Raw genomic sequence first — 56064 nt, forward strand, 5'->3', positions numbered from 1 at the left:
GAACCGATCTCTCGGCCACCACGCCCAACGTTCCAGTGAAGCAGGAGCGGCGCCGCCAGCGGCGTCGCCGTCTCGATGGCCGCTTTATAGAAGCAACCATCTCAGACTGTCAACAACCTTCGTGAAGCTTTTTAGACAGAGAATGCGACCTGCGAAATTCGTCTGCATTTCAAAGGCTTTACGGCAAAAGTGGCGACACCGCTCGAACTCCGGGGCCCGGCACGCCCCACCGAAGTGGCCGCCTCCGGGCGGATCGGGCTGGCTTGCCGATCCGGCCATGGCAGCCCGGTCGGTCTCAGCAGGCTGGCGGCACTCCCGCGCCGCCAGGGTAATCGCGCCAAGCCGGCAGATCGTGCTCCGGCAGGCTCTGCGCCTGCATGATGGCGCGCGCCACGGCATGAGCCATCACCATGGCAGCGATCGTGCCGATGACCGTGACATCGGCCGCGACGCCAGCCGCCTTGCCGGTCGACAGCGCGAAGATCGTGTCGCCGTCGAACATGGTGTGGATCGGATTGATGCTGCGCGCGAAGCCGTCATGGGCCAACTGGGCGATCTTGCGCAGCTCGGCCTTGCCGAACGGGGCATTGGTCGCGATCGCGCCGATGGTGGTGTTGGCGCCGCCGAAGCCGGTCGCGCCATAGCCGCCCATCATCGCTGCGACGGTATCGCGGAAGCCCGTGCCCTCCCCGCTGCGCGCACCGGCAAGGATGCGACCGTTCCTGGGATCGTAGACATCGCCGACGGCGTTGACCGCGACGACCGCGCCAACGACGATCTCGGTGCCCGGTACCGTCCAGCTCGCCGTGCCGAGACCGCCCTTCATCGCGAAGCCTGGTCCGAAGAGCTTGCCGACGCTCGCACCGGCGCCGGCGCCGACATTGCCTTCGTCCGACGGCTCGCCCGTGGCGGCGAGGCAGGCGGCATAGCCCGCCTCGGCATCCGGCCGGATCGAGAAATCGCCGACGCCCAGGTCCATCAGCACCGCCGCCGGCACGATCGGCACCACGCCGGCACCAATCGGGAAGCCGTGGCCCTTCTCCTCGAGATAGCGCACGACGCCGGTCGCGGCCGCCAGCCCATAGGCACTGCCGCCGGAGAGCAGCACAGCCTGGACCTTCTGGACGTAGTTGCTGGGGTCGAGCAGGTCGGTCTCGCGCGTACCCGGCGCCGCGCCTCGCACATCGACACCCGCTACCGCGCCCTCTTCGCAGAGGATGACCGAGCAGCCGGTCGGGCGCGCGGTCAGCGTATGATGGCCGAGCCTGATGCCGGGCACATCGACGATGCAGCCGCCGAGAATTTCGCTTCGATGGTCAACGCGCATCGCCCTACCCTGTCCTTTTGTCACCGAGGTCGTCGTCTCCACCCGGGTCCGGCGGGTGAGAGGCGTTTAAATCGCATGGCTCCGGTTCGGCCCACGCAGCATCTCCTTCAGCGCCGGCAGGAGCAGGCCGAGCACCGAAACGCGCTCGGTCAGCACCTGCGCCTCCAGCAGGGTCCCGGCCGTGATCTGGGTGTCGGGGCCTGCCGAGGTCGTCCAGGCGAAGCCGGTGCTGGTGGATTTGTCGCGCGTCATCTCGACGGTGATCAGGAAGGGCGGGCCGCTGGCGGTCAGCTTCTTGACGAGGTCGTCATTGCGCAGGATGTGGCGCAATTGCTCGGGGCTGGCAGCGACGTCGGAGGTCTTAGAGACGACGCCCGAGATCGCGCCGAAGACATCGCGGCGAACCGAGGTCGGGTCGATCAGGGCGGTCATGCCTGTACGGATCTTCTTGCCGTCCTTGGCCGGGACGAGGACGGCCGCGACGAGGCGCGTGCCGCCGGGCCTCAGGCCGGTGAAGCTCTCGTCGACCGGCAGCAGGCTGACCAGCGCGGTGTCGAAGCGGATCAGGTCGCCCGGGAAGACCTTGAGCTCGGAGACGATGCCGTATTGCGTGCTGCGGACCACGGTGTCGGTGCGGACGCGGTCGCGCAGGCGGTCGATCTGGCGTTCCGACTGAGCTTTTCGCGTCGCCAGCGCGTGCAGCTCGCGCTCGTATTGCGCCTCGCGCTCGCGGGCCGAGAGGCTCAGCCCAAGCATCTCGCCGCGCTTGGTCGAGGTGCGTTCGAGCACCTCGGCAAGATCAGCCTTGACGTGGAGATAACGCTCGAAGGTGATGTTGCCGGTCTTGCGCAGCGCTTCCTGGCCTTCCGCCAGTTGCTGGAGCAGGACCCGGCGCTGGTCGAGCAGGTCAATCGTCTCGCGCGCATTGGCCTCCTGCTGCTTGCGGACGCCCTCGAACAGCTCGGCGGTCTGGGCCTGCAAGGCCCGGACGCGCGCTTCCTCGCGATTGATCAGATCGAGCTCGCTCTCGGCCAGCTTCAGCTCGGTGTCGAGATTCGGCTGGACGATCCGCGCGATCTCCTGGCCGGGCACGACCCGCTGACCGACATCGACGAGCATGTCGGTGACGCGCCCCTCATGCGCCGAGGCGACGGTGAATTCGAGCACGCCCTTGGAGCTCAAGATGACGCCCGAGCCGGAGACCGTGATCGGCACCTTGATGAAGGCGGCGGCGACGATGCCCGCGACAACGATCAGGCAGAGCGTCGCGACGGCGGCGAGATAGCCGGGATTGACCAGGCGCAAGCCGCTGGCGAGCTGCTCCGGCCGCCGCAGCGCGGCCTCTGCCTCGGGACGGAAGACATTCGGATCGTTCATCTGGCTTCGCGCCCCGGGGCGTGGAAGGTGGCGTGGCGGCGCATGATCTCGGCGGGGGTGCCGGTGCCGACGACGCTGCCGCGCTCGAATAGGATCAGCCGATCGGCCTTCGCCAGCGTCGAAGGACGATGCGCCACCAGGATGCGGGTCACGGCAAGACGCTCCAGCACACCGAGGATGTGCTGCTGGGAGGCGCCGTCGAGCGCGCTCATCGCTTCGTCGAGCACCAGGATCGAGGGCCTTCGCGCCAGCGCCCGCGCGATCAGGACGCGCTGGACCTGGCCGGTCGACAGGCCGGCGCCAGTCTCACCTATGATCGTGTGGAGTCCCATTGGCAAAGCGCGCAGCTCGTCGGCGAGCCCGACCTCCGCGGCGTAGTCCCAGGCCAAGGCGAGATCGATGCCGCTGACGCCGCGGATATTGTCGTAGATCGAGCCGGAGAAGAGCCGGCTGTTCTGCATGACGACGCCCAGATGCCGGGTGAGCTGCCGACGGTCGAGACCGGCAACATCGCTGCCGTCGAGCAGGACGCGGCCGGCATGCGGACGTTCGAGCCCGGTCAGCAAGGCAAGCGCGGTCGACTTGCCGCTGCCGGAGGCGCCGACCAGTCCGACGAACTCGCCGGGCGCAATGGCGAGATCGACGTCGCTGAGCACGCGCCGCGCGCCATAGAAGAAGCTGACACCGCTCATCTCGACCGCGCCCGACAGGCTTTCCACCGGAGCGCCGGAGGTGAGCGGTTCGATCTCCTGCTCGATCAGCGAACGGCCGAGCTTGGCCATCGGCATCAGCTTGGCCGAACCCATTACGGCATGGGCCAGCTCCTTGCCTGAGCGGACCAGCCGGCCGAGCGCCATCACGAAGACGATCGCCTCGCCGGCGCCGATATGGGAGGCTGCCCCGGCATAGGCGATCGCCGCGAAGCACAGGGCGAGCACGATCATGTCCCAGAACGGCTCGATGACGGCGAGCCGGTTGGAGATCGTGGCCGAGCGCATCAGCCGGCTCTGGAAGGCGAGGAAGTTCTCGCTCCACTGGCTGAAGGCGCGCTTCTCCAGCCGCGCCGCGCGCACGATCGGCACGAGCCGTACGAGATCGTAGACGAAGGCGAGGACGATGACGTCCATGCGCTCGCCTTCATAGATCGCCTTGAACTGGGCCCAGCCGATCAGGGCGGTGATCCCGAGCAGGACGAGCACCAGCCCGATCGCGACGAGCCCGGCGGCCGGCGAGACGAATGCGACGAGCGCCGCGGCCGCGAGCCCGTTGACCAGTGCCAGCATGCCGTTGGTCGCGAAGGCGAGGAGCGAGCGGCGGAATTTCTCGACCGTCTCCATCTGCGTGGCGAGGACCAGCGTGGTCGAGGCGCGCAGCGCAGCCGGCGGCAGGCGCAGCAGGCGGTCGACCATCGCGGCATGCAAAGCGAGTCCGGAACGGCCCTGCGCCCGCAGTTCCGCCAGCCGCCCGATCACGAAGAACGAGGTCTCAGCCATGAGCGCCACCGCAAGGATGGCGAGCAGATCGGCGAGGAAGACCGTGTCGGCGGTGTGGACGGCGATGTTGGCGATCTGCTCGGAGGCGATCGGCGTCAGCAAAGCGAGCAGGGCGCCGATGATGCCGCAAGCCGCCAGAAGCGCGAAATCCCAGGCACTGTCGCGCAGGCCGAAACGGGTGATCTCGCGATAGCTCAGCTTGCCGGCCGGCAAGGTCGCATAGAAGGCGAAAGCTTCCGGCGCGAAGCTATGCCAATCCGCGGCCTGCAGCAGGCGCGGCTTCGCATCGGTTTCGGGATCCTCGATCAGGAAGCCGCCGCGCAGGCGCGGTCGCAGGATCAGTGGACGGCGCTGGGCATCGAAAACGAGGAAGGGGCCGTCACCCTCCGGCTCTGCGCCGGTGTCGAGACGGATCGGGCGCGGGCGCAGACCATGGGTCGCGGCGAAACGCTCGATGAAGTCGTCCCGGTCCTCGCCGTCGCGCTCGCGGATCGGCAGCGGCTTGATCCGCTTTGCCTCGACCAGGCGCGTCGCGGCGATCGCGAGCGGGCTGTGCACCCCCGCGGGCAAGCGCCTGAAGCGGCCGGCGAGCAGGCGATCGAAGCCGCCGAGCGTCTCGGTGAAAGCCTTGTCGCTGCGCCGCGCCTGGGCATTCGCTTCCGATACGCTGCGCCGCTGTTCGGCCTCGAAACGTTCTGCGAGGATGGCGAACAACCTCTCCGTCTCGCGCGCATAGGTCTCGACATCCTCGGGATGGGCGAACGCGCCGGCCGGCGTTCCTGTCGCTCGCGACAGCGCCTCGAGCCAGAGGATCGCGCCATCGATGTCGCCGCCCGGATCGAGCGTCGCGCCACGGCCGGCCCTGACGAAGAAACGCGCCTCGTCCGGCCGCGCCGGCAACAGCGCGCCGACGGGGAGCGCCACGACGAAGCGCTGCCGGCCGTCCGGCAGCGCGAGATAAAGATCGGCCTCGCCCTCGCCGAGCGTGACGGGGGTGTCCTCGGTCAGCTCATAGGTCTGGCGAGGGGCGAGGCGGAGCGAGGGCGGCGAAGCGACCTCCATCAGGCATCCTCCGCCATGGCTTCGCGCAGCGTGGCCGCGGCTCCCTCCGAGGCCTGGTAGGCTCCCTCGATGTCGAGCGGGAACAATCTACCCTGGTGCAGCCCCTCGACCCGGTCGAGATGGCGGATCGCGCTCGCACGGTTGGTGAGCAGGATCATGGTAACGCCGCGCCGCCGCAGATTGCCGAGAATGCGCGCCTCGGTCGCTTCGTCGAGCGCGCTTGTGGCGTCGTCCAGGACCAGGATGTCAGGGCGGACGACGAGCGCGCGGGCGAGCGCGAGGCGCTGGCGCTCGCCGCCGCTGAAGCCGCCGCCGCCTTCGCCGATCAGCCCGTCGACCCCACCCGGCCGGCTGGCGACGGCTTCGGCGATCTCGGCATCTTCGAGCGCACGCTGGATTTCTGCATCGTCGGCCTTGTCGTCCCACAGGGTCAGCGCAGCGCGTAGCGAGCCGGCCGGCAGGAAGGGCTGCTGGTCGACATAGCCGACGCCGAGCCCGGCCGGACGCCAGTCGCCGGCGCGGGTTTCGAACGAGACCTCGCCGCTGACGGGCGCGACCAGCCCGGTCAGCAGGCGGGCAAGGGTGCTCTTGCCGCTGCCGGAGGCGCCCATGATGCCGATGCACTCGCCGGGCTCGATCGAGAGCTGGAGATCGCGCAGCAGGACCTCGCCATTGGAGTAGCCGAAGGCGACGTCACGCAGCCGGATGCGGCCGGTCGACGCCGGGGCTTCGTCCGCGAGCCGGGTCGCTTCCGCAACTTCACCGGCCCTGCCATGGTCGAGCGCATCGCCCAGCCGCCCGATCGCCGCCGAGGACTGGCCGATTGCCGTGCTGATCCCGGTCAGGGCCCCCAGTGCCGAGGAGAACAGCGAGGCCAGCATCAGGAAGCCGAGCAGCGTGCCCAGCGTCATCTCGGTCTTGATGACCAGCAGGGCGCCGAGGCCGAGCACGGCCAATGTCGTCGCCCGGCTGCCGAGATAGGGCAGCGCGGCGAGCAGGCGGATGGTGCGGCCGTTCTCCTGCTCCGAATTCACCAGCCGGGCCTGGGCCTCCAGCATCCGGTTGAAGAGCAGTCCCTCGCCGCCTCCTGCCCTGGCCTGCTCCAGCAGCGCCGTGCCTTGCACGGCCGCGGCATGGGCCTGGCCCGCCGCCATCTGCAGATGCACCGCCCGCTCCTCGACGCGCTTGCGCACCAGGCGCAGCACGGAAAATTCGAACACTGCGAACAGGACCATGACCCCGGTCAGCCAGAGATCATAAGCAAGCATGACGAGAAGATAGCCGAGCATGGCGAGGAGATGCGTCGCCATCTGCGCCATCGGGCCCGAGGCGACTCCCGCAAGCTGCGCCGCGAGCTGCGGCCGGCTCGAGATCTCGACGGCGCTGCGCCTTACGAAGAACTCATAGGGCAAGCGGAACAGGCGCCAGACGAACACCGCCGAAACCGCAGCGCCGATCTTGGTCTGCAGCAGCAGGAGGCCGCGCGTATAGACGGCGGCGAGCGCGGCATGCAGCGCGCCGACGGCAATCAGCCCGCCGAGCAGCGGCAAGAGCCAGTCGCCGCGCCCCTGAACGAGATAGTCGTCGACGAAGACCCGGGTCAGGCCGGGCACCAGCACGCCGAGCGCGACCATGGTCGCGCTGACCAGGATGACCGAGGCGAACATGCCGCCCGAACCGCGCAGCAGCCCCGCAAGGCGCCGGCTGGTCGCCGGCGGCTTTGGCGTTGGGCAGAATTCGGGACCGGGCCGAAAGGCCAGTGTCACGCCGGTGAAGCGCCGCCCGAATTCCTCGCGGCCGATCTCGCGTCGGCCATGGGCGGGGTCGTTGACGGTGAAGCCGCGCTGGCCGATCGCCTCCAGCACGACGAAATGGTTGAAGTCCCAGAACAGGATCTGCGGCAGCGGCAGCTCGGCGAGGTCCTCGACCTCGCGGCTATAGGCGCTGGCCTCGAGCCCACGCCGCCCGGCCGCCTCGACGATGTCGGCGGCCGAGACGCCGTCGCGCGAGACGCCGCAACTGTCCCTGACGGCATCGAGCGTCTCCCAGCGCCCGAAGGCAGCCAGAACCATGGCGAGGCAGGCCGCCCCGCACTCCGCAGCCTCCATCTGCAGGACAGTCGGAACCGGTCCGGCACGCCTGACTGGGCCTGGGCCGCGTTCAGCCATCGCGGCCTTCCGGCAGCAGTACTGCAACCCTCATTTCGCGCTTGCCCGCAGCGCCGCGAAGCCGATCTCGATCTGCTCGGCGCTCGAAGCACCGCGCTCGGCGGCCTTCGCCAGTTCGACATAGGCCGCCTTGAGCGCGTCGTCCGGATAGTCCGGAACCGGCCCGCCGGCGCGCTGCGCCACCTGCTTCTCAAGGTCGACCACCGTCAGGAAGGCGACGAGCCTGCTCTTGCCCTGCGCCAGGACGTTGTCGAAATAGCCGATGGTCAGGACGCGCCTGGCGGCCTTGTAGGCCTCGTCGAGCGACGCCCCCGGAGGATCGGCGTCCTTGGCCATGGCGGCGGCGCCGATCTTGCCGATCCACTCGGCCTGCGAGGCCGACCAGCCATCGTCCTTAGCCCGGCGGCTCAAGGTCTCCTCGACCGAGGCGCCGGGCTGCTGGACCTGCACCAGAGCCGGCGGCTGCGGGGGCATGGCGAACGGCACGAACATCATCTTCTCATCCTTCCGCAGCGCATGCCCGGCCCCTGCCGGATCAGCTCAGGCCGCGCTCGCTGAGCTCGCGGATCACGCCATAGCCGGTGGCGATCTGGTCCTCGGTGGAAAGCCCTTGTTCCGCCGCCGCCTCGACCGCACGGCAGGCCTCGAGCAGGATCGGGTCCGGATAGTCCGGCGCCGCGTCGCCGCGCCGCTCGGCGACCTGCTTTTCGAGGTCGATCACGGTGAGGAAGGCGGTGTAGCGGTTCTTGCCCTCGTCCAGGGCGTTGTCGAAATAGCCGGCGGCGAGCCTGCGCCGGGCGAAGGCATAGGCCTGTTCCAGCGCCTCGGTGCCCGGCACCCCATCGGCCACCGCCTGGAAAAGCGGCTGCTTGGCGAGCTTGTCCAGCCAGTCGGCCTGCGACTTCGACCAGCCCTCGGCCTCAGCCCGCTCCAGGATCTTCTTGCGCGAGCTGGCGTCGAGCTCGGCGGCGGCCGGCGGCAGGTCACGCGCCAGCTCGGCCTTGTAGGCGGCGATCTCCTCGGGAGAACTCTTGTCGTTGATCATCGCTCATCCTCTCGATTGTACGTGGCGACGCGCAGCGCGCCTCAGCTGAACAGGCCGCGGAAGAAGCCGCCGACCGGATTGTTGGTCAGATGGCCGAGGACCTTCGCACCGAAATTGCCCTTTTCGATGTCGCGGGCCGCATCCTGCATCGCCTGCTTGACGTTGCTCTCGATCTTGAAGTTGAGCTGGAGACCGATCCCGAGCGCGGCGCCGACATTCAGGCTTGCGGCGACCTTGCCGTCCTTGATCTCGAAATCGCCATCGAGCTTGGCGCCGATCTTGCCGATATAGGCGCCGGCGCCGATGTCGGCCCCGCCATTCTTGCCGTGGAAGCCGGTCGTGCCCTCGACGCCGACCCCGGCCGAAGCCTCGGCGCCGACGCCGATCTTGGCCTTGACCTTCCCGTCCTTGGCGAAGGGATTGAAGGTGACCTCGGCCTCGGCCTTCGCTTCGGCCTTCGCCTTGGCGTAGACCTCGAGATCGTTGCGGATGGTGTGGTCGCCGACCTTGGTCTCGCTGGTCAGGTTCGCCTTCACCGAAGCCTCGACAGAGGCCTTGGCCTGGAGTGACAGCCCGTCGAAGCCGAGGCGCGCACCGGCCTTGGCATTGGCCTCGGCATGGGCGGCGGCGGCGATCGTGTGCTTGTGCTCGACATCGCCGATCTTGGTGGTGTGCGAATGGCTGGCCTCGGCATGCACCTTGACCTTGGTCGAGGCCTCGGCGCTGACGCTGTTGGCCGTCACCACCGCCTTGGCGCTGTTCTCGAAGGACGCACCGGCATAGGCCTTGTTGGTGACGGTGGTCGACACGCCGTTGCCATGGTCGGTCGTCTTGCTCTTCTCGACGCCGGCCTCGGCGCGGATGTCCCAATGGGCGCTCGCGCCGCGGGCGACGCCGTTGGTGTAGGTGGTGGTGCCGCTTTCGGTCTTCACCTGGGCGACGGTGGTGCGCTCCTGGGTCACGTTGCCGTCGGTCGTCTTGACCTTGGTGATGCCGCCGGCCAGCACGTTCTCGCGCTCGTTGCTGTGCAGCTTGCCGGCAGCGCTGGCGGCATCCTTGTCCGCCTGCTCCAGCAGCTTCGAGCCGTACTGGTTGGCCTTGCCCCAGCCTTCGTTCGCCACCGAGCGGGCCTGGTCGGCGCGGGTCGGCTTCGGCGGCTCGACGCTCTTCATCGCCGTCTGCTTCGGCATGGTGTCTGCGCGGGGACGGGTTTCCTCGACCTTGTCCTTGCCGGTCTTGACCGGGTTGGCGCCGACCGAGTTCGAGCGCTCCTTGCCGGCGGTATCGCCCGCTGCCTTCTTCGCGGCCGCCTGGGTCGCAGCCTCGCCGCTGAGCTTCTCCTTCGAGCCCTGGAGCTGCTGCTTCGCCTCGGCGAACTTCTGCTGCGCGGCGTCGGAAGCGGCCTTGGTCTGCACCTCCCTGGCCTTGGCATCGGTGTGAGCGGTCGTCGCCTTCTCGGCCTTGGCCTGGTTGACGGCATCGCGATAGAGCGCGTCGCTATGCGCCTTGACCGCGTCCTTCATCTGGGCAGGGTCCTGCCTGGCGGCGGCGAGCTTGACGCCGGCATCGGTGGCCGGAACCCGGGCCGTGGCGATGTCGCGCTCGGCGTCGGCGAGGCGCTTGGCGTCGCCGGTATTCACGACCGAATCCTTCGCGTCCTTGTGCACCTTGTCGGCGTCACGCATGTCCTTGAGCGGGTTCTCGGCAGCCTTCTGCTGTTGCCGGGCCTGTTCCTGCTGCTCGGCCTTGTTGTCGGCCGTCTGCTTGGCCTTGGCCGCATCCCACTTGTCGGTCAGGGTCTTCTGCGCCTCGGCCTTCTGGGCCTTCTCGGTCTCCGCCTTGGCGGCGTCGCGGGCCGGGGTCGAGACGGAGGATTCCCACTTCTGGCTGGTCTTGCCGGTGGCGGGGTCCTTGACCGGGACGGTCTTCACATCGGCCTTGGCATAGGTGTCGGCCACGGCGAGCTTGCCAGCCGGAGCCGCGGTCTTGCCGTCGGAGTTCTTGCGGAAATTCGCCTCGATGTCCTTGCTGAAGTCGGGCTTGCCCTTCTTGCCGCCCTCGATCTCCTTCAGCTGCGCGTCGAGCTGCTTGAACACCGGATCGCCGGCCGCGGCCTTCGCCGCGACCTGGGCCGGGGTCAGGCTCTCCTTGGCCCTGGCATCCTGGCTCGACATCACGATCCTGACGCCGTCGGCATCGCCCTTCTGGCCCCAGGCGACGAAGGTGACACGGGCGTCGGCCTGCGGCTTGCCGGGGGTCTTCGCGCCGGCGTCGACGACCATGCGCAGGTCGAAGCGCTTGTCCTCGCCGTAATTGACCTTGCTTTCGAGCACGGTCGCCGCGGGCTTGGCGGGCGCCGCCTTCTCGGCGAGCGACGCGTCGAGCTTGACCTGCGACACGGGCGCCGGCGCCACGTCCTGCTTGCCGACCGTCATCGCGATCGCGAAATCGCCGTCGATATGCTTCTTCTCGTTCGGATTGGCGCCGCCGACGATCGACTTCAGCACGTCGAGCGAAATGGAGTCTTCCTGCCGACGCGACCTGCCGCCTCGATCGTGTGTCTGCGTCATGTCCGAACACGCGACGTTGGCCGCGTTCTCCCTCGTTGAGCCAATACCCGGTTGCCGTTGCTGCGCTTCTTGTTTTTGTCGGCTCAGGACCTGCGATCCCGGCCGATAATGACTGCCGAAGCACTAGCGGCGGACACATTGCCGTTGAGTTAAAAACTCGGATTTCCTTGCATTTCGATGACGCAACAGCGCCCTGCGATAGGCAAAAGCTAGAAGACGGCGCTTACATCAACCTTACGGAAGCGAGCGCCCGCAGCCGTGCCATCAACGAGCGCGCCAGCGGCTCGCGGCTCGAAAGGCCGGGCCACTCAACGAGCGGCGCTCGGCCGGAGCGCGCGCCATTTGCGATTGTTCAACGTTTGGACGGCTTATCTGGGCGCGCGTTTTTGGGCGGAATCGCCGGGGATCACTGAGCGAACCTCATCCCGGCAGGAGAGCGGGGGCCAGACAGCTTGTGAGAGTGCTGCTCATCGAAGACAATGAAGACCTCGCCAAGCTGATCGGCAGCCAACTGGAAGCCGGCGGCTACGGCGTCGACCGGGTCGATAGCGTCGCGGACGCGATCGCGGTGCTGGATTCCCGCAACTACACCGCCATGATCCTCGACCTCGGCCTGCCGGACGGCGACGGGCTGAAGGTGCTGCGTCATGTCCGCAGCCAGCAGCTTCCCCTGCCGGTGCTGATCCTGAGTGCGCGCGGCGCCATGGACGAGCGGGTCAAGGGCCTGGAACAGGGCGCCGACGACTATCTCGCCAAGCCCTTCGCCTTCGAGGAACTCAAGGCCCGGCTGGCGGCCCTGCTGCGTCGGCCCGGCGCCCTTCTCGGGGCACAGCTGACCGTGAGCAACCTCGTCTTCGACACCCACGGGCGGCAGGCGAGCGTCGAGGAAAGGCCCCTCGCCTTGTCGGCGCGCGAGACCCAGCTGCTCGAATTGCTGATGCGCCGCGCCGACAAGATCGTGCCGAAAAGCTCGGTCGAGGACCAGCTCTTCGGCCTCGACGACGAGTTCGGCTCCAATGCGGTCGAGGTCTATATTCACCGGCTGCGCAAGCGCCTGCAGGACGGCAAGGCGGCCGTGACGATCAACACGGTGCGGGGCGTCGGCTATGTGCTGACCGCGGTGGCCTGATGCGACCCGGCCGCAGCCTGCTGTCGAAAATCTTCCTGCTCCAGGCGGCGGTCCTGTGCCTGGCCGCCCTCGCGATGCCGGTTGCCATCGATGCGATGCTGCAGCGGCGCGCCTCCTTCTTCGAGGGCAAAGTCCTGACGGACCGGGCGCGGCTGGTGGCGGAGGGGCTGACCGCGACGGCGGATGGTGGGCTCGCGCTGGCGCCGGGGCGCTATTCGCGCGAAGGGGAAAGCGGCGAGTTCGGCTATGCGGTGGTCGACGCGACCGGCAGGACCCTGGTCACCTCCTCGGCCTTCGCCGGCCGCCTTCTCGGCGGCCTCGGGCGCGGCGAGGAGCCGGCCTTCTCCTCGCCGGCCGCGGGCGGACGCCAGTACCGGGCGGTGAGCTTCCCGGTGACGGTCGAGGACCGACCCTACTGGGTCAACCTCGGCTGGAATCTCAGCCAGGAGGACGTGATCCACGACGACCTGCTGCACAACTTCCTGTGGAGCGCCCTGGCCGTCGCGGTGCCGCTGCTCCTTCTGCTGCTGGCCCTGAACGCGCTGATCGTGAAGCGCTTCTTCCGCCCGGTGCTCGACGTATCCCGGCGGGTGGCGGCGCTCGATCCGGCGCGCAGCGACGCGCGTCTCGCGACGGCCGACCTGCCGGCCGAAGTGCTGCCGCTCGCCGAGGCCTTCAACGTCGCGCTGACCCGCGTCGAGCAGAGCTACAAGGTCCAGAAGGAGTTTACCGCCGACGCCGCCCATGAGCTGCGCACGCCGCTGGCCGTGCTGGATGCGCGCTTGCAGACCTTGCCGGCATCCGAGGAGCGGACGGCCCTGCTCGCGGATGCCCGACTGATGGCCCGCATCGTCAACCAGCTGCTCGACATGGCGACTCTCGAGCAGGAGAACCGGGCGGCCGGAGAGACCGACCTGCTCGATGTCAGCCGCTCCGTGGTCGGGGACCTCGCGATCGAGGCGATCCGGAAGGGGCAATCGCTCGGGCTGGTCGAGCCTGAAGGGCTGTCTAGTCTGCGTGTCCAGGCGCATGAGCAGGATGTCTGGCACATGCTGCGCAACCTCGTGGAGAACGCCATCCGTCATACACCGGTTGGCACCACGATCGACGTCGTCCTGGGCAAGGATGGCAGCCTGACCGTGCAGGACGATGGTCCGGGGATCCCGGAGGAGTTGCACGAGCACATCTTCAAGCGCTTCTGGCGGCGCAGGCGCAGCGGCGGTTCGGGCGCGGGTCTCGGCATGGCGATCGTCCAGCGCGTCGCCCAGTCCAATGGCGGCTCGATCACGCTGCGCTCGGCCGAAGGTCAGGGAACCGCCTTCATCATTCGCCTGCCGCTGGCGCAAGGAGCCGAAGCCGCCGCGGGACTCTCCCGCTCGCGCTGAGCAAGGGCCTGCGTTCATGAGGGTTGACGCGCCCGGTGCGCTGCTGGTCACCTGCCCCTGCGAACCGCCCGCGGCGGTGCGCTGACCCAGATCCACAGGAAAGGCCGCTGATGGACAACCCCGTCGTCGACAGACCGGACCAGAGCCGCTTCGAGCTGGCGATCGGCGACGAGCTCGCCCTCGCCTATTACCGGATCGAAGGCGACCGGATCGTCCTCACCCATACCGAAGTCCCCCAGGCGCTCTCGGGCCAGGGTGTCGGCTCGCGTCTGGCGAAGGGTGTATTCGAGCGGATCCGGGCGAGCGGACGCAAGGTCGTGCCGCGCTGTTCCTTCATGGCCGGTTGGGTGAGCCGGCATCCGGAGTACAACGACATCGTCGACGGCTAGGCCGCGTCAGCGAGCCTCACCCTCGAGGCCTGCACAAACCTTGCGGAGCGCCGGGCAGAGCCGGTAGGTGGGCGACGCCGTCCAGGCGCGCGACGAAACCCGTGCGAACAGCCGGCATCCCATGCCGACCGCAGCGCCCGCCGGCGCTGCGGCAGCCGCCCCTCGACATCCGGGGGGGCGTCGACCTCGAGAGCCCCTTTCATGCCGACCGAACAGTACCTGCTGACCCTCTCATGCCCTAACCGCCCGGGCATCGTCGCCGCCGTGTCGCGCCATCTCTTCGAATGCGGCGGCAACATCCAGGAGGCCAACCAGTTCGACGATGTCGAGACCGGCGACTTCTTCATGCGTGTCGTCTTCAATTTCCCGGAAGGCGGTTCGCTCGCGCAGTTCCGCGAGGGCTTCGGCGCGATCGCCGAGCGCCATGCGATGAGCTGGCATGCAAGGCCGCGTCGCGAGCGCCAGCGCGTGCTGCTGCTGGTCTCGAAATTCGACCATTGCCTGGCCGACCTGCTCTATCGCTGGCGCACCGGCGAGCTCGACATGGAGATCGCCGGCATCGTCTCGAACTATCCGCGCGAGATCTACCAGCACCTCGATTTCGAAGGCATCCCCTTCCACCATCTGCCGATCAGCAAGGACACCAAGCCGCAGCAGGAGGCGCAGATCTGGGCGCTGGTGCAGGAAGCACGCGCCGACCTCGTCATCCTCGCCCGCTACATGCAGGTGCTGTCGGACGATCTCGCCGGCAAGCTCGCGGGACGCTGCATCAACATCCACCACTCCTTCCTGCCCGGCTTCAAGGGCGCCAAGCCCTATCACCAGGCGCATTCGCGCGGGGTGAAGCTGATCGGCGCCACCGCTCATTACGTGACGGCCGATCTCGACGAGGGGCCGATCATCGAGCAGGACATCGAGCGCATCAGCCATCACGACACACCCGAGGATCTGGTCCGCAAGGGCCGCGACATCGAGCGGCGCGTCCTCGCCCGCGCCGTCGCCTGGCATCTCGACGGGCGCGTCCTCGGCAATGGCAGCAAGACCGTGGTCTTCCGGGACTGACGCCCAAGCCTCGACGGACGCCGCAAGGCACAAGGCAAAGGGAGCAGACCGAGGGCTGCTCCCTTTTGTCAGGCGTTGTTCCGGCGCGTCGAGGATAGCGCCTGGGATCGTGGCCCTACAGTACGACCACCTTCGAACCGCTGGGTATGCGGTTGTAGAGGTCGATCACGTCCTGATTCATCATCCGGATGCAGCCGGACGACACGGCTTCGCCGATCGTCTCGGGCTCGTTGGTGCCGTGGATGCGGTAGAGCGTGTCCTGGCCGTTCTTGAACAGATAGAGCGCGCGGGCTCCGAGCGGGTTGTTCTCGCCGCCGGCCATGCCGCCCGCCCATTTGGCGTAGCGCTGCGGCTCGCGCCGGATCATGTCCCGCGTCGGCGTCCAGCGCGGCCATTGCGCCTTGCGCTCGACCACGGCCGTGCCGCTGAATTCGAGCCCGGCCTTGCCAACGCCGACGCCATAGCGCAGCGCCTTGCCGCCCTCCTGCACCAGATAGAGGAAGCGGTTCTTCGGATCGACGATCAGCGTGCCGGGCTCGTGCTTGGTCCGGTAGTCGACAAGCTGGCGGACATATTGCGGCTGCAGGTCCTCCAGATTGACGGCCGGGATATTGAACTTCTCGGTCTCGACCGCGCTGTAGCGTTGCGCCACCAGCGGGTCGATGGCGGGCGCGGCGGCGACCTGTGACGGCAGCGGCCGCACCGTGGTGCAGGCGGCCGCCGACAGGGCAAGGGCGATGACGGCGAGGCGCTTCGCCGACAGGAGGGCGCGGATCATGCGAGGCTTTCGGCTAAGGACGTAGGAAATCGGGGTGAGCGGCCGGGGCGCGACTATTTCTTGGCCTGCCGGGCACGGGCATCGGCTACGGCCTGCTTGAAGCCGTCATAGTCCAGCGTCGAGGTCCGGAACGGGCCGATGAGATAGGCCGGCGTGCCTTCGAGGCCGATGGCGTCGGCCTGGGCGAGATGACGCCGGAGCAGCGCGGTGATCGCGTCCGACTTCGCCTTGAGATCGGCCTGGAGCCTGGTCATGTCGACGCCGGCCGCCTGGATCGCGCCAAGGATCTTGTCCTTGGGAATTCGCATGCTCGGCAGCGCCATCAGCGCATGGTGCACGGTCTCGTACTTGCCCTGGTAATGCGCACCGAGCGCAAGCTGGGCGCCGTAGACCGAGGCGTCGCCGAGGATCGGCCAGTCCTTGTAGACCAGCCTGATCCTGCCGTCGGTCTTGACGATGCGGGCGAGATCGGGAGCCGTCTTCTTGCAGTAGGGGCAGTTGTAATCGAGGAAGGCGGCGATGGTGACGTCGCCCTTCAAATTGCCGCCATTGGGCGCTTCGGGATCGTTGAGCACCGCATCGGCGCCGGTCTCCACCGCCCAGGCCGAAGAGGCTCCCAGCAGCATCGGGACGCTGGTCATGGCGAGACCGGAGACGGCCAGTCGGGCGAGAGCAGTGCGGCGGTTCATCGGCAACTCCAGCAGGACGAGATGGTCGGGCCCGGCGTCCGGCGGCAAGATGCCGGCCAGACATTGGCGACCTTTCGATAGGTTGAAGCCGCCCTGTCGAAGCTCCAGCTTAAGCCAGCCTTAAGGCTGGGCTGTCTGGTCGCGGGCGAAGGAGCGAGCGCATGCGCATTCTCGTGGTCGAGGACGACCCGATCCTCGCCGACGGCCTCGCGGTCGGCCTCGGCCTTGCCGGAATGACCGTCGACCGGGTGGAGACCTGCGCCGATGCCCGCGCCGCGCTCGCGACCTCGACCTTCGACGCCATGGTGCTCGACCTGATGCTGCCGGACGGCTCGGGGTTGGACGTGCTCGGCGAGATGCGCCGGCGCGGCGACCGGACCCCGATCCTGCTGCTGACCGCGATGGACGACACACCCGACCGCGTCCGCGGCCTCGACAGCGGCGCCGACGATTATCTCGGCAAGCCCTTCGACCTCGACGAGCTGAGCGCGCGCGTCCGGGCGATCGCCCGGCGCGGCAATGGCCGGGCGGCGCCCTGCCTGACCGCCTGCGGCGTCGTGCTCGACCCTGCCAGCCTCTCCGCGACGCTGAACGGGGCACCGCTCAGCCTCTCGCGCCGCGAGTTCGCGGTGCTCTCGGCCCTCATGGAACGTCCTGGCATCGTGCTCTCGAAACCGGAGATCGAGGACCGACTCTATGGCTGGCAGGAAGAGATCGAGAGCAATGCGGTGGAGGTCCACATCCACCATCTGCGCGCCAAGATCGGGCGTGACACAATCGAGACGGTGCGCGGCCTCGGCTACCGGATCAGGGCCACCTCATGAACTCGCTGCGCGGACGGCTCTTTGCGATCCTGCTGACGGCGACCGGCGTGATCTGGCTCTCGGCCGTGGCCTGGATCTATTCGAACACGCATCGCGAGCTCGAGCATGTCCTCGACACGCGCCTGCAGGAAGCGGCGCGGATGGTGAACTCGCTGGTCGGAAGCGCCAATATGACGGTCGCCATGGCCGCCCTGCCCGGCCCGCAAGCCGAAGCCCTGGGCTATGAGCGCCAGCTCTCCTGCCAGATCTGGTCCTTCGACGGCCGCCTGATGGCGCGCTCGAGCGGCACGCCGCATGGCCGCCTGACGGAGGTTCCCTCGGGCTTCTCCGACCGCATCGTCGATGGCGAGCCCTGGCGCGTCTACACCGTCGCCAACGAGGCGGCCGGGATCCACATCATGGTCGGCGACAGGCTCGGCCTGCGCGATCGTCTCGTCTCCGAACTGATCAAGGGGCTGCTCGCTCCCGCCCTGCTGATCGCGCCGCTGCTCGGCCTGCTGATCTGGATCAGCCTCGGCCGGGGGCTGCGCCCGCTACGGGCGATGGCGCATGACGTCGGCACCCGCGATGCCGACGATATGAGTCCGGTCGACGCCGCCCATGCGCCCGCCGAGGTGAAGCCGCTGGCCCAGGCCCTGAACGGGCTCTTCGCCAAGGTCGAGACGGCGCGCCGGCACGAGCGCGAGGTCACCGCCTTCGCCGCGCATGAGCTGCGCACACCGCTGGCGGGACTGAAGACGCAGGCTCAGATCGCGATGGCGACCGAGGATCCGGCGGTGCGGCAGGGAGCGCTGCAGCGGATCGTGCTGTCGGTCGACCGGACGACGAGACTGGTTCGGCAATTGCTGGCGCTGGCGAAACTCGATGCGAACGGTCCGGCCCCGGCCCGGGAAGCCCTGCAGGCGGTCGCGCTCTTCGACGAGATTGCCGACAGCGCGCCCGGCGCCGCTCAGCAGGTCTCAATCTCGTTCGATCCTGCCCTCCGAAGCGTGACGATCCAGGCCAGCCGCGAACTCCTGACCCTGGCGCTGCGGAATCTGCACGAGAACGCGGTCCAGCATTCGCCGGCCGGCGGCAGGATCGTCTGGCGAGCAACCGCGAGCGGTCACGGCATCGCCATCGAGGACGAGGGACCGGGGATTCCCGAGGACGAGATGGCGCTCGTCACGCAGCGCTTCTTCCGCGGCCGGCACAAGAGCGCGATCGGCACCGGGCTCGGCCTCGCCATCGCCGATGCCGCCGCCAGGCGCCTGGGCGCCTCGCTGCGGCTGAGCAATCGGGCGGATCGCTCGGGCCTGCGAGCCGAGATCGAAATCGGCCCCTGAGCCATCGCGATCTCAGCCTTCAGAAGCGGCGTCCGCTCAACCGCCGCGGGCTTCGACCACCTTGCGACAGCCATCCGAGAGCTTCGCCTTGTTGTCGCGCAGGCAGGCGTTCATCTGCGGGGGCTTGCCGACGAAAGAAGCACAGAACTTCATCGCATCCGAGCGGCAGGCCGCGCGCTCCTGCGCGGTGGGTTCTCCCTGGGCGAGCGCGCCCGGAGCACCGAGCAGCAGAATGGCGCAGGCGACGAGAAGAGACCTGTTCATCGGATCGTCCTTTCACCGTGAGCATCCGGCCCGGGCGGTCCGGGCGGGCAGAGTGGTCGGAACATCACGGCCGATGCCATGGTCAGGGCGCCGCCGCGGAGGGTTTTGCAGTCAAGGGCACGGCAACGGTGGCGGCATCCGGGGCCGCCGCCGGCATGTCGGCGGGCGGTGCGACCGGCAGCTCGGCGACCGAGACCGAGGCAGGCCCCGGACTGCCGGTCATCCGCGACTCCTCGGCGACCTCCTCGATCAGATGCCGCACCAGCGGCGGCACGCGCTCGATCGCCGGCGCCACCATGTCGAAGCCGAAGCCTATGCTGCCGCCGGTATCGTCCTGCGGGTCGACCCGAATGACCGCGATGTCGCCGACGATCGCGGCATGGATCGTCGGCTCGCTGCGCAGCGCGGCGACCGCATTGCGCCTGAAACGGGTCATCCCCGCCTGTCCGGGCAATGTCGCGAAGGGCACTTCGACCGTCACATGCACCAGCCGGCGGCTATGGTTGGTGACAGTGCCGAGTTCGCCGAGCGGGATGGTGTGGACGCGGCCCGACTGGTCGCGCAGGCGGACGCTGCGCAGGTTGATCTGCTCGAGCCGGCCGCAGCGGCCGGCGGCCTCGATGGTCTCCCCCAGCCTGAAGACGTCGTCGAGCATGTAGAACACGCCGGAGACGATGTCCTTGACCAGCGTCTGCGAGCCGAAGCTGATCGCGAGGCCGACGATGCTGGCGCCGGCGAGCAAGGGCGTGGTGTCGATGCCCAGGGTCGAGAGCGCGACCAGCAGGAACACCACTCCGATCACCCCGATCGCGACGAAGCGCAGGATCGGCAGCACGGTGGTGAGCCGCGCCATCCGGTCATCGCTCGGATCAGAGCCGGGCCCGGCCTCGCCCGGCGTCAGCTTCGCCTCCGTCCAGACATGGATCACGGCCGACAAGGTGACGGCGAGAACGAGGATGAAGGAGGCGAAGGTCAGGCGGTGCGTGAAGCTGAGCCAGGCCTCCGGCGTGAAGCCGCCGAACACGTCCCGCCACCAGAACTGGATGACGATGCGGACCAGCAGCGCCGCCGCCAGCGCATCGACGACGACCCGGACGACGAAGAAGCGGCGCATGATCTCGGGCTTGCGGGAATCGCGGATGCTGACCGCCAGCGCCCGATCGAGCGCGACTGCCAGCAGCAGGATCACGATCATGCCGACCGCACCGCGGTACAGGTCGAAGTCGAGCTCCATCCAGCCCCAGATCCAGAAGCTGAACAGCAAGAGGACCATGCCGGAGGCGAGCAGGCGCGTCAGCATGGGCAGACCGTGCCGGCCGAGATTTCGCAGCAATCGCAGGGCCGCCAGCGCCATGCAGAGCGCCACGATCCAGGAGATCAGCCGCAGCGAGGGCAGCGGCAGCCCCATGCGCTGCGCGGCGCCGAGCAGCGCGTTGTGCAGATGGCCGACGGCGAAGATGATGCCGAACTGCCAGACGGCCTTGCGCGCGCCGTGATCGTCGACCGCGACCAGGCGCAGGCGCCGCATCGTCGGCTGGAACAGGATGTACAGGAGCGTCAGCAGCAGCAGCCAGCGGATCAGCCCGGTGGTCAGATCGCTCGGGAAGGTGCTCGTGCCGGGTTCGATGCCAAGGACGCGAACCAGAAGAAACCTGCCGGTCACAGTCGCGGCGAGCACCACGAGCGCATCGAGCCCGGTCACCCGCGTGATCCCGGCGAAGGCCGAGCGGGCGGCGCCGGCGCGCTGGCGTCGATGCCGGAGCAGGTGCCCGGTCAGCAGGTAGACGGCGAGCACCGCGCCGGCGACGAGCAGTCCCTGGGCCAGGATCACCCAGGCGGAGGGCGTGCCCGGCATGATGCGCCAGAGCGCGTCCGGAAGCAGCGGCGCTGCGTCGAGCGCGGCCAGGGCCTCCGCCTCGATGCGCTTGAGCAGCAGCGTCACGCCGTCCAGCGGCGAGGCCATCGCCGAGGCCGGCACCGGCGGTGCAGCCGGAACTGACGGGCCGCTTTGCATGCGGCGCTCCCCATTTTTCGCGCATCCACGCAGCTTGCTGCTGCTTCGGCGAAATCAGCGGGAGGGCCGATGCGCTACCACCCCAACGTCATGGGATAATCGAAGACGCGGCCGCGATCCAGATTGTCGCGGCCGGTTCCGTCGTCGCCGACACACGGCGCAGCCCTCAGGCGCTGCCGGCGATCGCCTCGATCTTCTCGATGCCACCGAGCTTGGGCGCGAACGAGGTCCAGACCTTGCGGGCACCGGCCTCCCAGCCGGCCCGGTCCTCCGGCTGGGCGACCTTGCCGCCCTCGGCCTTCGCCTTGGCCATCGAAGCCTCCTCGTCGGCGACGATGAGCTCGTCGAAATAGGCCGCGCCTTCCGCTGCCGCAGCCGCCAGCGCCGCCTTGTCCTCGGCCGAGAGCGACTTCCAGAAGGGCGCGGAAACGTAGACGACGCCCGTCGCCCAGATATGGCCGGTCTCGATCAGCCAGGGCACGACCTCGTGCAGCTTGAAGCCGACATAGGCCGATTTGGTCAGGTCCATCGCGTCGACGACGCCGCTCTTCAGAGCGTTGTAGGTCTCCGGGATCGGAATCGGGGTCGGGAAAGCGCCGAAGCCCGACCAGAGTTCGGTGTGCAGCGGGCTCTGGATCACCCGGATGCGCTTGCCCTTGATGCCGGCCGGGGTGGTGATCGGCTCCTTGGCGAGGAGATGGCGGGCGCCATAGTTGATGAAGCCGAGGACGACGAAGCCCTGCGCCTCGTACTTCCCCTTGAGCTCGCTGCCGAGCGGGCCGGCGAGCACCCGCTTCAGGTGCCCGCGATCACGAAACAGGAAGGGCAGATCGAGGATCTGGCCGTCCGGCACCCAGCCCGACAGCGCCGAGATGGTCGAAAGCGAGGCCTGGACCGAGCCGAGCTTGATGCCTTCGGCGACCTCCTTCTCGCCGCCGAGCGCGGCATTGGCGACGATGCGCAGGTCGAAGCGGCCCGGCGCGGTCTTTGCAAGGATCTCGGCGATCCTGCGCCAGATCTTGGTCTCCGGCTTGTCGTCGCCCAGCAGCGAGGCGACCGTGACCGGCCTGCCGGCGGCGAGGCCTGCGCGGGCTGAGAGGATGACGGGCGCTGCGACGAGCCCGGCGGCGATCCGGCGGCGGGTGAAGGACATCAGAACAGCTCCTTGATCGAAGGCGGAAGCGAAGGCCAGGCGGCAGCGCCGAGGCAGAGGACGGCGAGCGCCGCAAGCAGGCTGGCGAGCAACGGCAGCACCGCCCTGAACACCGCCGCTGCCGGCACGCGAGTGATGCCGCTGACGACATAGACGAGGATGCCGAGCGGCGGCGTCAGCCCGTGGATCATCAGGTTGACGACGAGGATAACGCCGAACTGGATCGGATCGAGGCCGGCAGCGATCGCCACGGGCAGCATCAACGGCGCGAGCAGCAGGATCGCGGCACCGATGTCGAGGAAGAGCCCGGCGACGAGCAGGACGAGGTTGGCCAGCAGCATCACCGCATAGGGCCCGCCGCCGAATGCGGTGACGAGAGCAGCCATGTGCTCGGAAACCCGGTCGACCGCGAGCAGGAAGGCGAAGGGGGCCGAGGCCCCGATCAGCAGGCCGACCGCCGCCGCTTCGCCGGCCGAGCTGCGCAAGGCCCGGCCGACGCCGGCGAAATCGAGGCTGCGCAAAGCAAGGCAGACGACGAGCGCATAGGCGACGGCCAGAGCCGAGGCCTCCGTCACCGTGACCACGCCGAAGCGGATGCCGACCACGACGACGACGCCGAGCCCGATCGCGGGCAGCGCCCCGACGAAGCTCTTCGCCCGCTCGCCCGCGCTCGCCTTCGGTGCGGTATCGACCACGCCGCGGATGCTGAGATGGATGCCGATCGCCAGCGCCGGCACCAGCACCGCCCCGGCGACGAAGCCGCCGACCAAGAGCGAGCCGACCGAAAGATTGGTCGCCGCCGCCAGGATCAGGAAGGCGATCGAGGGCGGGATGATGTTGTCGAGCATCGAGACGCCGGCGACGATCGCCGCCGCATTGGCCGGCGGATAGCCGCGCGCCACCAAGGCCGGCGCCATCACCTTGGCGCCGAAGGCGGCATTCGCCACCGAGGAGCCGGACGCGCCGGAAAACAGCGTGCTGGCGACCAGCGCCGTCTGTGCCAGACCGGCGCGCCAATGGCCGACGAGCGATGCGGCGAAGCGCACCAGCCGCTCGGCGAGGCCCCCGGCAGTGAGGAGCTCGCCGGCGAGCAGGAAGAAGGGGATCGCCAGCAGCAGGAACTTCGAGACGCCGGAGACGGTGTTCTGGACGATCGCCGGCTCGGGCAGCATGCCGCCGAACGGGCCGGACAGCGAGACCCCGGCGAGCAGCGCGAAGGGCAGCGGCGCACCAATCAGCAGGCCGATCCCGGCCGCAAGCGCCGCAACCAGGCTCGGCGTCGTCAGTGACAGGCCCGTCGTGCTCTGCGCGGCGAGGTAGAGGCCGAGGCCGAGAAGCAGCGAAGCCAGGGCCGCGGCCACCGAGCGGTCGAGCGCGGCGCGCCAGAGCAGGAGCAGCACCGTCAGCCCTCCGCCGGTCGCGAATGCGGCGAAGCGCAGGCTCTCGGGCAGGCCGAGCACGGTCGAGGTGCCGCCGACCAGCGCGGCGACGCCGGCGCCGCCAATGGCGATCACGAGCGCACCATGGACGGCGATCGCATCGGCAAGGATCGCCGCCAGACGCTGCCCGCCTCCCGGCAGCAGCCGGACCAGCACGTCGAGCCGCATCGACAGGGCGCTGGTCGCCGCCAGTGGCATGCCGAGCGCGACCAGCGCGACATTGAGCCAGATCGCCAGCTCGTCCGACCAGATCAGCCCGGCGCCGAAGAGATAGCGGCGCAGGACGGCCAGCATCACGATGGCGAAGAGCAGGCCGAGCACGGCAGCGCCCAGCCATCCCAGCACAGCCGAGACACAGGCGAGCCCGCGCTCGCCCGGTCGGCGGAGCACAGGCGGATCAGGTGTTCGGGCTGCGGCGAGGCTCACAGCGTCAGCGCAGCGGCGAAAAATCTGTCGGCCGCAGGATGCGGCTGCGCATCTCCAGCACATAGGGCGCGGCCTTGGCACGGAACTCCTGCCAGCGCGGATCGGCCTCCATCGCCGCGCGCCGGCGCTCGCGGTCGCCGGCGTCCTCGAAGCGCCACATGTGGACGACCTCGTTGACGACGCCGCTATCGGTGGTGAACCAGCCGATCAGCTGTCCGAGATGCGAGATCTGTAGCGCCATCCCCTCCTTCACATAGAGGTCGAGATAGTCGCGGACATGGGCCGGCTTGATGGCATAGGTGCGCTCGTCGAGGATCATGATCCAACCTGTTCCTGGGCCGCAGCGGGACGGCGCCGCAACTTTTCGAATGCCCGGACCGGGCAGGCAACCGCCGAGCCGAAGGCCGGCGCGGACAATCGCGGCGGGGTCCGGGCCGGTCAATAGAAACAGCCACCTTAAAGAGCCGTCATCTTGGGAGGAATTTCCCCGGAGGGTCCGGCAGCGCCCTGCGGCAACGCGCCCGTCGCAGCGAAATTGACGCGCCGCGCCGCCATGCTATCGAAGGAGCAGGAGAGCAGATCTTGTCCGCAGTGCGCCGCAAAGCAGGATGGAGCCGGTTGGCCGCGATCGCCACCGCCTATCTGCTCGTGCTGCAGGCGGTGTTCGGCGGCCTCGCCTCCGGGGCGCACGCCGCGGGCATGAGCCTCGACCGCTCGCTGGGGATGACGCTCTGCGCGCCCGGCGAGATGCCGCCCGGCGATGACGGCGCCGCGGCCCATGAGATGCCGAGCTGCTGCATGCTCGGCTGCTTCCTCTCCGGCTCCGGCGCGCCAGCCACGACCGCCGGCTTCAGCCCGGTCGTCCATCGCCCAGTCGACCTGATCGCCTTCCAGCTCAGGCGCGACCTGCCGCATGGCTTTGCCGCCGGGCGCTCGCCGGCCAATCCGCGCGCACCACCCGCCGCCATCTGAGCCGCCCGCGCAGACGCGCCGGCAGCTCCACGCCCTTCCACGCCAAGCCGCCCCGCTTTCGCAAGGCCGGCGACCGCGTGGCGTGCAAGGGCGATCCTCTTCGCAATCAGCGCCTTCGTTGCTCCCGCTCAACGTGACCGGTCCGCGCGCAGGCTCATCTTCAGGGCCACCATGCCCCCTCTGGGCCCTCGCGGCCAAGGAAGTCAAAGGCTTCAGACCATGTCGAAATCCGCATTCCTCGCGGCAGCGCTCGCCGCCCTTGCCGCCTCCCCTGCCCTCGCCCATGTCACGCTGGAGACCCAGCAGGCAGCCATCGGTTCGACCTACAAGGCGGTGCTGCGCGTGCCCCATGGCTGCAAGGGCGCTCCGACGATCAAGGTCCGCGTCCGCGTGCCGGAAGGCATGATCGCGGTCAAACCGATGCCCAAGGCCGGCTGGGCGCTGGACACGGTGAAAGGCAAATACGGCAAGACCTACGATTATTACGGCACGCCGACCGCCGAGGGCGTCACCGAGGTGGTCTGGAGCGGCGGCAAGCTGCTCGACGAGCATTACGACGAGTTCGTGCTGCGCGGCTATCTCACCGCCGACCTCAAACCGGAGACGACGCTGCACGTGCCGGTCGTCCAGGAATGCGAGGGCGGCAGCGTCGAACGCTGGATCGAGATCCCGGCCGAGGGCAAGAGCGCGGACGACTACAAGTTCCCCGCTCCCGGCCTCAAGCTCGTCCCGAAAAAGTGAAGCGAAGGCGGCCGGGCCTCATGCCCGGCCGCCCGTTCCAGGCCATGATCCGGCGTCTCATCCTTCTTCTCGTTCTGCTCTGCGCCTGCGCCGCGGCGACGCTGCGGCCCGGGCCCGCGCTCGCCCATGCCGCACTGGTCACGGCGATGCCGGCGGACGGCGCCGTGATGGCGCGCGCACCGGAGCAGTTCACACTGAGCTTCAGCGAGCCGGTCTCGCCACTGGTGCTGCGCCTGATCAGCCCGGACGGTGCGACCACGACGCTCGAACGCTTCACGCTCCGGGACCGGACGCTGACGATCGAAGCGCCGACCGAGCTGGCGCAGGGCAGCCATGTCCTGAGCTGGCGCGTCGTCTCCGAGGACGGGCACCCGATCGGGGGCTCGGTGGTGTTTTCCGTCGGGGCACCGGGCGCGAGGCCGCCTGAGGCAAGCGCGCAGCGGGACCTGCCGGTCACCCTGGCGCTCTGGCTGGGGCGCGTCGGACTTTACCTCGGCCTCGTCCTCGGCATTGGCGGCGTCGCCTTCCCGGCCTGGGTTGGGCCCTTGCCAGCGAGCAGCCGCAAGCCGCTGCGCATGATGCTGGTGCTCGGCCTCGTCGTCGTGCCGTTCGCATTGGCCGCACAGGGGCTCGACGCGCTGGCGGCCCCGGCTTCCGATGCGCTGCGTCCCGAGATCTGGCGGGCCGCGATCGGCAGCAGCTTTGGCCGCACCGCCGCGATCGCGACCGCGGCCCTGCTGGCTGGGCTCATCTCGCTGTCACTGGCTGGCGGCGCCGGACGCGCGCTCGCATTCGCCGCCCTGCTCGGCACCGGCCTGGCGCTGGCGGCGAGCGGTCATGCCAGTGCCGCGTCGCCGCAATGGCTGATGCGTCCCGCCGTCTTCCTGCACGGGATCAGCATGACGGCCTGGGCCGGAGCCCTGCTGCCGCTCGCATTGGCGATGCGCGAGGCCAACGGCGCCGCGGCGCTGAAGCGGTTCTCGCGCCGTGTCCCGCTTTTCCTGATCGCCTTGCTGGCGAGCGGCGTCGCCCTCGCCATCGTCCAGGTCGAGACGCCCGGCGCGCTGCTGACCAGCGCCTATGGCCTCGTCCTCACCGTCAAGCTCGCGCTGGTCGCCGCCCTGCTCGGGCTCGCGGCCTTCAACCGCTACCGGCTGACTGCGCCGGCGAGCCGGAGCGTCGAACCGGCGAAGCTCCGGCTGCGGCGCGTGATCGGCGTCGAGATCGCGGTGGTGCTGGCGATCCTCGGCACCGCCGCGCTCTGGCGCTTCACGCCACCTCCCCGGACATTGGTGGTCGCACTTGCCGCCGCAGCGCCGGCCTCGGTCCATATCCACAGCGAAAAGGCGATGGCCGAGATCAGCGTCACGCCGGGGCGGGCCGGCCCTGCCAGCGTCTCGATCGCGCTGCTCGACGGCAATTTCGGCCCGCTCGCTGCCAAGGAGGTGCGCCTTTCCTTCGCCAATCGCACCGCCGGGATCGAGGCGGTCGAGCGGCCGGCAGCCCGCCAGCCCGATGGCAGCTGGCTGGTGGACGGGCTGACCGTGCCCGTAGCCGGGCGCTGGAGCGTCGAGCTCGAAATCCTGGTGTCGGATTTCGAGATGATCCGCCTGAGCGACACCATCGAGATCAAGCCTTGATTCCCGTTCAACCTACCCAACCTGGCCGAAGGAGCCTCAAGATGAACGCACTCATTCGCATGTCCGCCGCCCTGGCCTTCTCGTTCGCGGGCTTTTCGGCGCTCGCCAATGACTACACCGCCGGGCCGCTCAAGCTCGAGCAGCCCTGGACGCGGGCGACGCCGGCGGGCGCCAAGATCGCCGGCGGTTATCTCGCAGTGACCAACTCCGGCAGCACCCCGGACCGCCTGCTCGGCGGCACCAGCGAGGTTTCCGGCAAGGTCGAGATCCATGAGATGGCGATGAAGGAAGGCGTCATGACGATGCGCGGCCTGCCCGAGGGGCTGGAGATCAAGCCGGGCGAGAAGACCGAGCTCAAGCCCGGCAGCTACCATCTGATGCTGATGGATCTGAAGCGCCAGCTCAAGGAAGGCGAGAGCATCAAGGCGACGCTCAACTTCGAGAAGGCCGGACCGGTCGCGGTCGAGTTCTCGGTCCAGTCGGTCGGCGCCCGCACCCCGGCAGCGGGCCACAAGCACTGACCGCACCGGCTCGGCAGAGCGAGAGCATCGGAGCCGTCGGGCGGACACGATGTCGCCCGGCGGCTCTTCGCGCCGAGCTGGAATCATGCGCTGGTGCCCGGAGATCTTCCCGGCGCCTCGAAGCCAGAATCCGCAGATGCTTGGGCGCAACGCCCCAATTACGCGAACGCCTCCAAAGACAACGTGCGCACGCATTACTTTAGAACACATGTAAACTATTGTATTTGCTAACTTATCTCGCTTGGGCTAACTGCTCCCTACGGTCGCGCCGGCAGCATTCTGCCCGGATGCACGCCCCCGCGGCCGCAAGACGGCAAGGCGCTCGCGCAACCGTCGTTCATCCAGCGCTCCCGCCAAGAGGTGCGCGGCCCAGGCTACGGAACCAATTCGATGCGGCGTTTGATCGGCCTTGTCCTGCTCGCTATGAGCCTCGTTGCCCTCCCGGGGGCGCGCTCGACCGGCATCGCGCAGACCGTTCAACCCCAGGCAACGCCCGCTCAGACCGCTCCCTCCCAAGCTGCGCCGGCCCAGCCCAGCGAGGCGCCAATTCAACCAGCGCCGTCAGTACACGGCGCGCCGGTGGCGGAAACACCTCAGTCGGTGCCCCATGGCACGATCGGCGGCCCGTCCACCCCTTCCGCGATGACGCCGCTTTCGACGCCCGCGGTTCCCGCTCCGCCGCCGGTCGTGCAGGCGACCCTGCCGCATGACCTTTCCCCCTGGGGCATGTTCATGGCCGCCGACATCGTCGTGAAGGCGGTGATGGTCGGCCTCGCCTTCGCCTCGCTGGTGACCTGGACGATCTGGCTCGCCAAGGCCGTTGAACTCGCCGCCGCCAAGGCCCGCGCCCAGCGCGCGACGCGGCGGCTGGAGCAGGCTGCGAGCCTCGACGAAGCGGCTCAGGCCATCGCCGGCCGCAAGGGCCAGGCGCAAGGTCCGGTGGCATTCCTGGTCGCCGCCGCGCAGAGCGAGCGCGAGCGCTCCACCGATCTCGGCGAGGACGGCGTCAAGGAACGCGTCGCCATCTCGCTGTCGCGGATCGAGGCCCGGGCCGGGCGCAGCATGGCGCGCGGCACCGGCCTGCTGGCGACGATCGGCTCGACGGCGCCCTTCGTCGGCCTGTTCGGCACGGTCTGGGGCATCATGAACTCGTTCATCGGCATCAGCCAGGCGAAGACCACCAATCTCGCCGTCGTAGCCCCCGGCATCGCCGAGGCGCTGCTGGCGACCGCGATCGGCCTCGTCGCGGCGATCCCGGCGGTGATCATCTACAACGTCTTCTCGCGCTCGATCGCCGGCTATCGGGCGACGCTCTCCGACGCTTCCGGCGAAGTGCTGCGCCATCTCTCGCGCGATCTCGAGCGGACGCGCCGCGCCGTCGCCCTGCAGACGCGCGCCGGGCTGCATGCGGTTCCGGCACAGGCCGCGGCGATGCCGCGCGCCCGGGTGGAGTAAGCGGCGATGGCGGTTTCGCTCAAGGAGCCTCAGGACGGCGATCTCGGCGAGGTCAGCGAGATCAACGTCACGCCGTTCATCGACGTGATCCTGGTGCTGCTGATCATCTTCATGGTGGCGGCGCCGCTCTCGACGGTCGATGTCGCGGTCGACCTGCCGGTCTCGAACGCGCAGCCGCAGCCCCGCCCCGACAAGCCGATCTTCCTGACCGTCAAGCAAGACCTTTCGCTGGCGCTGGGCAACGACACCGTGGCACGCGAGCAATTGCAGGCGACGCTCGACCGCCAGACCGGCAGTGATCGCGAGCAGCGGGTCTTCCTGCGCGCCGACGGCGCGGTCGCCTATCGCGAGCTGATGGAAGTGATGAACAGCCTGCGCCAGGCCGGCTATCTCAAGATCGCGCTGGTCGGGCTCGAGGATACCGGCCAGGCGGGAGCCGCCAAGCCGTGATCGCGATCGCACCCCAAAGGCGCAGCCTCGCCGCCCTGCGCTGGGCGACGGCGGCACTGGCCGTCGCCTCTGTTCATGGCGGCATGGCCTGGGTCGCCCTCAACTGGCGTCCGACCGAAGCCGCAGCCGGCGCCCCCGAGCCCGCGATCATGATCGAGCTCGCTGCCGTCTCCGTCGCGCCCGAGGCGCCGCAGGAGGAGCTTCCTGTCGCACCCGAAAGGGTCGAGCAGGAGCAGCCGCCGGAGCCGGTCAAGGAGACCCCGCCGGAGCCGCCGCCGCCCGAGCCCGAACCGGAGCCCGAGCCGACTCCCGTCGAGCAGCCCGAGATCAAGCTGCCGGACCTGCCCTCGATCCCGCAACTCGATGCCGTGCTGCTGCCGCCGCCGCCCGATCTGAAACCGCCGGAGAAGAAGCCGCCGCCGAAGAAGGTCGTCGAGAAGAAGGAGAAGCCGAAGCCCAAGGTGGTGCGCCGGCCGGTCGAGCCCGATCACCCCAAGGCGCGCGAGGCGGCCGCCCCGGAGGCCTCGACCCCGCGGGCCTCTGCTCCCTCCGCCGCGGCGCAGGGCACGGCGTCGCAGCCATCGGTCTCGAACGCCTCCTGGCGCGGCATGCTGATCGCCCATCTCAACCGCTACAAGCGCTTCCCCGGCGGCGCCAATCCCGGAACTGTCCAGGTCGCCTTTTCGATCGACCGGGGCGGGCGCGTCTTGTCCTCGCGCGTCGTCGGCTCGTCGGGCAATGCGGCGCTCGACGAGGAGGCCGCCGCGATGATCCGGCGCGCCAGCCCGGTCCCGGCGCCCCCGGCCGGCGTCGGCGGTGGCGGCACGATCTCGCTGTCGGTACCGGTGCGCTTCAACCGCTGATGATGCGGGGGCCGGCGGCTAGGCATCGCCGCGACCAGAGGATCGCCATGCCGTGCGGCAAAAGCACCGGCTTGGCGCTCCCCTCTTTCATCGCGTGACTCTGATGGCCGAGAAGCGGCTTTCACTTTGTCCAGCCATCGTCGGAGCCGGCGTCGGGCCCTTCCCCCGGCGGAGCCCGGCCCCTATCTGGGCTGGCTGACGCGCTCCAATGGCGAGGTCACGGCGTGCCCGGCCGTCTCGCCCGCATCCTGAATGTTGCGTCCGAGTTCCTCGACCTTGTCGCCGAAATTATTGCGCGTATGCGGGTCGATGACGGCGATCGGCGCCGAGACGACGAGGCCCGCCGCAGTGCCGACCGCCGCGGCGGCCGTTCCGGTCGCCTGGATCAGCCGGTCGCCGATGCCGACGCGCGAATCGGTGATCGGCTGGCCGGAGACCAGGCGCGTGCCGATCAGCTTCACCACCTCGGGGCTCTCGGCGAACTTGCCGTGGTTGAGGCTGTCGCCGCTCTTCAGCTTGGTGAGATTGAGGACGGTGATCTTGTCCGCCTCCATCTCGCTCTTATAGGGCTCGACGTCCGGGTCGATCGCGCCGAGGCGGGCGGTCGAGCCCCAGACGCGGCGGGAGACGGCAAGCGCCCGGTCGTCCTGCGAGACGAACAGGGTGAACTTCGGGCGGCGCCCTTCCATCTCCTTGACCTGGGTCCGGAAGACGTCGACGTCGACGTCGGGCGACGCCAGCATGACGTTGGCGATCTTCGCGGGAATGCCGCGATTGCGGATCGCCATCAGCGTCAGCGCCTCGAGCGTGACCCAATTGCCCATGGAGTGGGCGAGGATCGAGACCTCGCCGACCGCCGGGTCGCGGGCGAGCGCCTGCAGCAGGTTCTCGAGGGCGTGGCGGGAGTAGTTGGTGCTCTCGCGATCATAGCCATAGGCGAAGATCGAACCGCGCGAGGGCCAGGTGAACAACACCGGCACGACCTCTGCGCCGGAATCATGGACGATCTGGGCGAAGCGATAGACCGCATCCTCGAAACGGTTGTTGAAACCGTGGATGAAGACCATGACGCGGCGCTTCGGCACCTTCGACGCCGCCGTATGCAGGCGCGCGAGCGCGGCGGTCCGGTCGAGCTTGTCGACCTTCAGTGTGACGAAGTCGGTCGCCGGGTTGCCGGGCAGCCGTTGCGGCCACTGCACCTCGCCGACGGCGCGCTTGCCGTCCGGCGGCAGCGAAACGGTAATCTCGGCGAAGGCGCTCTTGCCGCGCTCGCCCGAGAACAGGACGCCCTCATCGGCATCGGGCGCCCGCGTCGTCGCGACCAGCATCGTGACCTTGCTGGCACCCGGCACCGTCGCTTCGACGGGCCCGAGCACGCCCTTGACGTCGCCGGCGCAGCCGGCGAGCAGGCCGGCCAGCAGGAGCGCCGCCGGCGCGGCAGGACGTCGATGCCGGATCGCGGCCGGATTGCTGCTCAACACTGTCACCGGCCACCCCGAACCACCCCAACGGCCCGACCATTGTCGGCGTCGACGGGCGCGTCAAGCTCCTCGTCGACGCCTTGCCGGCTACACCATGAACTGGCCGCCATTGACCTCAAGGGTCTGGCCGGTGATGTAGCCGCTCATCGACGGGCTGGCGAAGAACAGGAACGTCCCGACATTCTCCTGCGGCGTGCCGACGCGCCCCATCGGAATGGTCTGGCGCATCGCCTCGATCTGCGCGGGCGTCGAATAGCGCTCATGGAACGGCGTCATGATCACGCCCGGCGAGACCGCGTTGACGCGGATTCCGAAGGGCAGGAACTCCTTGGCCATGCCGCGGGTCAGGTTGAGCACGAAGGCCTTCGAGCTGGCATAAAGCGAGGAGCCCGGGCCGCCGCCATTGCGCGCCGCGACCGAGCTCAGATTGATGACGCTGGAATGGCCGGACTGCTTGAGATGCGGCAGCGCAGCCTTCGACGCCATCACGACCGAGCGGACATTGAGGTCGACGACGCTGTCGAAGAAGGCATCGTCGACTTCGCCGATCGGGGTGCGCTTGACCAGCGCGCCGGCATTGTTGACGAGGACGTCGAGACCGCCGAGCTTTTCGGCCGCCTTGCCGACCAGATCCTCGGTCGCGGCGCTGTCGGAGACGTCAGCCTTGAGCGCGTGGGCCTCGCCGCCCGCCGCGCGAATCTCGGCGACGACCGCATTGGCCTCCGCCTCGCTCGACTTGTAGTGCACGATGACGCGCATGCCATGGGCCGCATAGGCCTTTGCGACGGCCGCGCCGATGCCGGTGCTGGAGCCGGTGATCAGGGCGCGCATGCCCTTCAGATCGTCAAGCATAATTCCTCCGTTTTGGATTAAATCGTTTCAATCGCGATCATGCGCGAGCGGGCGCAGGATCGCCACCGCCATGCGGGCAACCCGGCCATTCGCTGGGACCGGTTCAAAGGAACTTGGTCATCGCCTTGAACTCGGCGAGGAGTTGGCGCGAACCGTCCGGGATGTGGCCGGCAGCCTCCTCCAGACAGTGGTCGATATGCTCCTGGATCAAGATCTTGCGGGCATTTGCGATCGCGCCCTCGACCGCCTGCAATTGCTGCGCGATGTCGAGGCAGGAGCGAACATTGACGACCATCTCGATGGTCGAACGCAGATGTCCCTCCGCCCGCTTCAGCCTGGTGATGACCTCCGGATGCCTGTGATGATGGATCCGGGCGTGAACGTCGTCCTGCATCTTGCTCCTATCCTCCCCGGGAGGTTATAGACCGTCCACGTTGCTCGTGCATGTCGATCGCGCGCATGGTCGCCAGCCGACTGCGTCGAACCGGGCAGGAGTAGCGGCCCGATCGGGCAGGCGCCGGCGCGAGACCGGGCGCATCCCCGAAGATCGGGCGGGCGAGGACGAGACGGGCGCCCCCGACCAGCGCCGGCAGAGCCGGACGGCACGGCAGCGCGCGCCCCGCCCCCAATCCGGGGCCATTTCGTGCCTGGTTTTACCGAGCTGCTCGCACAGGGTGCGGGCCATGCCTGGCTGTTCATTCCGAGCGCGATCCTGCTCGGCGCGCTACACGGGCTCGAACCCGGCCATTCGAAGACCATGATGGCGGCCTTTATCGTCGCCGTCCGTGGCTCCGTGCTGCAGGCCGTCCTGCTCGGCCTCGCCGCGACGCTCTCGCATACGCTGGTGGTCTGGGCGGTGGCCCTGACCGGCCTCTACCTCGCGCGCGACCTGGACGCGGAGGCGACGGAGCCCTGGTTCCAACTCGCCTCCGGCCTGATCATCATCGCGATCGCGCTCTGGATGATCTGGCGGACCTGGTCGGAGCAAGCCGCGCTACGCACGGCCTCTCATGGCCGCACACATGGTCATCATCATTCGCACGGACATTCCCACGGGCATTCTCATGGGCAGTCTCGTGGAAACGGCCACTCTCATCCCCATGACCAGACCCATCGCCGAGACGACGAGCCGATGGACGCCCATCAGCGCGCCCATGCCGAGGACATCCGGCAGCGTTTCGCCGGCCGGCCCGTGACGAACTGGCAGATTGCACTGTTCGGACTGACCGGCGGCCTGATCCCCTGCCCGGCTGCGATCACCGTGCTGCTGATCTGCATGCAGCTGCGCGAGATCACGCTCGGCGCCGTGCTGGTGCTGTGCTTCTCGATCGGCCTCGCGCTGACGCTGGTCTCGGTCGGTGTCGCCGCCTCGCTCAGCCTGCGGGCGGTCGAGAAACGGTCGAGCTGGCTGTCGACCATCGCGGCACGGGCGCCCTATGTCTCGGGCCTGCTGATCGTGCTCGTCGGCTTGTACACCGTCTATCACGGCTGGAGCGGCCTGCAGACGAAGGCGCCGGTCGCTGCCGTCCTGCTGGTCAGCCCAGCGCCTGGTTGACCAGCGCGAAGAGCCTGGCCGGGCCGGGAGGCGCCGGCCGCTCGCCGCACCGCATCGCCAGGCCGGTATCGGCCTCCGGCAGGCCCAGCTCCGTCAGCCAGCTACCGAGGCCCGTCGGCGCAGGCACGTCGACGCGGATGAACTCGCCCGGCCGGGCCGCCAGGCCATGAGCGATCAGGCAGCGCGCGGCTCGATCGTCGACGGCAGCGACGGGGCCGATCAGCCAGCCGAGCCCGTGACGGCGCAGGACCGAGAAGCCCGCGGCGACGCCGTCGCGTTCCAGGAGGTACGCTTCGCCGCGACCGAGCAGGGCTGAGAGAACCGGAGCACGCGGGAGACCGGTCGCGGCTTCGTCGAGCGCGGCCAAAACGGGAAGGTCGGCCTCGGTCGCAAGGCGCAGTGTCTCGCCCGGACCCAGGGGCGGAACCCCGACAGCGGGCGCCGGCCCCTGGTGCTGCAGCACCGTTCCGACCGGCTCGAAGCCGTATTTCGCATAGAGCAGCCGGCCCTGCTCGGTCGCGATCAGGCCGCGCGAACGGCCTCCGGTGGCATCGAGCAGCCCCTGCATCAGCAGCTTGCCGAGGCCGGCGCCCTGGCGCTCGGGCGCGACGATGATGCTGCCGAGCGAGGCGTGGCCGGAGCCGAACGTCCACCACATCGCAGTGCCGACCACCTCGCCCGCGGCGATGGCGGCGAGCCCCTGGCCGAGGCCGAGCACCAGCGCCCAGTCCTCGCGCCGATGCGCCCAGCCGACCTGTCGCGACAGGCTATGGCAGGCGTCGAGATCATCCGGCGTCAGTGCGCGCAGATGGGCCGCGCCCACGGTGTTCGGCAAGGCGCTCACCGGCAGAAATCGGCGCAGCCGGCCGCCCAGAACGGCGCGCCTTCCGTCAATGGCGGAACCGAGGGCCGCGGCTTGGCGCCGGGCAGATCGGCCGGAACCGGCACGACCAGCTCCCACCAGCGATGGGCACATTGCGAGCGGAAGGCCATCTGGTCGCTGATCGAAGTGCCTTCGCGCGCGAGAGCGGCGTCGAGCGCCTCGCAGCTCTGGCGTAGCGCGGTATCGTGGGCGTCGCTCGGATCATTGGCATAGTCGTGGAAGGCTTCGGTGAAGGCCTCCATCTCGCGGGCGATATGGGGCCATTCCGCGCGACCGAGATTCCAGGCGTCCATCCATTCGCGCACGACGGTTTCGACAGCCTCGGCCTTCGGCTTGGCGGCGACCTTGCGGGCCGTCGTCAGCATGTGCCTCATCAATTCGGCACGGGCGTGGATGTGGCGCGCCGCGAGGGCGGCCTTCTGCATGGAGGCGACTGCCTGGGCAGCCTCCTGCTGCAGCTCCTCGACGAAATGGGACATGATCTTCTCCGGTCAGGGCAGGGTCGCGAGGCGGGCGAACATCCGCTCGAACAGCGCCTCGGCCTGGACAGTCGCGACGACATGGGCGTTGGGCTCGCGCTTCAGGCGGCCGTTCCAGTCGATGGTGGTGCGCCCGCGCAAGGGGCCGTCGGCGGTCTCGACCTCGACATGGCAGTCGCGGCCGGAGAACAGCTCGGGCCAGAGCAGAAAGGCGATGACGCAGGGGTCGTGCATGGGGTGGCCGACCGTGCCGAGCCCACCCGGGCGAGGCCGGGTCAGCATGCCGTGAACGGTGCGGCCGGCCGCATTGCCGTGATCGAGCAGGCGCGCGACCTGTTCGTGCGCTGCGATCGCCTGCAGGGTGACGCCGAGGCCCATCATCACGATCGGCCGACCGCAGCCGAAGACGATCGCGGCCGCATGCGGGTCGACATGGATGTTGAACTCGGCCGCCGGGGTGACGTTGCCGAGCGCCAGCGCCCCGCCCATCAAGACGATGCGCTTCACTTTCGGCAGCACATCCGGAGCCAGCCGGAAGGCGAGCGCGAGATTGGTCAGCGGCCCGAGCGGGCAGAGTGTGACGCCGTCATCGGGCGCCGCCCGCAGGATGGCGATCAGCGCGTCGACCGCGTGACCGGGCGCAGCCTCGCCGCGCGGCGGCGGCAGATCGGCGCCGGCGAGCCCGTCCGGTCCGCAGACGAATTCCGCCGTCGACAGCGGGAAGACCAGCGGGACGTCCGCGCCGCGATGGACGGGCACGTCCTCTCGCCCGGCAAGCTCGCGGATGCGCAGTGCATTGGCGGTGGTCTGCGCCACCGGGACATTGCCGGCGACGGTGGTGATCGCCCTGAGATCGAGCTCGGCGGCGCTGGCGAAGGCGAGCAGCAGCGCGACCGCGTCGTCCTGGCCGGGATCAGTGTCGATGATGATAGTTTCGCGCATGGTGTTCAGGCGGCGCGGGCGTTGCCGGCCATGATCATGTGGCTGAGATCGTCGGCGGTGAGGTCGCCGAGCGGCTGGTCGACGTATTTTCGGCCGGCGCCCATGATCACCACCCGGTCAGCGAGCGCCACCACGTCGCGCATGTTGTGGCTGATCAGCAGCACCGTCCTGCCGTCGGCCTTGAGCTTGCGGATCAGGTCGAGGACGAGCGCCGTCTCCTTGACGCCGAGCGCCGCCGTCGGCTCGTCCATGATGATGATCTCCGCCTTCCAGCGCAGGGCGCGCGAGATCGCCACCGCCTGACGCTGGCCGCCGGAGAGGCGCTCGACCGGCCGGTCCATGTCCTCGACCGTGACCGAGAGCTGCTTGAGGAAGCCGCGCGCCTCCTGCGCCATCCTCTTCTTGTCGAGCACGCGCAGGAAGGGCAGCAGCACGGGCTTCGTCAGCTCCGAGCCCATGAAGACGTTCTGGGCGATGGAGAGACGTGGCGCCAGCGCGAGGTCCTGGTAGATCGTCGCGACGCCATGGCTCAGCGCATCATTCGGCGAGGCGAAGACGACCTCCTTGCCGCGCATGAAGATCGTGCCCGCCGTCGCCTCCTCGGCGCCGGAGATCACCTTGATCAGACTCGACTTGCCGGCGCCGTTGTCGCCGCAGATCGCCACGACCTCGCCGGGATGGATGTCGAGATCGACCTCGCGCACCGCCACGACCGGGCCGTAGCTCTTGCCGATCCCGCGCAGGGACAGGAGGGGGGTGGCGGTCATGGCAGATGGCTCCGGGGTTCACTCCCCGTCATGCTCGCCCTTGTGGCGAGCATCCACGTCTTGTACGGCACGATCGCGTGTCGAAGACGTGGATGGTCGGGACAAGCCCGACCATGACGACGAAAAGCTCGTTGCGAGCTCTACTTCAGGAACTGCTGGACGTTGTTCTTGTCGACCAGCACGGCGTCGGTGAAGAGGTAGGGGCCGGAGGTGATGGTTTCCTTCGGCTTCTTGTCGACGACGATGGTCTGGACCGCGTCGACCGCCTGCTTGCCCATCTCCTCGAAGGGGATCGAGACGGTGGCCATGAAGGTCGAGGCCGGGTCGGCGATGCGGGCATAGGTCTCCTTGCCGCCATCGACCGAGACGAGCGGGATCTGGCCCTTCTTCACGCCCTGCGCCTGCAGCAGGTCGTCGATGATGTAGGCCTGGCCGTCGAACGAAGCCCAGATGCCGTTGATCTTGCCCTGGTTCTGCAGGAGCAGCGCCTGCATGCCGGCGCGGACATCGTCGCGCCAGCTCTGGGTGCGGGCCATCGAGAACTTGCCGAGTTCCTTCACCGCCTGGTTCTCGGAGAGCACGGCGTCGAGCAGCTTGCCGCGGATGCGCGAGGCGACGTTCAGGTCGAAGCGGGCCGAAACGATGTTGCCCTGATAGCCGAGCTGGCCGAGCAGATAGAGCGCAGCCTCGGCGCCGACCTTGTACTCGTTGGTCTGGATGTCGAAGAGCGCATGCGGGCTCGCGCCCGACTGCACGGTGATCACCGGGATCTTGGCGTCCTTGGCCGCCTTGAACTGGGCGTCGGCCTCGACCGGCTTGCCCATGGCGATGATGATCGCGTCGACCTTCTTGGCGATCAGCGCGTCGAACTGCTCGGCATGCTTGGGCAGCGCGCCTTCCGAGTTGAGCAGGGTGACGTTCCAGCCCTTGGCCTTGGCCGCTGCGGCTGCCGCATTGGCGACGCGGGCATGGGTCTCCGAGGAGAACTGGAAGCCGATGACGCCGAGCTCGAAAGCCTGCGCGCCCTGCCCGAACCCGACCGCGGCGACCGCAGCCAGCAAGATTTTCCTGATACCGACCATGATGAGCTCTCCCCGTAGCCTTACGATGGCTGATTTAGACCTTGAACGCCGCCTTCTTCATCGCGCTGGCCGAGAAGGCGACCGAGCCGATGATGATCAGGCCGAGAACGATATCCTGAACGTAATAGGGCTGGCCGAGCAGCACCAAGCCATTGCCGAGCACCTTGAGCACCAGCGCCGCGAAGACCGTGCCCGGCACGTTCGGCTTGCCCGGCTCGAACATGGTCATGCCGAGCAGGACGGCGGCGATCGCGTAGAGCAGGTAGTCGCCGGCCATGTTGGGCGCCGCCGAGGACAGGTTGGCCGCAAGCAGCACGGCGGTGATGCTGGCGAGCACGCCGGCCAGCAGGAGGCCGATGCGCTTCATGCGCGCCGTGGCGATGCCGGCGAGCCGCGCCGCCTCGTCAGCCTCGCCGGTCGCAACCATATGGGCGCCAGTGCGGGTCCACTTTACCAGCCCCCAGGCGAAGAGCGTGACGCCGGCGAGCCAGAGCACGAGATTGGGGATACCGAAGGTGTAGCCGCGGGCCAACCCGGTGAAGCCGGTGGGCCAGCGCCCGACGAAGGCGACGCCCTGGGTGATCATGAAGGCGAAGCCCTTGGCGATCGCCGCGGTACCCAGCGTCATGATCAGCGAGGGGATGCGCAGCACGGTGACGCCGTAGCCGTTGACCGAGCCGAGCACGATGCCGACGGCGAGCGCCGCCGCGACAGCGACCAGCGGCGGATACTGCAACTGCACCAGCCAGCCGCAGACCACGGCGGCGAGGCTCGCCATTTCCGAGATCGAGAGATCGAGCTCGGCGACGGTGAAGGCGAGCGCGAAGCCGAGCGCCAGAATGGCGAGGAAGCTCGTATCCTTCAGCACGTTGACGATGTTCATCGTCGTCGCGAAGTTCGGCGCGAAGGCGACGAAGAAGATGATCAGCAGAAGCCCCGCGACCGCGGTGCCATAGCGGCCGATGAAGTCGCGCATGCTCATGCCGGCCATCACGCCGGCCCCTTGGCGATCGCCGAGATCGGCGAGAGGATTTCGATGCCGCCGGTGACCGGGATCAGCGCGCCGGTGACGAAGGCGGCTCCCGGCGAGAGCAGGAAGGCGATGACGCCGGCGACGTCCTCGGGCCGGCCCAGCCGACCGAGCGGGGTACGCTGCGAGGCACCCTCGACCAGCGCGTCGAACTCCTTGGCGAAGCCGCCGCGCACCATCGGCGTATCGATGATGCCCGGCGCGACCGCGTTGACGCGAATCGCGTGCCGGCCAAGCTGCTGGGCCATGCCGTAGGTCAGCGTCGCGACGCCGCCCTTCGCCGCACCATAGGCGAGGTTCGCACCACCATTGCTATGGGCGATCGAGGAGATGTGGACGATGGCGCCGCCCTCGCCTTGGGCGATCAGCTGCTTCGAGACGGCCTTGGAAATGCGAAAGACGGCAGAGAGGTTGATGTCGACGAACTTCTCCCACTCCTCGTCCTCCATCTCGACCATCGGCACCGGGCGCGAGGCACCCGCCCCGGTGACGAGATTGTCGAGCCGGCCGAAGCGCTCGATGGCGAGCTCGACCAGCGCCGGGCCGAGCCCATGGTCGCGCACGTCGCCGGTCAGGGCCGCGACTTCGGCGCCATCGGCCTGGAGGCGTTGCGCCATTTCCGCGAGCGGGTCGGCCTCGAGCCCGGAGAGGACGAGACGGTGCGTCGGCGCCAGCGTCATTGCGAGCGCGCCGCCAATGCCGCCGGAAGCCCCGGTGATCAGGGTGACGGGACGACCCATCAGGCCGCCCTGCCTGCCGGGCGAGGAAGAGATGGAACCGGCACTGCGGGATCGGGCGATGGCATCAGAGATCTCGGACGTTCGGATGCCCGTCGGTAAGGCGCAAAATCGAATGCGGCAACCTCAATCGCGATCCGCCCCCATGCCTGTGAGAATCCCGGCGCTGCCCGGCCGCCAGCCGGCGAGCGCCTGCGAGATCGGTGCCAGTGCCTGCTCTGCCTGCCGATAGAGCGCGAAAAGCGCGTCATAAGCCGCCTTGCGGGAGGGATCGGGATCGAAACGGGCCGCGGTGGTGACCAGCGCCTCCTGCGCCTCTCCCAGCGAGGCGAAGCGCCCGAGGCCGGTGAAGGCGATGATCGCGGCCCCGAGCAGGCCAGGCTCCTTGGAGGCGCCGACGACCACCGGCCGGCCGCAGATATCGGCCTTGATCTGGCTCCAGACCGGATTTGCCGCGCCGCCGCCGCCGAAGCGGATCTCCGCAACCGGGACACCCATCGCGCCCTCGGCACGCCCAAGCACGATCCGGTTGAGGAAAGCGACGCCTTCCAGCACCGCATAGGCGAGATCGGTCGCGCCATGCTGGCGGTTGAGGCCGATGAAGGCGCCACGCAGTCCCGGATTCCAGTAAGGCACGCGCTCGCCCTGGAGATAGGGCAGGAACAGCAGCGGCTGAGGCTGGCGAATGCCGGCGAGCAGCGCGTCGATCTCGCGCCCGATGCCTCCCTCTTCGTCCCGGCCGAGCAGCGACAGCAGCCAGGAGACGGTGTCGGCGCCGTTCTGGCTCGGGCCTCCGAGCTGGAACAGGCCGCGCCAGTCGACGGTCATCAGGCCTTCGGCGCGGGCAGGTTCCCGCCCCATCACGCCCAGCACCTCGGTGGTGCCGGAGATGTTATAGGCGAAGCCGTCGCGCATCGCGCCGAGACCGACCACCGCCGCCCAGGTGTCGTTCGAGGCGCAGAACACCGGACGTCCCACCAGCCGGTCGAGCGGCGCCGGCAGACCGGGCTGGACCTCACCGACGCGTTGCCAGGGCTCCAGAAGTTGCGGCAGGATCGCCGGCGAAAGCCCGATCGCGCCGAGCAGGTCGCCACCGGCTGCCGGGGCCGCAGAAGCGAGCAGGCGCGCCAGCGAGACCGGGTCGCTCGCCTGCCGGCCGGTCAGGCGGAAATTCAGGTAGTCCTTCGGTTCGAGCACGGTGGCGAGGCCGAGAACCGTCTCCGGCTCGGCCTCGCCCAGCCAGGCGAGCCGCGCCAGTGGGTGGAAGGCGTTGATCGCCGCCGTCTCGGGATGGGCCGGGTCGAGCCGCTCGCGCAGCCGCATGACCGCGCTTTCCGAGCGCGTGTCCTTCCAGGTCATCGCCGGGCGCAATGGCCGGCCGTCCCGGCCGATGAAGACCTGGGTGCGGGTGATGCCGCAGATCGCCACGGCTTCGATGGCGGCGAAGAGCTCGGGGGCCTCCCGGACAAGCCCGGAGCAGGCCTCGATCAGCAGGCGCCACCAGGCATCGGCCTCGATCTCGGAAGCGCCCGCCGCATCGACGCTCACAGGCCCCGGAATGGCGCTCTGGGCGCGAATCCGCCCCTGCGCATCGACGAGCGCGGCCCGGAACGAGGTGCCGCCGAGATCGCAGGCGAGGACGACGCTCACGCCGGACGCTCCACAATTGGGGCGTGGAGATCGCGGCTCAGCACCAAGCGCGAGCGGATGCCCTCCACCGCACGTCGAAGATATGAACTCATGCAGACCAGGCCTTGCGCCGACGAACAGGACGGGACCTCGCGGCTCTAGCGCTTGCCAAGGCGGGCCGCTACCGAAATGCTGATGCTCACGAACCACTCGCCGACGAAACGCTCGCGCCGACGCCGGGGCACAACCGCCGCATGATCATCCGCCAGCTGGTCTATCTCGACGCGCTCGCCCGCGAGAAGCACTTCCGCCGCGCCGCCGAGGCCTGCCATGTCTCGCAGCCGACCTTGTCGGCCGCCATCGCCCAGCTCGAAGAGGAACTCGGCATTCTGATCGTCGAGCGCGGCCGGCGCTTCCAGGGGCTGACCCGGGAGGGCGAGCTCGTACTCGCCCATGCGCGGCGCATCCTCGCCGAGGCCGACCAGATGAAGGACGCTATCGCGGAGCTGCGCGAGGGCGTCAGCGGCCGGATCAGGCTCGGCGCCGTCCCCACCGCCCTGCCGATGATCGCCCATATCACCGCGCCGTTCTCGACGCGCTATCCCGGCGCCTCGCTGACGGTGCTGTCGCTGACCTCGACCGAGATCCAGAACGGGATCGACAATTTCGAGCTCGATGTCGGCCTGACCTATCTCGACAACGAGCCGCTGGAGCGCGTCGTCTCCAAGCCGATCTACCAGGAATCCTATGTGCTGCTGACCCGCGAGGACGGACCGCTCGGCGAGCGCGAGACGATCAGCTGGGCCGAAGCGGCGGCGCTGAAGCTCTGCCTCTTGACGGCGGACATGCAGAACCGGCGCATCATCGACGGCATCTTCCGCTCGGTCGGGCATGCGCCGAAGCCGGCGATCGAGACCAACTCGATCTTCAACCTGTGCTCGCATGCCGGGATCCAGGGCGTTTCCAGCATCGTCTCGATCCAGTTGCTGGAGTTCTTCGGCGTCCCCCTCGGCACCAAGGCGCTGCCGCTCACCGCGCCCGACGCCAAGCGCATGATCGGCCTGATCATGGCCGATCGCCAGCCCGCAGCTCCGCTTGCCCGCAACCTGCTCGCGATGTCGGAGACGGTGACCGAGGCGGCGCTGCCGCGACGCCCTATCATAAAATAGACGACAGCTATCGATCGGGCTGTAGCACCTGGCGCCCCATCCGTATGGCCGCGCGATAAGCCATGGTTATCGGCATTTGTCCGCCACAACGCACCCATCTCGGAAGCCGAACTTATCGTTTTGATAGCTCACAACTATCGAACAGTCAGAACAAACGATTTGAAATCATCCTAAACTTCGCCACCCTTCCTCAAAAGGCGCGGGCCCGGAGAACGGTCCGCATGGAGGAGGGACGATGGTCCATTACCCAGCCTGGGACCAGGACGAGGCGCGCTCGATTGTGTCGGGCCTGGCTCATCTCGAAGGGGCAACCCTGCCAATCCTGCACGCGCTGCAGGAAGAGTTCGGCTATGTCGATCCGCAGGCAGTGCCGCTGATCGCCGAGGCGCTCAACCTGTCGCGGGCCGATGTCCACGGCGCCATCTCCTTCTATCACGACTTCAGACCGGCGCCCCCGCCGCGCCGTATCGTCAAGCTCTGCCGGGCCGAGGCCTGCCAGGCGCTGGGCTGCGAGATGGTGGTCGAGGACCTCGCCCGCGAGCACGGCATCGTCGTAGACGGACACGGGCACGGCGGCAGCCACGATGCGGTGGTCGAGACCGTCTACTGCCTCGGCAATTGCGCGCTCGGCCCTTCCGCGCTGGTCGAGGGCGAGCTGATCGGCCGCGTCGACGCCGACCGCGTCGCGGCTTTGTGCGGAGCCCGGCAATGAGCGAGGCTATCCGCATCTACGTTCCGATCGACGCCGCGGCGCTTTCGGTCGGCGCCGAAGCGGTCGCGCAAGCCATCGCGCAGGAAGCAAAGGCGCGCGGCATCGCCGTCGATCTCATCCGCAACGGCTCGCGCGGCATGCTCTGGCTGGAGCCTCTGGTCGAGGTCGAGACGGCTGATGGGCGCGTCGCCTATGGCCCGGTCGCGACCAAGGACGTCGCAGGCCTGTTCGAAGCGAACTTCCAGAATGGCGGCGCGCACGCCCTGCGCCTCGGGCCGACCGAAGAGCTCGACTGGCTCAAGCGCCAGCAGCGCCTGACCTTCGAGCGTGTCGGCGTGACCGACCCGCTGTCGCTTGCCGATTATCGTGATCATGGCGGGCTGAAAGGGCTGGAACAGGCACTCGCCCTGTCGGGCCAAGGCATCGTCGATGAGATCAAGGCGTCGGGCCTGCGCGGGCGCGGCGGCGCCGGCTTTCCGACCGGGATCAAATGGCAGACGGTCCACGACGCCAAGGCCGAGCAGAAGTACATCGTCTGCAATGGCGACGAGGGCGATAGCGGCACGTTCGCCGACCGTATGCTGTTCGAGGGCGACCCGTTCCTGCTGATCGAGGGCATGACGATCGCCGCGATCGCTGTCGGTGCCACCAAGGGCTATCTCTATATCCGCTCGGAATACCCGCACGCGATCAGGACGATGCAGCGCGCCGTGCTCAAGGCGCGCAATGCCGGCATTCTCGGCGCCGCCGTGCTGGGCTCGCGCCACAGCTTCGACATGGAGGTCCGGGTCGGCGCCGGCGCCTATATCTGCGGCGAGGAGACCTCGCTGCTGGAGAGCATCGAGGGAAGGCGTGCCATCGTGCGGGCCAAGCCGCCGATCCCGGCCCTGCAGGGCCTGTTCGGCAAGCCGACCGTCGTCAACAACGTGCTCTCCTTCGCAGCCGTGCCCTGGATCCTCGACCATGGCGGCAAGGCCTATGCCGATTACGGCATGGGGCGCTCGCGGGGCACGCTGCCGGTCCAACTCGGCGGCAATGTCAGGCGGGGCGGGTTGATCGAGCTCGCCTTCGGCATTTCGCTGCGCGAGATCATCGAGGAGATGGGCGGCGGTACGCTTTCGGGCCGCCCGATCCGGGCTGTGCAGGTCGGCGGACCGCTCGGCGCCTATCTCACCGCAAAGCAGCTCGACACCGCCATGGACTACGAGGCGTTGGCCGGCATCAAGGCGATGCTTGGCCATGGCGGCATCGTCGTCTTCGACGACAGCGTCGATATGGCCAAGCAAGCCCGCTTCGCCTTCGAGTTCTGCGCCAAGGAAAGCTGCGGCAAGTGCACGCCCTGCCGCATCGGCGCAACGCGCGGGGTCGAGCTGGTCGACAAGATCATCGCCGGCCATGAGCGGCCGAAGAATCTCGCCGTGCTGCGCGATCTCAACCGGCTGATGACCGACGCCTCGCTCTGCGCCATGGGCGGGCTGACGCCGATGCCGGTAATGAGCGCGCTGAACCATTTCTCCGAGGATTTCGACCGCCCGCCGCCCGAGCGCCTCCCGCTGGCGGCCGAGTGAGGAGACATCGATGAGCCTGATCAAGGAAATCGATTTCGGAACGCCGATCCGGGTCGCCGAGACCACGGTCACGCTGACCATCGACGGCGAGAGTGTCACCGTCCCGGCCGGCACCTCGGTGATGGCGGCGGCAATGAGCCTAGGCACCAAGATCCCGAAGCTCTGCGCTACCGACTCGCTCGAGCCCTTCGGTTCCTGCCGGCTCTGCCTGGTAGAGATCGAGGGGCGGCGCGGCACGCCGGCGTCATGCACCACCCCGGCCGAGAACGGTATGGTCGTGCGCACCCAGTCGGAGAACCTGGCTTCACTGCGCAAGGGCGTGATGGAGCTCTACATCTCCGACCATCCGCTGGACTGCCTGACCTGCTCGGCGAATGGCGACTGCGAATTGCAGGACATGGCGGGCGCCGTCGGCCTGCGCGAGGTGCGCTACGGCTATGAGGGCGAGAACCACGTCAAGCCCGTGACGATGGAGGGCTATGCCAACGAGAGCTGGCTGCCCAAGGACAGCTCCAACCCCTACTTCACCTATGACCCGTCGAAATGCATCGTCTGCAATCGCTGCGTGCGCGCCTGCGCCGAGGTGCAGGGCACCTTCGCGCTGACGATCACCGGCCGCGGCTTCGATTCGCGCGTCGCAGCGGGTCCGACGGATTTCCTCGGGTCCGAATGCGTCTCCTGCGGCGCCTGCGTCCAGGCCTGCCCGACGGCGACGCTGATCGAGAACAAGGTGATCGAGCTCGGCCAGCCCGAGCATTCCAAGGTCACCACCTGTGCCTATTGCGGCGTCGGCTGCTCGTTCAAGGCGGAGATGCAGGGCGACCGCGTCGTGCGCATGGTACCCTACAAGGACGGCAAGGCGAACGAAGGTCACTCCTGCGTCAAGGGCCGCTTCGCCTGGGGCTATGCGACCCACAAGGACCGCATGACCAAGCCGATGATCCGCGAGGCAATCACCGATCCCTGGCGCGAGGTCTCGTGGGACGAAGCGATCGCCTACGCCGCCAGCGAGTTCAAGCGCATCCAGGCCAAATATGGCCGGGAATCGGTCGGCGCCATCACCTCCTCGCGCTGCACCAATGAGGAGGTCTATCTCGTCCAGAAGCTGGTGCGCGCCGGCTTCCGCAACAACAATGTCGATACCTGCGCCCGCGTCTGCCACTCGCCGACCGGCTACGGCCTGAAGACCACGCTCGGCACCTCGGCCGGCACGCAGGACTTCAAGTCCGTGGAGAAGGCCGACGTCATCCTGGTCATCGGCGCCAACCCGACCGACGGCCACCCGGTGTTTGCCTCCAGGATGAAGAAGCGCATCCGCCAGGGCGCCAAGCTCATCGTCGCCGATCCGCGCCGGATCGACATGGTCAAGTCGCCGCATATCGAAGCGCAGTACCATCTCCAGCTCAGGCCCGGCACCAATGTCGCGCTGGTCAACGCGCTCGCCCATGTCGTCGTCACCGAGGGGCTGATCGACGAGACTTACGTCCGCGAGCGCTGCGATCTCGCCGATTTCGAGGTCTGGGCCCGCTTCGTCGCCGAGGAGCGCAACTCACCGGAGGCGAGCGAGCAATATACCGGGGTGCCGGCCGCTGATCTGCGCGCCGCGGCCCGCCTCTACGCCACCGGCGGCAACGGCGCCATCTTCTATGGCCTCGGCGTCACCGAGCACAGCCAGGGCTCGACCACGGTGATGGCGATGGCCAACCTTGCCATGGCGACGGGCAATATCGGTCGCGAGGGCGTCGGCATCAATCCGCTGCGTGGCCAGAACAATGTCCAGGGCTCCTGCGACATGGGCTCGTTCCCGCACGAGTTCACCGGCTACCGTCACGTCTCCGACGACGCCACGCGCGATATCTTCGAGAAGCTCTGGGGCGTCCAGCTCGATTCCGAGCAGGGCTTGCGCATCCCGAACATGCTCGACGATGCCGTTGGCGGCAGCTTCAAGGGGCTCTATGTCCAGGGCGAGGACATCGCCCAGTCCGACCCGAACACCCAGCATGTCACGGCCGGTCTCGCCGCGATGGAATGCGTCATCATCCAGGATTTGTTCCTGAACGAGACGGCGAAGTACGCCCATGTCTTCCTGCCGGGCTCCTCCTTCCTGGAGAAGGACGGCACCTTCACCAATGCCGAGCGCCGCATCAACCGCGTCCGCCAGGTGATGACGCCCCTCTCGGGCAAGGCCGAGTTCCAGGTCACGATCGATCTGGCGCGGGCGCTGGGCCTCGAAATGAACTACGCCCACCCGAGCGAGATCATGGACGAGATCGCCCTGGTGACCCCGACCTTCGCCGGTGTCAGCTACGCCAAGCTCGAGGAGTTCGGCTCGGTGCAGTGGCCCTGCAACGACAAGGCGCCGCTGGGCACGCCGCTGATGCATGTCGACCGCTTCGTGCGCGGCAAGGGCAAGTTCATGATCACGGAATATGTGCCGACGCAGGAGCGAACCGGCCCGCGTTTCCCGCTGATCCTGACCACCGGGCGCATCCTCTCGCAATACAATGTCGGCGCCCAGACCAGGCGCACCGAGAACCAGGCCTGGCATGACGAGGACGTGCTGGAGATCCACCCCTTCGACGCCGAGAGCCGCGGCATCAAGGATGGCGACCTCGTCGCGCTCGCCAGCCGCTCGGGCGACATCTCGCTGCGCGCCGAGATCTCGGAGCGGATGCAGCCGGGCGTGGTCTACACCACCTTCCACCACGCCTCGACCGGCGCCAACGTCATCACCACCGACTATTCCGACTGGGCGACCAACTGCCCGGAGTACAAGGTGACGGCGGTCGAGGTGCGGCGGACGAACTATTATTCGGAATGGCAGGAGCGCAACCGCGAGCAAGACGTCTCGCTGCGCCTGATCGCGGGACGCTTGCCCGATGCCGCGGAATAGCCCGCCAGCCCAGCCACCGGCGAGCGTCGCGACGCCGGCCTCGACATTGCGCTTCGCCTCCGGCCGGTCGGAGGCCGCGAGCGCCGAAGTCGCGGTCGAGGCCGCGGTCAACATCGTCTACGGCAACCTGCCCTATGCCGTGATGATGGCGACGCCGTCGGATCTCGAGGATTTCGTCGTCGGCTTCAGCCTGACCGAAGGCATCATCCGTAGCGGCGACGAGATCAGGGGGATCGCGGTATCCCCGCAGGCCAACGGCATCATCGTCACGGTCGAGCTGGCGCCCGGCCGCTTCCGCGAGCATCTGGCACGGCGGCGCAATCTTTCCGGCCGCACCTCCTGCGGTCTCTGCGGTGTCGAGGCGCTTGCCGACCTGCCGGCGGCTGAAGCGCGCGCTGGCGGCGCGACGCCGATCACGCCTGCGGCGATAGCTGCCGCGCTTGGATCCCTCGAGCGCCATCAGCCGCTGCACCGGCTGACCCGCTCGGTCCATGCCGCCGCCTGGTGCGGCCGCGACGGGACGATCCTGGCGGCCCGCGAGGATGTCGGGCGTCACAACGCGCTCGACAAGTTGATCGGCGCGCGGCTGCGGGCGGGCCACCCGGCCAATGACGGCTTTGTGCTGGTCACCAGCCGCGCCTCCTTCGAGATGGTCGAGAAGGCGGCGATCTTCGGCGCCGGGACGCTCGTCACGATATCGGCGCCAACCTCGCTCGCGATCGAGCGGGCAAAGGTGCTCGGATTGACCCTGGTCTGCGTCGCCCGCGAGGACGCGGCCCGCATCTTCGCCGGCGCGCTGGCCAACCCCGTGGAGGCCGAGGCGCCATGACCGAGATCCTTACAGACGCTGCGCATGCCCACGGCCTGCCGAGCGACCAGCTCGCCAAGCTCGCGCGCATGGCCGACCAGATCGCCGAGTTCTTCCAGACCTATCCGGAAGCCGAGGCGGTCGACGCGATCGCCGACCACATCAACCAGTTCTGGACCCGGCGTATGCGCGAGGACTTTCGCACCGGCTTCCAAGACGATGCGTCCGCCCTGTCGCCGCTGGTGCGGCAGGCTCGCACCAAGGTCCGGGTGGCGGCCGCCGGCTGAGCAGAGCCGCCACCAGCTGACGAACCCGGCGCCCAGCGAGGCGAAAATGCCGTGACCTGACGCTGCGTCTGGTCTGCGTCCCCGCACACCCGGCTATGATCAAACGCCCCTACAACATTGTTGCAGGCGGCTGCACGATCGCTGTACCGGCCTTGCCGGGCGAGGGGATACGGCGATGACAGAGCGACCTGCCGGCGAGATCAAGGTGCTTGGCGCGCAGGACGGCGAGAGCTTCTGGCAGCCGGTCCCGGCCAACGGCTTCGTGCGCAACCTGCTCAACGACAAGGCCGTCTCCAGCGAGAACCGCTTCGCCATGGGGACGCAGACCGTGGCGCCGCGCTCCTTCATCCGCGAGCATACCCATGATCGCAACGAGGAGATCATCTTCGTTGTCCGGGGGCGCGGCATCGCCCGCATGGACGGGGTTGATCATCCGCTCGAGGAAGGCTCCTGCGTTTTCGTCGGCCGCGACCGCAAGCATCATTTCCTCAACCCGCATGACGAGCCGCTGACCTTCCTGTGGCTGATCATGCCGGGCGGGCTGGACGAGTTCTTCGCACAGATCGGCCGGCCGCGCAGGACCGGCGAACCGGCGCCCGAGCCCTTCCCGCGGCCGGAAAACGTCGCCGAGATCGAGGCGCGCACCGTGTTCGGCTGGACCGATGCGAGCTTCAACCAGCATAAGTGAAAGGCGCCTTGGCGCCGAAGGAGACGCTGCAATGACACAGACCCGCGCAAACCGCCGCCCCTTCGCCGGCGAGGCCCGATGAGCGCCGTCGCACAGCGTGCCGTGAGCGGCGAATTCGAGGCGCACACCGCCGATGGCGCCGTGCTGCGCGGCTGCTCGCAAGGTGAAGGACCGGTGCTGCTGCTGGTGAGCGGCATCAACGGAACCGCCGCCTTCTGGGACGACAATGCCGCGACCCTCGCCCGCTCCTTCCGGGTGCTGCGCTTCGACCAGCGCGGCATGGGCTCCAGCACGCGCGGCACCGCGCGCTCGACGATCGACCAGCTGGCGCAGGACTGCCTTGCCGTCCTCGACGCTGCCGGTGTCGAACGCGCCGTGCTGCTCGGGCATTCGACCGGCGGCTGCATCGGCCTCTCGCTGGCCCGCCAGGCCCCCGACCGGCTCGCCGGGCTGATCCTGAGCGGCAGCTGGCTGAAGCAGAACCGCTATATGTCGGCCCTGTTCGAGACACGCCTCGCCATTCTCGATCAGCACCCGCGCGCCTACGCCGCGAGCGCGACGCTGATGGCCTATCCGCCGACCTGGCTGGAGGCGCACTGGAACGTCTACGAAAGCGCCGTAGCGAACGCGCCGGCGACGAACGAGGAAAGGCAGATCATGCGCGAGCGCATCGACGCGCTGCGCTCCTTCGACGGCTCGGCCTGGAGCGCCAGCCTGACGCTGCCGGTCCTTATCCTCGGCGCGCGGGACGACATGGTCGTCCCCGCCTTCCTGCAGGACGAGCTCGCCGCCGGCCTGCCGGGCGCGCGCAAGACAATGCTCGATACTGGCGGGCATTATTTCCCGGTTTCGCGACCGGACGCCTTCACCGCCAATGTCGCGGAGTGGATCAGCGAGATCGCAGCGCGCGCCGCCCCCACGGGATCGTGAAGCGAAACGCCGCGGGCGGCCGCACAGGCGAAGCCCATCCGCGGCGAACTGACCAGTTTCAGAATTCCTCTAATTCGCTATCCCATGGTCGCCGGGGTCCAGCCTGTATCGACGGTTTGCGCGATACAGGCTGGACCCCGCGAGCGAACGGGTCGTGACGACCTGCCTGCCCGGTCCCGTGCCACGCACCCAGCTTCAAGAAGGATCGACCATGAAAGCCATCGCCAGCGCCGCCCTTCTCACCCTCGGCTTCGCCACTTTTGCCGCCACCACGGCATCGGCCCAGGACATCTCCGCCGGCGAGCGATCCTGGAACAAGTGCCGCGCCTGCCACCAGATCGGCGAAGGCGCGAAGAACCTGGTCGGCCCGCATCTCAACGGCCTGTTCGGCCGGCACACCGGCGCCGTCGAGGGCTACAGCTACTCGGCCGCCAACAAGGGCGCCGACATCACCTGGGACGAGGCGGTCTTCGCCGAGTACATCAAGGATCCGCGCGCCAAGATCCCCGGCACCAAGATGATCTTCGCCGGAATCAAGAACGACAAGGAAATCGCCGACCTGACGGCCTTCCTCAAGCAGTTCGGCAAGGACGGCAAGAAGAGCTGATCGAGGCCGCGCTACGGCTCTGGGTCGCGCCCGAGCCGTAGCGCCGTTACGGAAACGGCCGCAGAGAAAGATTGCCGGCTACAAATTTTCTGGAAATTTCGGCGACGAATCACCCTATGTTGTCGCGGGGAAAAAAGCGCGCGAAGGTCGACAAGGGTGGCGAAGACGACAGCCGGCAAACGGCCGGCCGAGCCGAAAGTCCAGATCGGCGCCATCCCGTTCCGACGGCGCGCCGACGGCGCGATCGAGATCATGCTGGTGACGACGCGCGAAACCCAGCGCTGGATCGTGCCGAAGGGCTGGCCGATCCGCGGCCTCAAGGGCCATGAGGCAGCCGCGCGCGAAGCGATGGAAGAAGCCGGCCTGATCGGCGAGATCGGCAAGAAGCCGGTCGGGCGCTACACCTACTGGAAGCGCAAGACCGACCATTTCATCCTGTGCAAGGTCCGGCTCTATCTGCTCGAGGTCAAACAGCAATTGCCGACATGGCCGGAACAGGCGCAGCGCAGTTGCCGCTGGTTCACCCAGGCCGATGCCGCAGACCTGATCGACGAGCCGGCGCTGGGCGCCATCGTCGCCGGGCTCGACATCAAGGCTGCCTGAAGGGCAGCGAATCCCGGCTCAGCGGGCATCGTGGAAGATCAGCCCCGTAGTGAAACGCTCGCCGCTGCGCACCCGGCTGACGCCATGGCGCAGATTGACCCGATAGGCGCCGCGCGTGCCTTCGACCGGCCGATGCTGGACTGCGAAGATCGCCGCCTCGCCCTGTGCCAGCGGCACCACTTCCGGCCGAGACTGCATGCGTGGCCGCTGCTCGACCAGGGTGAACTCGCCACCGGTGAAATCGCGGCCGGGCTGCGAAAGCAGGATCACCATCTGGAAGGGGAAGAACAGGTCGCCGTACAGGTCCTGGTGCAGGCAGTTATAGTCGCCGGCTTCGTATTTCAGCAGCAGCGGCGTCGGGCGCTGCTGGCCGGCCCGATGGCAGAGCGCGAGGAACGCGTCGAGGCTTTCAGGATAGCGCTGGGCGATGCCGAGCGTTTCGTTCCAGCGATTGGCGATGGGCGCCAGACGGGCATAGACCAGCGGGCGCAGGGCCGCGACCGGCTGCGGCAAGGGATGGGCGAAATACTGGTACTCGCCGCGCCCGAAGCCGTGCCGCGCCATGACGATCCGACTGCGAAAGCGGGCCGGCTCGGCATAGAGCCCGCGCAGGCCGGCGCAAGCCTCGGCATCGAGAAGCCGGCCGGTGAGCCCAACGCCATGCGCGTCGAGTTCAGCCTCGATCCGCGCCCAATCGAGCGCTGCGACCATCGCCTCGAAGTCCTGTCCGTCGGGCGTTGTGTTGTGACGGTTCGTTGCGGGCATGGCGCTTCCTTTCGAGCCGGAGACTGCGCCCGATCTCGCCGCGGAGCCGACCGGCGCGCCACCCGCTTCCTGCGATTTCAGGGACGGCGCCGGGCTCTGCGAGTTATCCGAAATCGCCGCTTGACCTTCCAATCATGGGAAGGTGTAGCCATCTCAGCACGATGAGAACGAAAGCGGATATCATGGCGATGCAAGCAACGCTCGAACCGCGCGGAAATCAGACCTCCGTGCTCGACATACCCGTGGATGGCATGACCTGCGCCTCCTGCGTCGGCAGGGTCGAAAAGGCGATCGCAGCCGTCCCCGGCGTGACCAGGGCGCAGGTCAACCTCGCGACCGGGCGGGCACAGGTCGCGGGGGGCGACGCTACCGCCATCGCCGCTGCGATCCGCGCCGCGGGCTACGAGCCGGCCGAAACCGAAGTGAACCTGTCGATCACCGGAATGACCTGCGCCTCCTGCGTCGGCCGGGTCGAGAAGGCCCTGCGCGGCGTGCCGGGCGTACTGGCTGCGAACGTCAATCTCGCGACAGAGCGCGCGACCGTCCAGCTCGCCGACCCCACCGCCGTGCTGGCCCTGATCGCCGCCATCGCCGCTGCCGGCTATCAAGCGGAGCCCCTCGGCGCGAGTGCGAACCCGCGCGCCGATATGCAGGAGCGGCGTGAGGCGGAGCAGAGCGAGCTCGGTCGCGCGGTCGTCATCGCGGCGCTGGCGACGCTGCCGCTGATGGTCATCGAGATGGGCCCGCATCTGAGCGAGACCTTCCACCATTGGCTGCTCGGCATCGCCGATATCTTCACGCTGAAGGTGACCGCCTTCGCGCTGGCCAGCATCGTCCTGTTCTGGCCCGGGCTGCGCTTCTTCCTGAAGGGCGGGCCGGCGCTGCTGCGCGGCGCGCCCGACATGAACGCGCTCGTGATGATCGGCGCCGGCGCGGCCTATCTCTATTCGGCGGTCGCGACCTTCCGGCCGGGCTGGCTGCCTGAAGGCACTGCCCACACCTATTTCGAGACCGGCGCGGTCATCGTCACCCTGATCCTGCTCGGCCGCTGGTTCGAGGCCCGCGCCAAGGGCCGCACCAGCGCGGCGATCAGCCGGCTGGTGACCCTGCAGGCCCGCACCGCCCGCGTGCTGCGCGACGGCATCGAGAGCGAAATCGCGGTCGAGGAGGTGCGCGTCGGCGACCTCGTGCTCGTCCGCCCGGGCGAGAAGGTCCCGGTCGACGGAGAGGTCGTCGAGGGCTCGTCCTATGTCGACGAATCGATGGTCACCGGCGAGCCCGCGCCCGCCCATAAGAGCGCCGGCGCCAGCGTCATCGGCGGCACGATCAACCGCAATGGCGCGTTGCGCTTCCGGGCCGAGAAGGTCGGCGCCGATACGCTGCTCGCGCAGATCCTGCGCATGGTCGAGGCCGCACAAGGCGCCAAGCTGCCGATCCAGGCCCTGGTCGACCGCGTCACCAACTGGTTCGTGCCGGCGGTGATCCTGGTCTCGGCCATCACCTTCGCGGCCTGGCTCTATTTCGGCCCGTCGCCGGCCCTGACCTATGCGCTGGTCAATGCTGTCGCGGTGCTGATCGTCGCCTGCCCCTGCGCGATGGGCCTCGCCACCCCGACCTCGATCATGGTCGGTACCGGCAAGGCGGCCGAGCTCGGCATCCTGTTCCGCCAGGGCGCGGCCTTGCAGAGCCTCAGCGGCATTTCCACCATCGCCTTCGACAAGACCGGCACGCTGACCAAGGGCACGCCCGAGGTGACGCAGGTCGTGGCTGCCGCCGGTTTCGACGAAACCGAGACGCTGCGCCTTGCCGCCTCGGCGGAGAGCGCCTCCGAGCACCCTTCCGCGGAAGCGATCGTCGACGAGGCGGCCCGGCGTGGCCTTACCCTCGCCACGACCAGCGACTTCCAGGCCGAGCCCGGCATGGGCATCGAGGCCACGGTCGAGGGGCGGCGCGTCGCCGTCGGCTCGAAGCGGCTGATGCGGCGGCTGGGCATCGACCCGGACGGCTTCGCCGCACGCGCCGAAGCCCTGGCCCGCGAAGGCCAGTCGCCGCTCTACGCTGCGATCGACGGCAAGCTCGCCGGTCTGATCGCAGTCGCGGACCAGATCAAGCCCGGCACGCCGGCGGCGGTCGAGAGCCTGCGCCGGCTTGGCTTGCGCATCGTGATGGTGACCGGCGACAATCGCGGCACGGCCGAGGCCATCGCACGCCGGCTCGGGATCGACGAAGTGCGGGCCGAGGCGCTGCCGACCGAGAAGGCCAGGATCGTCGCCGATCTCCAGGGCGATGGCAGCAGGCGCGTCGCCTTCGTCGGCGACGGCATCAATGACGCCCCGGCCCTGGCCCAGGCCGATGTCGGCATCGCCATGGGCGCAGGCACGGACATCGCCATCGAAAGCGCGGATATCGTGCTGATCTCGGGCGATCTGCGCCATGTCCCGGAAGCGATCGCGCTATCGAAGGCGACGATGACCAATATCCGGCAGAATCTCGGCTGGGCCTTCGGCTACAATGTGCTGCTGATCCCGGTCGCGGCCGGCCTGCTCTATCCGCTCTGGGGCGTTCTGATGTCGCCGGTCTTCGCCAGCTTCGCCATGGCGTTCTCGAGCGTCAGCGTTCTCGCCAACGCGCTCCGCCTGAAGCGCTTCACAGGGCAGCCGCGGACCGAGGAATCCGGGCCGGCCAATGTGCCGGCGACGGCCTGAAGGAGGATAGGATGAACATCGGACAAGCCGCCGAGGCCTCGGGCGTCAGCGCCAAGATGATCCGCTATTATGAGGAGATCGCACTGATCCCGCCGCCGGCGCGTTCCCAATCGGGCTATCGCGTCTATGGCCCCGACGATGTCCACACGCTGCGCTTCGTGCGCCGGGCCCGCAGCCTCGGCTTCTCTATCGAGGAAACCGGAGCGCTGCTGGCGCTCTGGCGCGATCGCTCGCGGGCCAGCGCCGATGTTAAGGCAATGGCGCTGAAGCACGTCGCCGAACTCGAGGAGAAGGCGGCAGCGCTGAAGGCGATGGCGAAGACGCTGCGCCA

At 68.5% G+C, this 56064-nt stretch carries 51 protein-coding genes and 1 pseudogene (1 of these 52 only partly in view); 26 read left to right on the forward strand and 26 right to left on the reverse strand.

The window, feature by feature from the left end; translation table 11 throughout:
• Window positions 1-295: 295 nt before the first annotated feature.
• The 7 genes and pseudogenes from RKE40_RS13575 to RKE40_RS13605 form a co-directional block, all read right to left on the reverse strand.
• A pseudogene (locus RKE40_RS13575) lies at window positions 296-1306 on the reverse strand (P1 family peptidase); the annotation flags it as partial.
• A gap of 87 nt (window positions 1307-1393) precedes the next feature.
• Window positions 1394-2704 (reverse strand): NHLP bacteriocin system secretion protein, encoded by a 1311-nt coding sequence (locus RKE40_RS13580; protein ID WP_316018768.1) that lies wholly within the window; start codon window positions 2702-2704, stop codon window positions 1394-1396.
• Window positions 2701-5259 carry an ATP-binding cassette domain-containing protein gene (locus tag RKE40_RS13585; RefSeq protein WP_316018769.1) on the reverse strand — a complete coding sequence of 853 codons (2559 nt, stop codon included), beginning with the start codon at window positions 5257-5259 and terminating at the stop codon, window positions 2701-2703. Before RKE40_RS13585 ends, RKE40_RS13580 begins: the two co-directional genes overlap by 4 nt.
• Window positions 5259-7427, reverse strand: a complete 2169-nt coding sequence (locus RKE40_RS13590; RefSeq protein ID WP_316018770.1) for a cysteine peptidase family C39 domain-containing protein — start codon at window positions 7425-7427, stop codon at window positions 5259-5261. The genes RKE40_RS13585 and RKE40_RS13590 overlap by 1 nt, the downstream gene beginning before the upstream one ends.
• Before the next feature lie 30 nt (window positions 7428-7457).
• Complete coding sequence (locus RKE40_RS13595; protein ID WP_316018771.1) at window positions 7458-7922, reverse strand: hypothetical protein; 465 nt, start codon at window positions 7920-7922, stop codon at window positions 7458-7460.
• Window positions 7923-7962: 40 nt separating this feature from the next.
• Window positions 7963-8472, reverse strand: coding sequence for a hypothetical protein (locus RKE40_RS13600; protein WP_316018772.1), 510 nt, complete (start codon window positions 8470-8472; stop codon window positions 7963-7965).
• Between the two features lie 41 nt (window positions 8473-8513).
• Window positions 8514-11042: a hypothetical protein gene (locus RKE40_RS13605; RefSeq protein ID WP_316018773.1), complete on the reverse strand. Its 2529-nt coding sequence runs from the start codon at window positions 11040-11042 to the stop codon at window positions 8514-8516.
• Between the two features lie 454 nt (window positions 11043-11496).
• On the opposite strand from RKE40_RS13605, the gene RKE40_RS13610 reads away from it, so the two are divergent.
• The 4 genes from RKE40_RS13610 (at window position 11497) to purU (ending at window position 15007) form a co-directional block, all read left to right on the forward strand.
• The gene (locus RKE40_RS13610; protein WP_316018774.1) at window positions 11497-12171 is read left to right on the forward strand and encodes a response regulator; all 675 of its coding nucleotides are present in this window, start codon (window positions 11497-11499) and stop codon (window positions 12169-12171) included.
• Complete coding sequence (locus RKE40_RS13615; RefSeq protein ID WP_316018775.1) at window positions 12171-13556, forward strand: sensor histidine kinase; 1386 nt, start codon at window positions 12171-12173, stop codon at window positions 13554-13556. The genes RKE40_RS13610 and RKE40_RS13615 overlap by 1 nt, the downstream gene beginning before the upstream one ends.
• 110 nt (window positions 13557-13666) lie before the next feature.
• A complete protein-coding gene (locus RKE40_RS13620; RefSeq protein ID WP_316018776.1) occupies window positions 13667-13945 on the forward strand; it encodes a GNAT family N-acetyltransferase in 279 nt (92 codons plus the stop codon).
• Window positions 13946-14146: 201 nt separating this feature from the next.
• On the forward strand, window positions 14147-15007 hold the full coding sequence (gene purU, locus RKE40_RS13625) for a formyltetrahydrofolate deformylase (RefSeq protein WP_316018777.1): 861 nt from the start codon (window positions 14147-14149) through the stop codon (window positions 15005-15007).
• A gap of 115 nt (window positions 15008-15122) precedes the next feature.
• Here purU and RKE40_RS13630 read toward each other — a convergent pair whose 3' ends face one another.
• The gene (locus RKE40_RS13630) at window positions 15123-15785 is read right to left on the reverse strand and encodes a L,D-transpeptidase (RefSeq protein WP_316018778.1); all 663 of its coding nucleotides are present in this window, start codon (window positions 15783-15785) and stop codon (window positions 15123-15125) included.
• Between the two features lie 53 nt (window positions 15786-15838).
• On the reverse strand, window positions 15839-16474 hold the full coding sequence (locus RKE40_RS13635; protein WP_316018779.1) for a DsbA family protein: 636 nt from the start codon (window positions 16472-16474) through the stop codon (window positions 15839-15841).
• Window positions 16475-16635: 161 nt separating this feature from the next.
• Between RKE40_RS13635 and RKE40_RS13640 the strand changes: the two genes are divergently transcribed.
• Window positions 16636-17298 (forward strand): response regulator, encoded by a 663-nt coding sequence (locus RKE40_RS13640; RefSeq protein WP_316018780.1) that lies wholly within the window; start codon window positions 16636-16638, stop codon window positions 17296-17298.
• Window positions 17295-18623, forward strand: coding sequence for an ATP-binding protein (locus tag RKE40_RS13645; protein WP_316018781.1), 1329 nt, complete (start codon window positions 17295-17297; stop codon window positions 18621-18623). Before RKE40_RS13640 ends, RKE40_RS13645 begins: the two co-directional genes overlap by 4 nt.
• A 36-nt stretch (window positions 18624-18659) precedes the next feature.
• On the opposite strand, the gene RKE40_RS13650 is transcribed toward RKE40_RS13645, so the two are convergent.
• From RKE40_RS13650 to RKE40_RS13670, 5 genes are all read right to left on the reverse strand, one after another.
• Window positions 18660-18887, reverse strand: a complete 228-nt coding sequence (locus tag RKE40_RS13650; protein WP_316018782.1) for a cysteine rich repeat-containing protein — start codon at window positions 18885-18887, stop codon at window positions 18660-18662.
• An 82-nt stretch (window positions 18888-18969) separates the two neighbouring features.
• On the reverse strand, window positions 18970-20901 hold the full coding sequence (locus RKE40_RS13655) for a mechanosensitive ion channel family protein (RefSeq protein WP_316018783.1): 1932 nt from the start codon (window positions 20899-20901) through the stop codon (window positions 18970-18972).
• 166 nt (window positions 20902-21067) lie between these two features.
• On the reverse strand, window positions 21068-22057 hold the full coding sequence (locus RKE40_RS13660) for a TRAP transporter substrate-binding protein (protein ID WP_390893366.1): 990 nt from the start codon (window positions 22055-22057) through the stop codon (window positions 21068-21070).
• Window positions 22054-23982 (reverse strand): TRAP transporter large permease, encoded by a 1929-nt coding sequence (locus RKE40_RS13665; protein WP_390893363.1) that lies wholly within the window; start codon window positions 23980-23982, stop codon window positions 22054-22056. The genes RKE40_RS13660 and RKE40_RS13665 overlap by 4 nt, the downstream gene beginning before the upstream one ends.
• Window positions 23924-24238, reverse strand: coding sequence for an NIPSNAP family protein (locus RKE40_RS13670; protein ID WP_316018786.1), 315 nt, complete (start codon window positions 24236-24238; stop codon window positions 23924-23926). The genes RKE40_RS13665 and RKE40_RS13670 overlap by 59 nt, the downstream gene beginning before the upstream one ends.
• 299 nt (window positions 24239-24537) lie before the next feature.
• Between RKE40_RS13670 and RKE40_RS13675 the strand changes: the two genes are divergently transcribed.
• From RKE40_RS13675 to RKE40_RS13705, 7 genes are all read left to right on the forward strand, one after another.
• Complete coding sequence (locus RKE40_RS13675) at window positions 24538-24891, forward strand: hypothetical protein (RefSeq protein WP_316018787.1); 354 nt, start codon at window positions 24538-24540, stop codon at window positions 24889-24891.
• A 219-nt stretch (window positions 24892-25110) separates the two neighbouring features.
• Window positions 25111-25632 carry a YcnI family copper-binding membrane protein gene (locus RKE40_RS13680; RefSeq protein WP_316018788.1) on the forward strand — a complete coding sequence of 174 codons (522 nt, stop codon included), beginning with the start codon at window positions 25111-25113 and terminating at the stop codon, window positions 25630-25632.
• 44 nt (window positions 25633-25676) lie between these two features.
• Window positions 25677-27272, forward strand: a complete 1596-nt coding sequence (locus tag RKE40_RS13685; RefSeq protein ID WP_316018789.1) for a copper resistance CopC/CopD family protein — start codon at window positions 25677-25679, stop codon at window positions 27270-27272.
• Window positions 27273-27313: 41 nt separating this feature from the next.
• Window positions 27314-27793, forward strand: a complete 480-nt coding sequence (locus tag RKE40_RS13690; protein ID WP_316018790.1) for a copper chaperone PCu(A)C — start codon at window positions 27314-27316, stop codon at window positions 27791-27793.
• 390 nt (window positions 27794-28183) lie between these two features.
• Window positions 28184-29248: a tonB-system energizer ExbB gene (gene exbB / locus RKE40_RS13695; protein ID WP_449248918.1), complete on the forward strand. Its 1065-nt coding sequence runs from the start codon at window positions 28184-28186 to the stop codon at window positions 29246-29248.
• 6 nt (window positions 29249-29254) lie between these two features.
• On the forward strand, window positions 29255-29698 hold the full coding sequence (exbD, locus tag RKE40_RS13700; RefSeq protein ID WP_316018791.1) for a TonB system transport protein ExbD: 444 nt from the start codon (window positions 29255-29257) through the stop codon (window positions 29696-29698).
• A complete protein-coding gene (locus tag RKE40_RS13705) occupies window positions 29695-30561 on the forward strand; it encodes an energy transducer TonB (RefSeq protein WP_316018792.1) in 867 nt (288 codons plus the stop codon). The genes exbD and RKE40_RS13705 overlap by 4 nt, the downstream gene beginning before the upstream one ends.
• A gap of 182 nt (window positions 30562-30743) precedes the next feature.
• On the opposite strand, the gene RKE40_RS13710 is transcribed toward RKE40_RS13705, so the two are convergent.
• The 3 genes from RKE40_RS13710 to RKE40_RS13720 form a co-directional block, all read right to left on the reverse strand.
• Window positions 30744-32039 (reverse strand): alpha/beta hydrolase, encoded by a 1296-nt coding sequence (locus RKE40_RS13710; RefSeq protein WP_316018793.1) that lies wholly within the window; start codon window positions 32037-32039, stop codon window positions 30744-30746.
• Window positions 32040-32129: 90 nt separating this feature from the next.
• Window positions 32130-32894: an SDR family NAD(P)-dependent oxidoreductase gene (locus tag RKE40_RS13715; RefSeq protein ID WP_316018794.1), complete on the reverse strand. Its 765-nt coding sequence runs from the start codon at window positions 32892-32894 to the stop codon at window positions 32130-32132.
• A 103-nt stretch (window positions 32895-32997) separates the two neighbouring features.
• Window positions 32998-33288 carry a metal-sensing transcriptional repressor gene (locus RKE40_RS13720; RefSeq protein WP_316018795.1) on the reverse strand — a complete coding sequence of 97 codons (291 nt, stop codon included), beginning with the start codon at window positions 33286-33288 and terminating at the stop codon, window positions 32998-33000.
• 249 nt (window positions 33289-33537) lie between these two features.
• Between RKE40_RS13720 and RKE40_RS13725 the strand changes: the two genes are divergently transcribed.
• Window positions 33538-34449, forward strand: coding sequence for a nickel/cobalt efflux transporter (locus tag RKE40_RS13725; RefSeq protein ID WP_316018796.1), 912 nt, complete (start codon window positions 33538-33540; stop codon window positions 34447-34449).
• Here the strand turns inward: RKE40_RS13725 and RKE40_RS13730 are convergent.
• From RKE40_RS13730 to RKE40_RS13765, 8 genes are all read right to left on the reverse strand, one after another.
• The gene (locus tag RKE40_RS13730; RefSeq protein ID WP_316018797.1) at window positions 34430-35284 is read right to left on the reverse strand and encodes a GNAT family N-acetyltransferase; all 855 of its coding nucleotides are present in this window, start codon (window positions 35282-35284) and stop codon (window positions 34430-34432) included. The two genes, RKE40_RS13725 and RKE40_RS13730, sit on opposite strands and share 20 nt — an antisense overlap.
• 5 nt (window positions 35285-35289) lie before the next feature.
• Window positions 35290-35811 (reverse strand): hypothetical protein, encoded by a 522-nt coding sequence (locus tag RKE40_RS13735; protein ID WP_316018798.1) that lies wholly within the window; start codon window positions 35809-35811, stop codon window positions 35290-35292.
• 12 nt (window positions 35812-35823) lie between these two features.
• Entirely contained in the window at window positions 35824-36753 is a 930-nt protein-coding gene (locus RKE40_RS13740; RefSeq protein ID WP_316018799.1) for a nucleoside hydrolase, read from the reverse strand.
• Window positions 36754-36758: 5 nt separating this feature from the next.
• Window positions 36759-37520 (reverse strand): ATP-binding cassette domain-containing protein, encoded by a 762-nt coding sequence (locus tag RKE40_RS13745; protein WP_316018800.1) that lies wholly within the window; start codon window positions 37518-37520, stop codon window positions 36759-36761.
• Window positions 37521-37660: 140 nt separating this feature from the next.
• Entirely contained in the window at window positions 37661-38602 is a 942-nt protein-coding gene (locus RKE40_RS13750; RefSeq protein WP_316018801.1) for a sugar ABC transporter substrate-binding protein, read from the reverse strand.
• Between the two features lie 34 nt (window positions 38603-38636).
• Window positions 38637-39584 carry an ABC transporter permease gene (locus RKE40_RS13755; RefSeq protein ID WP_316018802.1) on the reverse strand — a complete coding sequence of 316 codons (948 nt, stop codon included), beginning with the start codon at window positions 39582-39584 and terminating at the stop codon, window positions 38637-38639.
• 8 nt (window positions 39585-39592) lie between these two features.
• The gene (locus RKE40_RS13760) at window positions 39593-40372 is read right to left on the reverse strand and encodes an SDR family NAD(P)-dependent oxidoreductase (RefSeq protein WP_316018803.1); all 780 of its coding nucleotides are present in this window, start codon (window positions 40370-40372) and stop codon (window positions 39593-39595) included.
• Window positions 40373-40495: 123 nt separating this feature from the next.
• Entirely contained in the window at window positions 40496-42019 is a 1524-nt protein-coding gene (locus tag RKE40_RS13765) for a xylulokinase (protein ID WP_316018804.1), read from the reverse strand.
• Window positions 42020-42252: 233 nt separating this feature from the next.
• On the opposite strand from RKE40_RS13765, the gene RKE40_RS13770 reads away from it, so the two are divergent.
• From RKE40_RS13770 to RKE40_RS13815, 10 genes are all read left to right on the forward strand, one after another.
• Complete coding sequence (locus RKE40_RS13770) at window positions 42253-43167, forward strand: LysR family transcriptional regulator (RefSeq protein ID WP_316018805.1); 915 nt, start codon at window positions 42253-42255, stop codon at window positions 43165-43167.
• A 235-nt stretch (window positions 43168-43402) separates the two neighbouring features.
• Entirely contained in the window at window positions 43403-43879 is a 477-nt protein-coding gene (locus RKE40_RS13775) for an NAD(P)H-dependent oxidoreductase subunit E (RefSeq protein WP_316018806.1), read from the forward strand.
• Window positions 43876-45447, forward strand: a complete 1572-nt coding sequence (locus RKE40_RS13780; protein WP_316018807.1) for a formate dehydrogenase beta subunit — start codon at window positions 43876-43878, stop codon at window positions 45445-45447. The genes RKE40_RS13775 and RKE40_RS13780 overlap by 4 nt, the downstream gene beginning before the upstream one ends.
• Window positions 45448-45457: 10 nt before the next feature.
• A complete protein-coding gene (gene fdhF / locus RKE40_RS13785) occupies window positions 45458-48340 on the forward strand; it encodes a formate dehydrogenase subunit alpha (protein ID WP_316018808.1) in 2883 nt (960 codons plus the stop codon).
• Window positions 48327-49169: a formate dehydrogenase accessory sulfurtransferase FdhD gene (gene fdhD / locus RKE40_RS13790; protein ID WP_316018809.1), complete on the forward strand. Its 843-nt coding sequence runs from the start codon at window positions 48327-48329 to the stop codon at window positions 49167-49169. Before fdhF ends, fdhD begins: the two co-directional genes overlap by 14 nt.
• Entirely contained in the window at window positions 49166-49435 is a 270-nt protein-coding gene (locus tag RKE40_RS13795; protein ID WP_316018810.1) for a formate dehydrogenase subunit delta, read from the forward strand. Before fdhD ends, RKE40_RS13795 begins: the two co-directional genes overlap by 4 nt.
• A 175-nt stretch (window positions 49436-49610) precedes the next feature.
• Window positions 49611-50123, forward strand: a complete 513-nt coding sequence (locus tag RKE40_RS13800; RefSeq protein WP_316018811.1) for a cupin domain-containing protein — start codon at window positions 49611-49613, stop codon at window positions 50121-50123.
• Window positions 50124-50201: 78 nt separating this feature from the next.
• Entirely contained in the window at window positions 50202-51053 is an 852-nt protein-coding gene (locus RKE40_RS13805) for an alpha/beta fold hydrolase (RefSeq protein ID WP_316018812.1), read from the forward strand.
• A 211-nt stretch (window positions 51054-51264) separates the two neighbouring features.
• Window positions 51265-51660, forward strand: coding sequence for a c-type cytochrome (locus tag RKE40_RS13810; protein ID WP_316018813.1), 396 nt, complete (start codon window positions 51265-51267; stop codon window positions 51658-51660).
• Between the two features lie 156 nt (window positions 51661-51816).
• Window positions 51817-52263 (forward strand): NUDIX hydrolase, encoded by a 447-nt coding sequence (locus RKE40_RS13815; protein ID WP_316018814.1) that lies wholly within the window; start codon window positions 51817-51819, stop codon window positions 52261-52263.
• An 18-nt stretch (window positions 52264-52281) separates the two neighbouring features.
• Here the strand turns inward: RKE40_RS13815 and RKE40_RS13820 are convergent, their stop codons facing one another.
• The gene (locus RKE40_RS13820; RefSeq protein WP_316018815.1) at window positions 52282-53028 is read right to left on the reverse strand and encodes a 2OG-Fe(II) oxygenase; all 747 of its coding nucleotides are present in this window, start codon (window positions 53026-53028) and stop codon (window positions 52282-52284) included.
• Between the two features lie 182 nt (window positions 53029-53210).
• Here RKE40_RS13820 and RKE40_RS13825 point away from each other — a divergent pair, with 182 nt between their 5' ends.
• Together RKE40_RS13825 and cueR are read left to right on the forward strand one after the other, a co-directional pair.
• On the forward strand, window positions 53211-55733 hold the full coding sequence (locus tag RKE40_RS13825) for a heavy metal translocating P-type ATPase (RefSeq protein WP_390893364.1): 2523 nt from the start codon (window positions 53211-53213) through the stop codon (window positions 55731-55733).
• Window positions 55734-55744: 11 nt separating this feature from the next.
• Window positions 55745-56064: the 5' portion of a Cu(I)-responsive transcriptional regulator gene (cueR, locus tag RKE40_RS13830; RefSeq protein ID WP_316018816.1), read on the forward strand. 67 nt of this gene lie beyond the right edge of the window; the window shows 320 of its 387 coding nt (coding positions 1-320); its start codon is at window positions 55745-55747; the stop codon falls past the right edge of the window.

This window comes from Allobosea rubneri (genome assembly GCF_032464875.1).
GTDB classification, from domain to species: Bacteria; Pseudomonadota; Alphaproteobacteria; order Rhizobiales; family Beijerinckiaceae; genus Allobosea; species Allobosea rubneri.

What these genes read in the sequence shown, in the direction of transcription:
- RKE40_RS13715 (WP_316018794.1), bottom strand. Translation starts at nt 32,894, where the DNA reads ATGCTTGACGATCTGAAGGGCATGCGCGCCCTGATCACCGGCTCCAGC.
- RKE40_RS13690 (WP_316018790.1), top strand. Translation starts at nt 27,314, where the DNA reads ATGAACGCACTCATTCGCATGTCCGCCGCCCTGGCCTTCTCGTTCGCG.
- RKE40_RS13745 (WP_316018800.1), bottom strand. Translation starts at nt 37,520, where the DNA reads ATGACCGCCACCCCCCTCCTGTCCCTGCGCGGGATCGGCAAGAGCTAC.
- RKE40_RS13645 (WP_316018781.1), top strand. Translation starts at nt 17,295, where the DNA reads ATGAACTCGCTGCGCGGACGGCTCTTTGCGATCCTGCTGACGGCGACC.
- exbB (WP_449248918.1), top strand. Translation starts at nt 28,184, where the DNA reads ATGCGGCGTTTGATCGGCCTTGTCCTGCTCGCTATGAGCCTCGTTGCC.
- RKE40_RS13665 (WP_390893363.1), bottom strand. Translation starts at nt 23,982, where the DNA reads ATGTGCTGGAGATGCGCAGCCGCATCCTGCGGCCGACAGATTTTTCGC.
- RKE40_RS13650 (WP_316018782.1), bottom strand. Translation starts at nt 18,887, where the DNA reads ATGAACAGGTCTCTTCTCGTCGCCTGCGCCATTCTGCTGCTCGGTGCT.
- fdhD (WP_316018809.1), top strand. Translation starts at nt 48,327, where the DNA reads ATGCCGCGGAATAGCCCGCCAGCCCAGCCACCGGCGAGCGTCGCGACG.
- RKE40_RS13595 (WP_316018771.1), bottom strand. Translation starts at nt 7,922, where the DNA reads ATGATGTTCGTGCCGTTCGCCATGCCCCCGCAGCCGCCGGCTCTGGTG.
- RKE40_RS13750 (WP_316018801.1), bottom strand. Translation starts at nt 38,602, where the DNA reads ATGGTCGGTATCAGGAAAATCTTGCTGGCTGCGGTCGCCGCGGTCGGG.
- RKE40_RS13735 (WP_316018798.1), bottom strand. Translation starts at nt 35,811, where the DNA reads ATGTCCCATTTCGTCGAGGAGCTGCAGCAGGAGGCTGCCCAGGCAGTC.
- RKE40_RS13740 (WP_316018799.1), bottom strand. Translation starts at nt 36,753, where the DNA reads ATGCGCGAAACTATCATCATCGACACTGATCCCGGCCAGGACGACGCG.
- RKE40_RS13605 (WP_316018773.1), bottom strand. Translation starts at nt 11,042, where the DNA reads ATGACGCAGACACACGATCGAGGCGGCAGGTCGCGTCGGCAGGAAGAC.
- RKE40_RS13820 (WP_316018815.1), bottom strand. Translation starts at nt 53,028, where the DNA reads ATGCCCGCAACGAACCGTCACAACACAACGCCCGACGGACAGGACTTC.
- RKE40_RS13670 (WP_316018786.1), bottom strand. Translation starts at nt 24,238, where the DNA reads ATGATCCTCGACGAGCGCACCTATGCCATCAAGCCGGCCCATGTCCGC.
- RKE40_RS13795 (WP_316018810.1), top strand. Translation starts at nt 49,166, where the DNA reads ATGACCGAGATCCTTACAGACGCTGCGCATGCCCACGGCCTGCCGAGC.
- RKE40_RS13630 (WP_316018778.1), bottom strand. Translation starts at nt 15,785, where the DNA reads ATGATCCGCGCCCTCCTGTCGGCGAAGCGCCTCGCCGTCATCGCCCTT.
- RKE40_RS13620 (WP_316018776.1), top strand. Translation starts at nt 13,667, where the DNA reads ATGGACAACCCCGTCGTCGACAGACCGGACCAGAGCCGCTTCGAGCTG.
- fdhF (WP_316018808.1), top strand. Translation starts at nt 45,458, where the DNA reads ATGAGCCTGATCAAGGAAATCGATTTCGGAACGCCGATCCGGGTCGCC.
- exbD (WP_316018791.1), top strand. Translation starts at nt 29,255, where the DNA reads ATGGCGGTTTCGCTCAAGGAGCCTCAGGACGGCGATCTCGGCGAGGTC.
- RKE40_RS13800 (WP_316018811.1), top strand. Translation starts at nt 49,611, where the DNA reads ATGACAGAGCGACCTGCCGGCGAGATCAAGGTGCTTGGCGCGCAGGAC.
- RKE40_RS13600 (WP_316018772.1), bottom strand. Translation starts at nt 8,472, where the DNA reads ATGATCAACGACAAGAGTTCTCCCGAGGAGATCGCCGCCTACAAGGCC.
- RKE40_RS13825 (WP_390893364.1), top strand. Translation starts at nt 53,211, where the DNA reads ATGGCGATGCAAGCAACGCTCGAACCGCGCGGAAATCAGACCTCCGTG.
- RKE40_RS13810 (WP_316018813.1), top strand. Translation starts at nt 51,265, where the DNA reads ATGAAAGCCATCGCCAGCGCCGCCCTTCTCACCCTCGGCTTCGCCACT.
- RKE40_RS13775 (WP_316018806.1), top strand. Translation starts at nt 43,403, where the DNA reads ATGGTCCATTACCCAGCCTGGGACCAGGACGAGGCGCGCTCGATTGTG.
- RKE40_RS13685 (WP_316018789.1), top strand. Translation starts at nt 25,677, where the DNA reads ATGATCCGGCGTCTCATCCTTCTTCTCGTTCTGCTCTGCGCCTGCGCC.
- RKE40_RS13770 (WP_316018805.1), top strand. Translation starts at nt 42,253, where the DNA reads ATGATCATCCGCCAGCTGGTCTATCTCGACGCGCTCGCCCGCGAGAAG.
- RKE40_RS13655 (WP_316018783.1), bottom strand. Translation starts at nt 20,901, where the DNA reads ATGCAAAGCGGCCCGTCAGTTCCGGCTGCACCGCCGGTGCCGGCCTCG.
- RKE40_RS13755 (WP_316018802.1), bottom strand. Translation starts at nt 39,584, where the DNA reads ATGAGCATGCGCGACTTCATCGGCCGCTATGGCACCGCGGTCGCGGGG.
- RKE40_RS13720 (WP_316018795.1), bottom strand. Translation starts at nt 33,288, where the DNA reads ATGCAGGACGACGTTCACGCCCGGATCCATCATCACAGGCATCCGGAG.
- purU (WP_316018777.1), top strand. Translation starts at nt 14,147, where the DNA reads ATGCCGACCGAACAGTACCTGCTGACCCTCTCATGCCCTAACCGCCCG.
- RKE40_RS13780 (WP_316018807.1), top strand. Translation starts at nt 43,876, where the DNA reads ATGAGCGAGGCTATCCGCATCTACGTTCCGATCGACGCCGCGGCGCTT.
- RKE40_RS13615 (WP_316018775.1), top strand. Translation starts at nt 12,171, where the DNA reads ATGCGACCCGGCCGCAGCCTGCTGTCGAAAATCTTCCTGCTCCAGGCG.
- RKE40_RS13590 (WP_316018770.1), bottom strand. Translation starts at nt 7,427, where the DNA reads ATGGCTGAACGCGGCCCAGGCCCAGTCAGGCGTGCCGGACCGGTTCCG.
- RKE40_RS13760 (WP_316018803.1), bottom strand. Translation starts at nt 40,372, where the DNA reads ATGGGTCGTCCCGTCACCCTGATCACCGGGGCTTCCGGCGGCATTGGC.
- RKE40_RS13805 (WP_316018812.1), top strand. Translation starts at nt 50,202, where the DNA reads ATGAGCGCCGTCGCACAGCGTGCCGTGAGCGGCGAATTCGAGGCGCAC.
- RKE40_RS13585 (WP_316018769.1), bottom strand. Translation starts at nt 5,259, where the DNA reads ATGGAGGTCGCTTCGCCGCCCTCGCTCCGCCTCGCCCCTCGCCAGACC.
- RKE40_RS13680 (WP_316018788.1), top strand. Translation starts at nt 25,111, where the DNA reads ATGTCGAAATCCGCATTCCTCGCGGCAGCGCTCGCCGCCCTTGCCGCC.
- RKE40_RS13635 (WP_316018779.1), bottom strand. Translation starts at nt 16,474, where the DNA reads ATGAACCGCCGCACTGCTCTCGCCCGACTGGCCGTCTCCGGTCTCGCC.
- RKE40_RS13640 (WP_316018780.1), top strand. Translation starts at nt 16,636, where the DNA reads ATGCGCATTCTCGTGGTCGAGGACGACCCGATCCTCGCCGACGGCCTC.
- RKE40_RS13580 (WP_316018768.1), bottom strand. Translation starts at nt 2,704, where the DNA reads ATGAACGATCCGAATGTCTTCCGTCCCGAGGCAGAGGCCGCGCTGCGG.